Annotated in this window: 51 protein-coding genes (2 of these 51 running past the window's edge); 23 read left to right on the forward strand and 28 right to left on the reverse strand. The window is 68.5% G+C overall.

Translation table 11 applies throughout. The features are described from left to right. Both ACQFZP_RS07425 and ACQFZP_RS07430 read left to right on the forward strand, forming a co-directional pair. Nucleotides 1-7, forward strand: partial view of a glycosyltransferase family 4 protein gene (locus ACQFZP_RS07425; protein ID WP_179557938.1) — the end only. Its footprint begins 1,151 nt before the window's first position; the window shows 7 of its 1,158 coding nt (coding positions 1,152-1,158); the start codon falls outside the window, past its left edge; the stop codon is at nt 5-7. Between the two features lie 163 nt (nt 8-170). Beyond that, the gene (locus ACQFZP_RS07430) at nt 171-1,136 is read left to right on the forward strand and encodes an endonuclease domain-containing protein (RefSeq protein ID WP_211890856.1); all 966 of its coding nucleotides are present in this window, start codon (nt 171-173) and stop codon (nt 1,134-1,136) included. Nucleotides 1,137-1,245: 109 nt separating this feature from the next. Here the strand turns inward: ACQFZP_RS07430 and ACQFZP_RS07435 are convergent, their stop codons facing one another. From ACQFZP_RS07435 to ACQFZP_RS07445, 3 genes are all read right to left on the reverse strand, one after another. After that, on the reverse strand, nt 1,246-2,631 hold the full coding sequence (locus ACQFZP_RS07435; protein ID WP_211890857.1) for an LCP family protein: 1,386 nt from the start codon (nt 2,629-2,631) through the stop codon (nt 1,246-1,248). Nucleotides 2,632-2,689: 58 nt separating this feature from the next. Further along, complete coding sequence (gene purE, locus ACQFZP_RS07440; RefSeq protein ID WP_211890860.1) at nt 2,690-3,232, reverse strand: 5-(carboxyamino)imidazole ribonucleotide mutase; 543 nt, start codon at nt 3,230-3,232, stop codon at nt 2,690-2,692. Nucleotides 3,233-3,317: 85 nt separating this feature from the next. Continuing rightward, a complete protein-coding gene (locus ACQFZP_RS07445; protein ID WP_283245162.1) occupies nt 3,318-4,520 on the reverse strand; it encodes a 5-(carboxyamino)imidazole ribonucleotide synthase in 1,203 nt (400 codons plus the stop codon). A 163-nt stretch (nt 4,521-4,683) separates the two neighbouring features. Between ACQFZP_RS07445 and ACQFZP_RS07450 the strand changes: the two genes are divergently transcribed. Then, nucleotides 4,684-5,313, forward strand: a complete 630-nt coding sequence (locus ACQFZP_RS07450) for a GtrA family protein (protein WP_211890863.1) — start codon at nt 4,684-4,686, stop codon at nt 5,311-5,313. A gap of 35 nt (nt 5,314-5,348) precedes the next feature. On the opposite strand, the gene ACQFZP_RS07455 is transcribed toward ACQFZP_RS07450, so the two are convergent. The 3 genes from ACQFZP_RS07455 to ACQFZP_RS07465 are packed head-to-tail and all read right to left on the reverse strand — an operon-like array spanning nt 5,349 to nt 7,380. Next, nucleotides 5,349-6,068 carry a PH domain-containing protein gene (locus ACQFZP_RS07455; RefSeq protein ID WP_211890864.1) on the reverse strand — a complete coding sequence of 240 codons (720 nt, stop codon included), beginning with the start codon at nt 6,066-6,068 and terminating at the stop codon, nt 5,349-5,351. Next, nucleotides 6,068-6,940, reverse strand: a complete 873-nt coding sequence (locus ACQFZP_RS07460; RefSeq protein ID WP_211890866.1) for a biotin--[acetyl-CoA-carboxylase] ligase — start codon at nt 6,938-6,940, stop codon at nt 6,068-6,070. The genes ACQFZP_RS07455 and ACQFZP_RS07460 overlap by 1 nt, the downstream gene beginning before the upstream one ends. Next, the gene (locus ACQFZP_RS07465) at nt 6,937-7,380 is read right to left on the reverse strand and encodes a hypothetical protein (RefSeq protein ID WP_211890867.1); all 444 of its coding nucleotides are present in this window, start codon (nt 7,378-7,380) and stop codon (nt 6,937-6,939) included. Before ACQFZP_RS07465 ends, ACQFZP_RS07460 begins: the two co-directional genes overlap by 4 nt. Nucleotides 7,381-7,490: 110 nt before the next feature. Between ACQFZP_RS07465 and ACQFZP_RS07470 the strand changes: the two genes are divergently transcribed. From ACQFZP_RS07470 to ACQFZP_RS07485, 4 genes are read left to right on the forward strand one after another with little or no spacing between them, the layout of a single operon-like run. Further along, nucleotides 7,491-9,104, forward strand: coding sequence for an acyl-CoA carboxylase subunit beta (locus ACQFZP_RS07470; protein WP_104252231.1), 1,614 nt, complete (start codon nt 7,491-7,493; stop codon nt 9,102-9,104). Continuing rightward, nucleotides 9,101-9,346, forward strand: a complete 246-nt coding sequence (locus ACQFZP_RS07475; protein ID WP_307852785.1) for an acyl-CoA carboxylase subunit epsilon — start codon at nt 9,101-9,103, stop codon at nt 9,344-9,346. The genes ACQFZP_RS07470 and ACQFZP_RS07475 overlap by 4 nt, the downstream gene beginning before the upstream one ends. A 10-nt stretch (nt 9,347-9,356) precedes the next feature. Continuing rightward, nucleotides 9,357-10,103, forward strand: coding sequence for a hypothetical protein (locus ACQFZP_RS07480; protein WP_211890869.1), 747 nt, complete (start codon nt 9,357-9,359; stop codon nt 10,101-10,103). Between the two features lie 56 nt (nt 10,104-10,159). Further along, nucleotides 10,160-10,693 carry a septum formation family protein gene (locus tag ACQFZP_RS07485; RefSeq protein WP_104312820.1) on the forward strand — a complete coding sequence of 178 codons (534 nt, stop codon included), beginning with the start codon at nt 10,160-10,162 and terminating at the stop codon, nt 10,691-10,693. A 102-nt stretch (nt 10,694-10,795) separates the two neighbouring features. Here ACQFZP_RS07485 and ACQFZP_RS07490 read toward each other — a convergent pair whose 3' ends face one another. Together ACQFZP_RS07490 and ACQFZP_RS07495 are read right to left on the reverse strand one after the other, a co-directional pair. Continuing rightward, entirely contained in the window at nt 10,796-12,073 is a 1,278-nt protein-coding gene (locus tag ACQFZP_RS07490; protein WP_211890871.1) for a class I SAM-dependent RNA methyltransferase, read from the reverse strand. Between the two features lie 47 nt (nt 12,074-12,120). Continuing rightward, nucleotides 12,121-12,777, reverse strand: a complete 657-nt coding sequence (locus ACQFZP_RS07495) for a putative glycolipid-binding domain-containing protein (RefSeq protein ID WP_211890873.1) — start codon at nt 12,775-12,777, stop codon at nt 12,121-12,123. Between the two features lie 202 nt (nt 12,778-12,979). Between ACQFZP_RS07495 and ACQFZP_RS07500 the strand changes: the two genes are divergently transcribed. Together ACQFZP_RS07500 and ACQFZP_RS07505 are read left to right on the forward strand one after the other, a co-directional pair. After that, nucleotides 12,980-13,630 carry a Maf family protein gene (locus ACQFZP_RS07500; protein WP_211890875.1) on the forward strand — a complete coding sequence of 217 codons (651 nt, stop codon included), beginning with the start codon at nt 12,980-12,982 and terminating at the stop codon, nt 13,628-13,630. Nucleotides 13,631-13,795: 165 nt separating this feature from the next. Beyond that, on the forward strand, nt 13,796-15,856 hold the full coding sequence (locus ACQFZP_RS07505; RefSeq protein WP_211890877.1) for a glucose PTS transporter subunit IIA: 2,061 nt from the start codon (nt 13,796-13,798) through the stop codon (nt 15,854-15,856). A gap of 36 nt (nt 15,857-15,892) precedes the next feature. Here the strand turns inward: ACQFZP_RS07505 and ACQFZP_RS07510 are convergent, their stop codons facing one another. Beyond that, nucleotides 15,893-16,891: a glycosyltransferase family protein gene (locus ACQFZP_RS07510; RefSeq protein WP_211890880.1), complete on the reverse strand. Its 999-nt coding sequence runs from the start codon at nt 16,889-16,891 to the stop codon at nt 15,893-15,895. A 42-nt stretch (nt 16,892-16,933) separates the two neighbouring features. Then, nucleotides 16,934-17,494 (reverse strand): hypothetical protein, encoded by a 561-nt coding sequence (locus tag ACQFZP_RS07515; RefSeq protein WP_179557916.1) that lies wholly within the window; start codon nt 17,492-17,494, stop codon nt 16,934-16,936. Between the two features lie 108 nt (nt 17,495-17,602). Between ACQFZP_RS07515 and ACQFZP_RS07520 the strand changes: the two genes are divergently transcribed. Continuing rightward, nucleotides 17,603-18,091: a MarR family winged helix-turn-helix transcriptional regulator gene (locus ACQFZP_RS07520; protein WP_211890882.1), complete on the forward strand. Its 489-nt coding sequence runs from the start codon at nt 17,603-17,605 to the stop codon at nt 18,089-18,091. 6 nt (nt 18,092-18,097) lie between these two features. On the opposite strand, the gene ACQFZP_RS07525 is transcribed toward ACQFZP_RS07520, so the two are convergent. Further along, complete coding sequence (locus ACQFZP_RS07525) at nt 18,098-18,652, reverse strand: TetR/AcrR family transcriptional regulator (protein WP_211890884.1); 555 nt, start codon at nt 18,650-18,652, stop codon at nt 18,098-18,100. A 116-nt stretch (nt 18,653-18,768) separates the two neighbouring features. On the opposite strand from ACQFZP_RS07525, the gene ACQFZP_RS07530 reads away from it, so the two are divergent. Next, complete coding sequence (locus tag ACQFZP_RS07530) at nt 18,769-19,830, forward strand: SDR family NAD(P)-dependent oxidoreductase (protein ID WP_211890886.1); 1,062 nt, start codon at nt 18,769-18,771, stop codon at nt 19,828-19,830. A 276-nt stretch (nt 19,831-20,106) separates the two neighbouring features. On the opposite strand, the gene ACQFZP_RS07535 is transcribed toward ACQFZP_RS07530, so the two are convergent. Further along, nucleotides 20,107-22,179 carry an ABC transporter ATP-binding protein gene (locus tag ACQFZP_RS07535; RefSeq protein WP_211890888.1) on the reverse strand — a complete coding sequence of 691 codons (2,073 nt, stop codon included), beginning with the start codon at nt 22,177-22,179 and terminating at the stop codon, nt 20,107-20,109. Beyond that, nucleotides 22,176-23,909 carry an ABC transporter ATP-binding protein gene (locus tag ACQFZP_RS07540; RefSeq protein WP_104312830.1) on the reverse strand — a complete coding sequence of 578 codons (1,734 nt, stop codon included), beginning with the start codon at nt 23,907-23,909 and terminating at the stop codon, nt 22,176-22,178. Before ACQFZP_RS07540 ends, ACQFZP_RS07535 begins: the two co-directional genes overlap by 4 nt. Nucleotides 23,910-24,272: 363 nt before the next feature. Between ACQFZP_RS07540 and ACQFZP_RS07545 the strand changes: the two genes are divergently transcribed. Together ACQFZP_RS07545 and ACQFZP_RS07550 are read left to right on the forward strand one after the other, a co-directional pair. Continuing rightward, on the forward strand, nt 24,273-26,057 hold the full coding sequence (locus ACQFZP_RS07545) for a biotin carboxylase N-terminal domain-containing protein (protein ID WP_211890890.1): 1,785 nt from the start codon (nt 24,273-24,275) through the stop codon (nt 26,055-26,057). Between the two features lie 129 nt (nt 26,058-26,186). Continuing rightward, a complete protein-coding gene (locus ACQFZP_RS07550) occupies nt 26,187-26,951 on the forward strand; it encodes a sulfite exporter TauE/SafE family protein (protein ID WP_179557998.1) in 765 nt (254 codons plus the stop codon). Nucleotides 26,952-27,009: 58 nt separating this feature from the next. Here the strand turns inward: ACQFZP_RS07550 and ACQFZP_RS07555 are convergent, their stop codons facing one another. Both ACQFZP_RS07555 and ACQFZP_RS07560 read right to left on the reverse strand, forming a co-directional pair. Further along, on the reverse strand, nt 27,010-27,558 hold the full coding sequence (locus ACQFZP_RS07555) for a YceI family protein (protein WP_211890891.1): 549 nt from the start codon (nt 27,556-27,558) through the stop codon (nt 27,010-27,012). 178 nt (nt 27,559-27,736) lie between these two features. Further along, nucleotides 27,737-29,185, reverse strand: coding sequence for an NAD(P)H-quinone dehydrogenase (locus tag ACQFZP_RS07560; RefSeq protein ID WP_104252218.1), 1,449 nt, complete (start codon nt 29,183-29,185; stop codon nt 27,737-27,739). Between the two features lie 128 nt (nt 29,186-29,313). On the opposite strand from ACQFZP_RS07560, the gene ACQFZP_RS07565 reads away from it, so the two are divergent. Continuing rightward, entirely contained in the window at nt 29,314-30,144 is an 831-nt protein-coding gene (locus ACQFZP_RS07565) for a purine-nucleoside phosphorylase (protein ID WP_104313025.1), read from the forward strand. After that, a complete protein-coding gene (locus ACQFZP_RS07570; RefSeq protein WP_211890893.1) occupies nt 30,144-31,865 on the forward strand; it encodes a phospho-sugar mutase in 1,722 nt (573 codons plus the stop codon). The genes ACQFZP_RS07565 and ACQFZP_RS07570 overlap by 1 nt, the downstream gene beginning before the upstream one ends. Nucleotides 31,866-32,470: 605 nt before the next feature. Here ACQFZP_RS07570 and ACQFZP_RS07575 read toward each other — a convergent pair. From ACQFZP_RS07575 to ACQFZP_RS07630, 12 genes are all read right to left on the reverse strand, one after another. Continuing rightward, nucleotides 32,471-33,055, reverse strand: a complete 585-nt coding sequence (locus ACQFZP_RS07575) for a methylated-DNA--[protein]-cysteine S-methyltransferase (protein ID WP_211890894.1) — start codon at nt 33,053-33,055, stop codon at nt 32,471-32,473. After that, complete coding sequence (locus ACQFZP_RS07580; RefSeq protein ID WP_211890895.1) at nt 33,052-34,758, reverse strand: DNA-3-methyladenine glycosylase 2 family protein; 1,707 nt, start codon at nt 34,756-34,758, stop codon at nt 33,052-33,054. The genes ACQFZP_RS07575 and ACQFZP_RS07580 overlap by 4 nt, the downstream gene beginning before the upstream one ends. 131 nt (nt 34,759-34,889) lie before the next feature. Continuing rightward, complete coding sequence (locus ACQFZP_RS07585) at nt 34,890-35,375, reverse strand: PTS sugar transporter subunit IIA (protein ID WP_104312836.1); 486 nt, start codon at nt 35,373-35,375, stop codon at nt 34,890-34,892. Beyond that, nucleotides 35,372-36,514, reverse strand: coding sequence for an adenosine deaminase (locus tag ACQFZP_RS07590; RefSeq protein WP_307852786.1), 1,143 nt, complete (start codon nt 36,512-36,514; stop codon nt 35,372-35,374). The genes ACQFZP_RS07585 and ACQFZP_RS07590 overlap by 4 nt, the downstream gene beginning before the upstream one ends. Before the next feature lie 138 nt (nt 36,515-36,652). Continuing rightward, complete coding sequence (locus tag ACQFZP_RS07595; RefSeq protein ID WP_104312837.1) at nt 36,653-37,975, reverse strand: thymidine phosphorylase; 1,323 nt, start codon at nt 37,973-37,975, stop codon at nt 36,653-36,655. Continuing rightward, nucleotides 37,972-38,391 (reverse strand): cytidine deaminase, encoded by a 420-nt coding sequence (locus ACQFZP_RS07600; RefSeq protein WP_211890896.1) that lies wholly within the window; start codon nt 38,389-38,391, stop codon nt 37,972-37,974. The genes ACQFZP_RS07595 and ACQFZP_RS07600 overlap by 4 nt, the downstream gene beginning before the upstream one ends. An 8-nt stretch (nt 38,392-38,399) precedes the next feature. Beyond that, the gene (locus tag ACQFZP_RS07605; protein ID WP_104312839.1) at nt 38,400-39,710 is read right to left on the reverse strand and encodes an ABC transporter permease; all 1,311 of its coding nucleotides are present in this window, start codon (nt 39,708-39,710) and stop codon (nt 38,400-38,402) included. Then, nucleotides 39,707-41,032, reverse strand: a complete 1,326-nt coding sequence (locus tag ACQFZP_RS07610) for an ABC transporter permease (protein WP_211890897.1) — start codon at nt 41,030-41,032, stop codon at nt 39,707-39,709. Before ACQFZP_RS07610 ends, ACQFZP_RS07605 begins: the two co-directional genes overlap by 4 nt. Beyond that, the gene (locus ACQFZP_RS07615) at nt 41,029-42,528 is read right to left on the reverse strand and encodes an ABC transporter ATP-binding protein (protein WP_104252208.1); all 1,500 of its coding nucleotides are present in this window, start codon (nt 42,526-42,528) and stop codon (nt 41,029-41,031) included. The genes ACQFZP_RS07610 and ACQFZP_RS07615 overlap by 4 nt, the downstream gene beginning before the upstream one ends. A 185-nt stretch (nt 42,529-42,713) precedes the next feature. Then, nucleotides 42,714-43,799 carry a BMP family lipoprotein gene (locus ACQFZP_RS07620; RefSeq protein ID WP_104312841.1) on the reverse strand — a complete coding sequence of 362 codons (1,086 nt, stop codon included), beginning with the start codon at nt 43,797-43,799 and terminating at the stop codon, nt 42,714-42,716. 238 nt (nt 43,800-44,037) lie between these two features. Then, nucleotides 44,038-45,123 (reverse strand): BMP family lipoprotein, encoded by a 1,086-nt coding sequence (locus tag ACQFZP_RS07625; protein WP_211890899.1) that lies wholly within the window; start codon nt 45,121-45,123, stop codon nt 44,038-44,040. A gap of 91 nt (nt 45,124-45,214) precedes the next feature. After that, nucleotides 45,215-46,327: a mannose-1-phosphate guanylyltransferase gene (locus ACQFZP_RS07630; protein ID WP_104313027.1), complete on the reverse strand. Its 1,113-nt coding sequence runs from the start codon at nt 46,325-46,327 to the stop codon at nt 45,215-45,217. Between the two features lie 124 nt (nt 46,328-46,451). Between ACQFZP_RS07630 and ACQFZP_RS07635 the strand changes: the two genes are divergently transcribed. From ACQFZP_RS07635 to ACQFZP_RS07670, 8 genes are all read left to right on the forward strand, one after another. Beyond that, nucleotides 46,452-47,597, forward strand: coding sequence for a glycosyltransferase family 4 protein (locus ACQFZP_RS07635; protein WP_211890901.1), 1,146 nt, complete (start codon nt 46,452-46,454; stop codon nt 47,595-47,597). A gap of 291 nt (nt 47,598-47,888) precedes the next feature. Then, complete coding sequence (gene sdhC / locus ACQFZP_RS07640; RefSeq protein WP_104252310.1) at nt 47,889-48,221, forward strand: succinate dehydrogenase, cytochrome b556 subunit; 333 nt, start codon at nt 47,889-47,891, stop codon at nt 48,219-48,221. A 12-nt stretch (nt 48,222-48,233) separates the two neighbouring features. Next, nucleotides 48,234-48,677, forward strand: a complete 444-nt coding sequence (gene sdhD, locus ACQFZP_RS07645; protein WP_179557903.1) for a succinate dehydrogenase, hydrophobic membrane anchor protein — start codon at nt 48,234-48,236, stop codon at nt 48,675-48,677. A gap of 55 nt (nt 48,678-48,732) precedes the next feature. Further along, complete coding sequence (gene sdhA, locus ACQFZP_RS07650) at nt 48,733-50,535, forward strand: succinate dehydrogenase flavoprotein subunit (RefSeq protein ID WP_104252203.1); 1,803 nt, start codon at nt 48,733-48,735, stop codon at nt 50,533-50,535. A gap of 15 nt (nt 50,536-50,550) precedes the next feature. Further along, nucleotides 50,551-51,312 (forward strand): succinate dehydrogenase iron-sulfur subunit, encoded by a 762-nt coding sequence (locus ACQFZP_RS07655; protein WP_104243064.1) that lies wholly within the window; start codon nt 50,551-50,553, stop codon nt 51,310-51,312. A gap of 140 nt (nt 51,313-51,452) precedes the next feature. Continuing rightward, entirely contained in the window at nt 51,453-52,520 is a 1,068-nt protein-coding gene (locus tag ACQFZP_RS07660; RefSeq protein WP_104312844.1) for a YihY/virulence factor BrkB family protein, read from the forward strand. A gap of 134 nt (nt 52,521-52,654) precedes the next feature. Further along, the gene (locus tag ACQFZP_RS07665; protein WP_211890903.1) at nt 52,655-54,193 is read left to right on the forward strand and encodes a class I adenylate-forming enzyme family protein; all 1,539 of its coding nucleotides are present in this window, start codon (nt 52,655-52,657) and stop codon (nt 54,191-54,193) included. Then, entirely contained in the window at nt 54,174-55,433 is a 1,260-nt protein-coding gene (locus tag ACQFZP_RS07670) for a beta-ketoacyl-[acyl-carrier-protein] synthase family protein (RefSeq protein WP_307852787.1), read from the forward strand. The genes ACQFZP_RS07665 and ACQFZP_RS07670 overlap by 20 nt, the downstream gene beginning before the upstream one ends. 252 nt (nt 55,434-55,685) lie before the next feature. On the opposite strand, the gene ACQFZP_RS07675 is transcribed toward ACQFZP_RS07670, so the two are convergent. Beyond that, nucleotides 55,686-56,262 carry the 3' portion of a MetQ/NlpA family ABC transporter substrate-binding protein gene (locus ACQFZP_RS07675; RefSeq protein ID WP_211890905.1) on the reverse strand. The gene runs 239 nt beyond the window's last position, so only the last 577 of its 816 coding nucleotides appear in the window; the start codon falls outside the window, past its right edge; its stop codon occupies nt 55,686-55,688.

Here is a 56,262-nt window from a genome sequence, read left to right on the forward strand (position 1 = left end):
CCTGTAGCCGCGTCTCGGGCTGGGAACCTCACTTCGTGGCGGGAAAGTTCCCCCAACGAAGTGAGATTGCCATCCCGAACCCGGTGACGGGATGTGGAATCCGCGGCTGAGGTCGATTCGCGCTGTGGATAACTTCGCCCTGATGGGCGAGCGCTCCCTACCCTGTCCGCATGACGACAGAAGCACCGCTCCCGCCCTCCCGTCCGGGCTCCGCCTTCACCACGGGTGAAGGGCTCCGTGCCGGCCTGAGTGCACGTGAAGTCTTCGGATCGAGCTACGCGCGCCCGTACCATGGCATCCGCACCAATGAAGAACCGGTCACCCCCGAAGAGATGGCGACGGCCTATCTCCCGCGGATGCGCGACTGGCAGGCCTTCGGGGACACGACCGCTGCGATCTTCTGGGGGCTGCCGGTGCCGAACCGCCTCCTCACGAGCATGACGGTGCACATCGTGGTGCCAACCGGGAGGAATGCTCCGAAGGGGAACAGACTCGCAGCCCGGCGCATCTCTCCGGACAAGTGGGAGCGCGTCGAGCACCGGGGCACGCCACTGGCAAGTCCGGCGCTGACTTGGGCGCTTCTCGCGCGCATCCTTTCGATACGGGAACTCGTCACCGTCGGGGACGCTCTTGTCTCCACATCGCGAAACTACCGTTCGCTCCGCCGACCGGACGACCCGAGCATTCCCGACAACGAATACGCGAGCGTCCCTCCCCTCGCCACACTCGAACAGCTCAGCGAGATGAGCAGTGGCTGGGGGCGAACCATCGGTGCGTCCCGAATCCGCCTGTCTCTGCCGCTGATCCGCGAGGGTGTCGAGTCACCGAGAGAGACAGCGACGCGCCTAGCGCTCCTCGCCGCGGGATTCCCCGAGCCGACGGTCGCTCACGAGGTCTTCCTGGCAGGCCGATTCCTGGGTCGGGTCGACCTCGCCTACCCGGAGCTCAGGATCGCCATCGAGTACGACGGCAAGCACCATTGGACCGAGGAACAGGCGCTCAAGGACATCGCACGAATCAACCGAATCCAGCAGGCTGGTTGGCTCGTGATCCGAGTGACCCGAAAACAGCTCGCGAACCCCGCCGAGTTTTTTGCGCAGGTCCGCGCGGCGTTGAAGCGCGCCCAGGCGAGATAGCCCCGACTCGGGATGGAGAAATCACCTCGTGCTGGGGAACTTTCCGCAAAGAAGCGAGTTTCCCATCCCGAAGCCGAGCGGAGGCGCGGCGCGACGGCGCTGGCGCGCGCTACTCGGCGGGCGCGGTCTCCTCGGGGGCCGGCGCCTCTGGCGGGTCGGAGGCGATCGCGTCCTGCACGGCGACGTGGATGGCGGGGATGTCGGGGTTGCCCTGGTCGAAGTTCGGCGGCACGATGTCGAGGCGAACGCTGTTGCCGCTGCGGGACTTCAGGAGGAGGTCGCCGACGTAGCCGATCATGCCCTCGGGGATGTCGGTCTGCACCACCTTCTCGAGCGCATCCGTGACCGGGCCGATCTTGCCGAGCAGGTTGCTGGGGGTCATGGTCGCCACCATCGCCTCCTGCAGCTGTCGCTGGCGTTCCATGCGTGCGAAGTCGGTGGTCTCGTAGCGGGAGCGGGCGTACCAGAGTGCGGTCGAGCCGTCCATGTGCTGCTGTCCCACCTCGATGAACTCCGTCGCGGGCGCCCATCCGGGCGAGCCGTCGTCGTTGATGCCGATGCCGACGCGTTCGGTGACGTTGATGTCGACGCCGCCGAGGGCGTCGATGAGCTCGGTGAAGCCCGCCATGTCGACGAGCACGTAGTACTGGATGCTCAGCCCGGTGATGCCCTCGACGGCGTCGCGCATCGCCTCGATGCCGGGCTCGGAGCCCTTCTCGCCGGCGTCGGCGTAGCTGCCGTTCTCGGAGATCGTGGCCTCGGTGTAGACGGAGTTGAGGTAGCAGACGTCGACGGCGCAGCCCTCGTAGAGGTTCGGGTAGAGGTCCTGCATCGGCCCCTCGGAGAACGGGAAGCTCTCCATCGCTCGCGGCAGTCCGATGGTCGTGAGCTTGCCGGTGAACGCGTTGAAGCTCATCACGCTGATGGAGTCGGGGCGGAGCCCTTCGCGGTCGTCGCCGCGGTCACCACCGAGCATCATGATGTTGAGCTGACCGTCTGCTGGCAGCTGGATGCCGTTGGAAGCGCCGCCGAAGAGCCCCTCGATGGCGGACCTGCCCTGGTTGGCGACCTGCGAGGTCACCGCAGCGAAGACGAGCGGCACCGTGACGAGCACGACGCCGACGATGGCGATGAGGGGGCGCGCGACCTGTTCGAGCTTGATGATGCGCACGAGCCGCAGCGCGTCCAGCCCGCTCACCACCCACATGGCGATGTAGAAGAGCAGCACGAGGTGCGCGACCGTGATGCCGAGTGTTGTCGAGAAGACGAAGAGCAGGGGCCCGCGGAGCACGAAGGCGAGGATGACGACCACGAGGATCGCGGCGATGCCGCCGAGCCAGATGGACAGCATGAAGCGCCCGAACTTGCGGTTCCCGGCGAGCACCTGCGCGGTTCCCGGCAGGAAGAAGTTCGCGACGAGCAGCCACCAGGCGCGCCTGGTCATGAGCTGCGGCGAGCTGGCGTCCGGGTACCGGAGCGGGAGGGTGAGTGTCATGGGGTCCTGCGGTCGAGGAGCATGGATGCGGCGACGGGTCTGGCCGGCGACGGCTTGGCTAGAGCGACTGCTTGAGGGCGTCGTTCTTGGCTTCGACGGCGTCGCGCAGTCCGTCACTGTAGTCGGCGAGTCTGGCCGCGAGCGCTTGATCGCCTGTGGCGAGGATGCGTGCGGCGAGGATTCCCGCGTTCTTGGCTCCGCCGATGGAGACCGTCGCGACGGGGATGCCGGCGGGCATCTGCACGATCGAGAGCAGCGAGTCCATGCCGTCGAGGTACTTGAGCGGCACGGGGACGCCGACGACGGGCAGCGTTGTGAGGGAGGCGACCATGCCGGGGAGGTGCGCTGCGCCGCCGGCTCCGGCGATGATGACGCGGATGCCTCGGTCGCGCGCTTCGCGGCTGTAGCTGACGAGCTTCTCCGGGGTGCGGTGCGCGGAGACCACTTCGACCTCGGCGGGGACGCCGAATTCGGCAAGCACGTCGCGGGCCTCGTGCATGACGCGCCAGTCGCTGTCGCTGCCCATGATGATGCCGACGAGGGGCGCCTGCTGCGAGGCTTCGTCGGTGGGCGCGGTTGATGCGGTGGGGTTCTCGCTCATGCGTGCAAGCGTAGACGCGGGTTCGCCGGGCGCCGCTGAGGCGTGCCGGTGGGGCCTTTCCTCCGGGCGCGCCAGGTCACACGCGTCAGATGGTGCTGTCGTCGTCGAAGGCGGCCGCCGCTGCGCGAGCACGGTAGGCGACGTCGTCGAGTTCCTGACCGGCGACGGTCACATGTCCGACTTTCCGCCCGGGACGCGCGGACTTGCCGTAGCTGTGGATCTTCGCGTCGGGATGCGCGTGCATGGCCCGCTCGTAGCGGTCGCCGTAGCTGCCTTCTTGCGGGCCGCCGAGCACGTTGACCATGACGGCGTGCGGCGCCGTCATGCCGGTGTCGCCGAGCGGGAGGTCGAGGACTGCGCGGAGGTGCTGTTCGAACTGGCTCGTCGTGGATCCGTCGATCGTCCAGTGGCCTGAGTTGTGGGGGCGCATGGCGAGCTCGTTGACGAGGATGCGCTGGTCGGTGGTTTCGAAGAGCTCGACCGCGAGCACTCCGGTGACGTCGAGGCCGAGGGCGACGGACTGGGCGATGGTCGCGGCGACGTAGCCGAGGCGGTCGTCTGCTCCTTCTGCGCCGGGCGCGGGGGCGAGGACTTCCGCGCACACGCCGTTTCGCTGCACGGTCTCGACGATGGGCCAGAGTGCGATCTCGCCGGAGGGACGGCGGGCGACGAGCTGCGCGAGCTCACGCCGGAAGTCGACTCGCTCTTCGACGAGGAGCGGCTCGCCTGCTTCGAACCAGTCGGCGCCTTCCGCGCCGGACTGCACGATGCGCACGCCCTTGCCGTCGTACCCGCCGCGTGGGGTCTTGAGGACTGCGACGCCGCCGTTGGCATCGATGAAGGTCTGCAGTTCGGCTTCGTCCTGCACTTCGGCCCACTCGGGGATGGGGATGCCGAGTTCCGCGAGCCGTCGGCGCATGAGCAGCTTGTCCTGCGCGTACTGGAGGGCGTGGGGTCCCGGCCGCACGGCGACACCGGCGTCGACCAGCCCGCGGAGGACGTCCTGCGGGACGTGCTCGTGGTCGAAGGTGACCACATCCACGCCTCGGGCGAACGCGAGCACCTCTTCGAGCACGTGCATGTCACCGACCTCGGTGACCGCCCGATCTGCGCTCTCACCGCGGCTGGCGGCGAAGACCCGCAGGTCGATATCCAGCTCGATAGCGGGCGGGAGCATCATTCGCGCGAGCTGCCCTGCTCCGATGACGCCGACGACCTGACCCATGGTTCGCTCCGTTCGAGAGTGTGCCGGCAGTCTGCTGCCGTGGAGGAGTCTGTGCGCCCGCATCGAATTCGACGTGAGGGGACTTCTCCCCGCCTTCGGTGCTGTGGCAATCTCGTGCCTGTGCTCTGACGTGTCTATACTCCGACGAGGGTCACAACTCCCCGACAGTTTATCCTGCTTGCGGCGGCATCATCCCCGCAAGTGCCCCACGATGGAGGTCGAGCGCTTGACCAATCGCTCCCACAAGCACGCAGAGCCGCATCACTCTGAGCCTGAGGATTTCGTCGGCTTCGTCGCTGCTGAGACGGCGGAGTTCGATCTTCCCGCCCAGCGCACCTCGAGGTCGCTCTGGGGCCGCGTCGCCAACGTGTTCCGACGCATTGCCGCGTCCAAGGGCATGATGGCGCAGCTCATCAACTTCGGTCTGGTCGGCGGGGTCGGCTTCATCGTCGACACGGGCCTCTTCAACGTCCTCATGCTGACCGTGCTCAATCCGAGTGAGGTCGCGCACGGTGCGCTCTGGGCGAAGGTCATCTCGACGTGCGCCGCGATCGTGACGAACTGGATCGGCAACCGCATCTGGACGTTCCGCCAGCACAAGCGCCAGGACAATTTCCGCGAGGCGATCGAGTTCTTCGGCGTCAGCCTCGTGGGGCTCGGCATCGGTCTGCTGCCGATCTGGTTCACGAACGCCGTGCTCGACAACCACTCGCTGGTGGCGTACAACATCGCGAACCTCGTGGGCATCGGCCTGGGTGCGATCTTCCGCTTCATCCTCTACCGCTTCTGGGTGTTCTCCCCGAAGCGCGTCGCCGAGATGCAGGAGAAGAACGACTCGGACGTCGCGACCAGCTGACGCCGGCCCGCGCCCCGCGCCCGACCTCTTCGGCCCTACGGCCCGCTGAGTTCCCGGATGCACGCGGCGACCGAGTTCGCGCTCGGGACGTCGACGAGTCGCAGCCGCTGCCCTGACACCGAGGTGATGACGATCGTTCCCGAGCGGAACATCGCCTGCCACAGGTTGCGCCGGACGGTGACGTCGACGATCGCGTTCATGGGGATCTCGCGGTTCTCGCTCGTCAGCGTGCCGTGGGAGAGCACGACCCGGTGCGTGGTGATCCGGTTCCGCGCCTGGAGCCACATGACGATGGGCACGATCCCGAGCAGGACGATCGCGGCGAGCGAGACGAGCAGCCAGGCGTGGCGGGCCCCGATGGTGGCCTCCTGCAGGGCACCCAGGTTGTAGCCGGCGGCGCCGAAGCCGGCGATGAGGATCAGCGAGGGCAGCAGGAGGCGGCGCCCGTGTCTGCGGACTCGCATGACCGTCCGCTCGGGCAGGCGCATCCCGAGCGGCTCGTAGTGCCGCTGCGGGCCGCTGTCCGGGTGTGCGGCGTATCCGCCGTACTGCTGGTTGCCGTGCTGCTGGCTGGGGTCGCCGTGCTGCGGGTACTGCGTGTACGCGTGGGGAGCCGCCGGCTGGGCGTACTGGTTCGGGTACTGCGCGGGCGCGGGCTGCGCCGGGTACTGCTGGTAGCCCGGCTGCGCGCTGGCGGGGGCACCGAAGATCTGGTCCCAGGACTGCTCGCTCGGGTGCGGTGGGCGGCCGCGCATCAGGCCCCGTTCTCGGGGCGCACCCGTTCGACGTCGCCCGCAGCGACGGCTCTCGTCTCACCGTTGTCACCGCGGATCACGAGGTGCCCGTCTGGTGTGAGCTCGGTGGCGAACCCGTGCAGCACCTCGCCCGAGGGGAGGGTTGCGGCGACTCGCGCCCGGAGGGTGGAGCAGACGTCGCTCAGCTCGCCGTGCGCGCCGCTCGCGACGGCGTCTCCCTGTGCCGCGCGAAGCGCGTCGAGGCGCGCGACGAACTCGGCGAGGTAGGCGGGAAGCAGTTCCGCCGGATGCGCGGAGAGCATGCCGCTGAGGGCGAGCGAGGTCGCGTGCGGGGTGGGGAGCTCGTCGGACTGCAGCGTGATGTTGACGCCGGTGCCGACGACGCAGGAGAGCTCGCCGTCACGAGTGCCGAGGACTCGGCCGAGAATGCCAGCGACCTTGTTGCCGTCGATCTGCACGTCGTTCGGCCATTTGATCTCGACGCGGGCCGCCTGCTCGTCGGGGCGGAAGCCCGGTGCGGGCGGTGAGAGCTCGAGGATCGCGCTGCGGAGGGCGAGGCCCGCGATGAGTGGCAGCCAGCCCAGGATGCGGGGAGCGGTCTCGTCGTCGGTGAGGCGCACGAGCGTCGATGCGGCGAGGCACTTGCCTCGGGGGGACACCCATTCGCGCCCGTGGCGTCCGACGCCAGCGGTCTGCGCGTAGGTGACCAGCGTGCTGAGGGCCGGGTTCTGGCTGGCCTCTCCTCCGGTGCGCTCCCAGATGTCGGCGAGCACGTCGTTGGTCGAGGTCGCCTCCGGCACGGAGATGAGGCGGAGCTCGGTGCCGGCCGCGCGCCCCCCGAGGAGGAGCTGGGTGATGGCGGGGGCGTTCACTGGGCGCCCGCGATCGCCGAGCCGATGAAGGAGAGGTAGACGAACGTCATCACGACGGAGGCGAGGACGGCGACGAACAGCGTGACGAGCGCGGTGATGGCGAGCGCCTTCGAGCGTCGCTTCTGCCAGAGGGCGACGATCGAGAGGACGAACGCGACCGCCGCGATGGAGAGCGCGAGCGCGATGTTGAGCACGGGAACGGGGATGAACGCGAGGACCAGCGACAGGACGGCGACGCCGAGCGCCCACATCCCCCAGATGCTGCGGCGCGACTCGGGAACATCGGCCGGCCGGTCTCCGCGCGCGTTCGCGTCGTACGGGGTGACGGGGGCGCTCGGCGGCAGCATGCACTGCTGCGCCTGCGCATCCGGTGCGAGCGGTACTACCTCGGCGCCCGGTCGAGGCGCGGCCTCGTTCGGTGCACCAGTGCCCTGAGTCATGCCGTCAACCTCTCAAATGTCGTGCGTCGCGCGTGTCTCGTGCACGCCGCCGGGCACTCAGGCTAACCCGTACGGGCGCATGTGAGCCGTTGCCCGGTAAAGTAGCGCGGGTGAACTCCGCACCACTTGACTCCGCAGCGTCCGGCCCGACTCCCACGAGCACGGCCGACAAGATCGCCGACCTCAGGGCCCGCCACGCGGAAGCGGTGACGCAGGCGGAGGAGGTCTCCGCGTCGAAGCAGCACGCGAAGGGCAAGAAGACCGCCCGCGAGCGCATCCTCGAGCTCCTCGACCCGGGTTCGTTCGTCGAGCTGGACGAGTACGTTCGGCACCGGACGACGGCGTTCGGCATGGATGCGCGCCGCCCGTACGGCGACGCGGTCATCACCGGCACCGGCACGATCCACGGTCGCGGAGTCGCGGTGTACTCGCAGGACTTCACGACGTTCGGCGGCTCGCTCGGCGAGGTCGCCGGCGAGAAGATCATCAAGATCATGGACCACGCCATGAAGGTGGGGGTGCCGATCATCGGCATGCTCGACTCGGGCGGGGCGCGCATCCAGGAAGGCGTCGTCGCGCTCGGCAAGTACGGCGAGATCTTCCGCCGGAACACGCAGGCCTCCGGCGTCATCCCGCAGATCTCCATCGTCATGGGTCCCGCTGCGGGTGGGGCCGTGTACTCCCCCGCGCTCACGGACTTCGTCATCATGGTCGACAAGACGAGCCACATGTTCGTGACGGGGCCCGACGTCATCAAGACGGTGACGGGCGAGGAGGTCGGCTTCGAGGAGCTGGGCGGCGCGCTCGCGCACAACCGCACCTCGGGCGTCTCCCACTACCTGGCAGCGGACGAGGACGACGCGCTCGACTACGCGCGCCAGCTCCTCTCGTTCCTCCCTGACAACAACCAGGCGGAGCTGCCGAGCTACGACATCGAGACGGAGCTCGAGGTCACAGACCTCGACAAGAAGCTCAACACCGTCATCCCCGACTCCCCGAACCAGCCGTACGACGTGAAGCAGGTCATCGAGCTCATCGTCGACGACGGCGACTTCCTCGAGGTGCAGCCGCTGTTCGCGCCGAACATCATCATCGGGTTCGCGCGCGTCGACGGCACCTCTGTCGGCATCGTCGCGAACCAGCCGAACGCCATGGCGGGCACCCTCAACATCGAGGCCGGCGAGAAGGCCTCCAGGTTCGTCCGCTTCTGCGACGCGTTCTCCATCCCGATCCTCACGCTCGTGGACGTGCCCGGCTACCTGCCAGGCACCGACCAGGAGTGGTCGGGCGTCATCCGCCGCGGCGCGAAGCTGCTCTACGCGTATGCGGAGGCGACTGTGCCGCTCGTCACCGTCATCCTGCGCAAGGCCTACGGCGGCGCGTACATCGTCATGGGGTCGAAGCAGCTCGGCGCCGACCTGAACTTCGCGTGGCCGACGGCCGAGATCGCCGTCATGGGTGGACAGGGGGCCGTGAACATCCTCTACCGCGGCGAGATCAAGCGCGCCGAGGAGGCCGGGGAGGACGTGGCCGCCGTGCGCACGCGCCTCGCGAACGAGTACACGTACAACGTGGCGTCTCCCTTCCTCGCCGCGGAGCGCGGTGAGCTCGACTCGGTCATCGAACCCGCGTCGACCCGCGTCATCGTCGCGAAGGCGTTGCGCACGCTGCGCACGAAGCGCGCTTCGCTGCCACCCAAGAAGCACGGGAACATCCCGCTGTGAGCCAGGAGCAGATTCCCTCGCACGTCGGCCTCGAGCACATCGTGCGCACGGTCAGCGGCAATCCGAGCGAGGACGAGCTCGCCGCGGCGACGCTTGTGCTCGCGTCGATGATCGAGTCCGCGCAGGACGTCGACCGACCGCGTGACATCGTCAGGCGGCGCACGACGTGGGAGCTCTCCCAGCGCGGGATGCGGGGCGGCGGCTCCGCGAGCGACCCGTTCGGCGGCTCCTACCGGAGCTGATCCCACCCGCATGCGAACCGAGCGATCGTCTGGCGGGTTCCTGTTCGCCGTCGTCGCCTTGCTTGCCGTGGTGCTGGTGTTCGCGACTCCTGCCGGTGTGCCCTCGGACGACGAGGGTGGCGCGAGTGCGGCAGAGCAGTGGAGCGCTGAGGGCGTCCGCGAGTGGTTCGAGGTCAACGTCTTCGGCACGCAGTCCCGCTTCGAACCGGTCGTCGTCGCGCCGGAGGATGCGCAGAGCTCCTCGCTGAGCTACCCGCCGCTCGTCACGGCCCCGCTCGGTCCGTGGCCGGAGGGGGACGCAGGCATCGACGCGTTCATTGCGGCATCCGGTGTTCCTGCGACCTGGGCTGCGGATGGCCAGACGGCCTGCCCTGAGGGCGCGCAGGCCTGCACGAAGCAGTCCTGGTGCGAGGGCAACGGCTGCCCGGTCGAGCCTCCGACGGCCAGCATCCATCTGCGTGCGGATGATGCGACGCTGTTCCCGACGATCACGGAGGTGGGCGCGTCGGTCCTGATCCATGAGCTGGGCCACGCGCAGCAGGCGTACGTCTTCCCGAACCCGGACGAGATGATCCGCGTGCTGGAAGAGGAAGGATATGGGCAGTTCTCCGGCTGGGACGGCAGCACCGTCCCCGCGGTCGAGGGGCACGCCGAGTGCTACACGCAGGCGCTCATCGCGAGCTCAGCGTATTTCGCGGACTGCCCGGTCGATCGGAAGGAGCGCGCCGTTGCGCTGCTTCTCGAGAAGCGGTCCTGAAGCGCCCATTTTGTCGCTACAGTGAGCGAAAACCACCGAGCCTCCAGGGGGAGAACATGGCGAAGAGCACCGTCACATCAGCACTCGCGATCGGAGCACTCGCGCTCCTCGGGTTCGGCCTCACCGGCTGCTCAGCGGCGCAGGAGATCGCGGACTCGGTCGAGAGCGAGGTCTCCGGTGGTGAGAGCGAGGTCCGCGACGACGAGACGCAGGAGGTCACCGAGTCGGGTGACCTCGACGTCTTCAAGCTCGCGATGGGCGACTGCTTCAACGACGCCGGCAGCACCATGGTCAGCGAGATCCCTGTCGTGCCGTGCTCGGAGCCGCACGACTTCGAGGTGTACTTCGAGGTCGAGATGCCCGCGGGCGAGTACCCGGGAGACGAAGCCATCAGCGCGCAGGCGGAAGCCGACTGCACGGCGCAGTTCGCGACCTTCGTGGGGCTTCCCTACGAGGAGAGCGCGCTGAACTTCAGCTACCTCACTCCCACCCAGCAGAGCTGGGATGACGCCGATGACCGCCTCATCCAGTGCATCGTCACCGACGAGGCCGCGCAGACGACGGGCAGCCTCGCCGGCGCAGCTCGCTAGGACGCTCTGGTCTCGTCGTTCGACGGAGACCGTGCGACGAACGCCGGGCGCCTCGCGGATGCGAGTGCCCGGCGTTCTTCGCGTGCGGCGACGTCGTTCGGGTCAGGCTCGCGCGAAGCGCGCGATCGTCTCGAAGTGGTGGGTGTTCGGGAAGAGGTCGTAGGCGCGCATCCACTCGAGCGCGTAGCCGTGCGCGAGCAGGAGGCCCGTGTCGCGTGCGAGGGCGACTGGATCGCAGGCGACGTAGATGAGCTGGGCTGGCGCGAAGCCGGCGATGCGGTCGACGACGTCTTTGCCTGCACCCGAGCGGGGGGGGTCGAGGATGACCGTGCCGCGGCTGATGCCTTCCCGGTCGAGGTGCGTGGCGTCACGTTCGAGGTGCACGAGGTACTGGTCGACGCGTGCGGTCACGGCGCTCGCGCCGCGCCATTCGGCGAGGTTCGCCGCGGCGTGGCGGGTGGCCGCTGCGTTCGACTCAACGGTCTCGATGAACGCGCCTGGCCCGGCTTCCTGCGCGAAGGCCGCGGCGAGGAGGCCGACGCCGCCGTAGAGGTCGAGGTTCACGGCCTCGGCGTCGACGAGTGCCGGGTCGAGCGCGTCGGCGACGGCGTTGGAGAGGGTCTCGGCGGCGAGTCGGTGCACCTGCCAGAACCCGTCTTCGTCGACCCGGTACTCGCGCCCGTTGACGACCTCGGTGACGACGCCCGGCTTGCGCCCGTGGGCGCCGTCGAGGATGGTCCGCATGCGCGTGTCGAGCTCAGCCGGCGCGACGAGTTCGATGCGCCCGGTTCCAGCGAGGCGCTCGCCGAGGGGAGCCAGCTCCTCGATGTCGCCGTGAGCGAGCGGCAGCGTCTCGGTCTCGATGACGCGGTGCGAACGCGCGGCGTATGGGCCGACGCGGCCGTCCTTGTCGACGTGCAGGGTCACGCGGGTGCGCCACCGGGTGCCACCGTTCTCGTCGTCGCCGAGCAGCGGTTCGACGACGCCCTGCCATTCGTGGCCGGCGAAGCGCGCCATGGATTCGCTGAGCACCTGCGCTTTGAGCTCCCGCTGCCGGGCGAGGCGGATGTGTCCGAGCTCGGCACCGCCAGCCCGGTCCTCCGGAGCTCGCTCGATACTCGCTTCCTGCCAGACGTGCGCCTGGCGGTCGGCGGACTCGCGCAGCACGTCGGTGGCGACGGCCCGAGCGAACGACTTCCGCACCTCGGTGATTCGCGCCAGCACTCGCTCCCCTGGCACGGCGTCGGCGACGAACACGACGCGGCCCTCGTGGCGAGCCACGAAGATGCCACCGTGCGCGATGTCGCCGACTTCGAGTTCGACCTCGTCGCCTGGGGTGATCTCCGCCGAAAGGTGCTGGGTCGTGCCGTCCTGGGTCATGCGCTCGAGCCTAGCCGGGTGCGTGCATCCCGCCCTCCGCGTGAGGGTCAGAGGCGGGCGAAGAGACCGGGGTAGGTGAGGACGAAGCCCTGCTCGTCGGTCGTGATCTCACGCTCGAAGGAGCCATCGACTGCTTGGAAGAGGTAGCGGGTGCGACTGAGGCGGCGGTACCGCTGGCGGTCGAGGAAGACGGCGAACGTCTCTGTGTCGATGTAGGCGACCTCGATCTCGCGCTGCTCACCGACCTCGAGGCCGAGCCTGCGCATCGGAAGCGTGTTGGTGAGCGGCGTCGCACGGATGTCCACATCCAGTGCCCCGCTCAACTCCGGGGCTGGACGATCGCCGACGCGCCAGTCGCCGCGGCCATTGGACGTGATGGTGAGGCTCTCCCCTGAGCGGGGACGGCGGAGGGAGACGAGCCTGGTGCGCAGCACGGGGTCCGTCTCGAGCAGGTATTCGAGCTCCGGATCCTGCGCCGGGACGGGTGCGCCGACGACGGGCGCTGAGATTCGGGAGTTCGCAGTGAGGGCTCCGACGGCGTTCTCGACGACGCTCGCCGACTCGACATGGCCGGTCGCCTCGGCCACCCAGGCGAGCGTGGCGGGGGCAGACACGGCCTCGACGCCTGGCGCATCCCACACCACCGATGAGCGGGAGAACCTGGTCTGCCTCGGCGCACGATACCGCGATTCGAGACGGGTCACCCGACGCCCCTCCCCTTGGAATCTGGGCGCTGGGCCGAACTGCGGAGCCTGATGAGCATGCGAGAGATCGTATGCAAGCGGCCTTGGCGCACTCTGGCAGGAGCTGGCGCGTTGGCTGACCGCGCCCTGACCGGCATCCCAGGGAGCTGCCTCGCGTGCCCTCCAACGCCGCGTCCTCCCACAGCCCCGGTACCCTCGCCTCATGCGCTTGTACCTCGCCTCGACGTCGCCCGCCCGTCTCATGCTGCTCCGCCAGGCGGGCATCGAGCCAGTCGTCATCCCGTCGAGTGTGGACGAGGACGCCGTGATCGAGGCCCGCCTCGCTGAGGGTCCTCTCGAGCCGAGCGACTACGTGCAGCTGCTCGCCCGAGCCAAGGCGCTCGCGGTCGCGGATGCGCCAGACCCGTCGACGGGAGCACCGCTCGACGGGCTGGTGCTCGGCGGCGACTCGATGTTCGAGATCGGTGGCCGGATGCTCGGCAAGCCCTACGAGCCGCAGGTGGCCCGCGAGCGCTGGCTCGCGCAGCGTGGCCAGACGGGCACGCTGTGGTCAGGGCACTGGCTCGTCGACCGCCGTGGTGGCTCGAGCGCTTCCGGGGACGGGGTCGGGAGCACCGCGAGCGCGAGCGTGACGTTCGCTGGCGACCTCGACGACGCCGAGATCGACGCCTACGTCGCCTCGGGCGAGCCGTTGCACGTGGCCGGCGCCTTCACGATCGACTCGCTCGGGGCGCCGTTCATCGACCGCATCGAGGGCGATCCGTCCACGGTTGTCGGGCTCTCGCTGCCCGCGCTCCGACGGCTCGTGCGCGGGTTCGGCGTCGAGTGGCCGGAGCTCTGGAACCGGGCCTGACCCTCCGCGACCCACGGGCTCGCGGCATCCCCCGAACAAGCGATCTCGCGTATTCGGACACAAAATGAGCACAGACGCTCCTCGCGTCTAGCGAATGTCGGAGGCCGGGCGTAACGTCGCGGTCGAGTCGTCAACGGTGACGCCTCACAGGGGAGGGGTCCTGCCATGTCCGCACACTCATCAGGAGCTTCTGGGCCAGCCCAGGAGATCGTCGACCAGCTCGGTGGGGCCGGGAACATCGACAATCTCACGCACTGCGCCACCCGGCTGCGATTCCAGCTTCGCGACGCATCCGGCATCGACCAGGCGGCCGTCGAAGCCATCCCCGGCGTCATGGGAGTCGTACCCCAGTCGGGTGACCGCTACCAGGTTGTCATCGGTGGCGGCGTGCAGAACGTCTACAACGACATCCAGGCGCTTCCCTCCATGTCGGGAGGCGGGGCGCCCGCTGATCCGGAGGACGCGGCGTCCATCAAGGCGGCCGCGAGGGCGAAGGGGCCTCGCGGCAAGTTCGCCTGGCTCGACAGTGTCTTCGAGTTCCTGTCCGACTCGTTCCGGCCCATCCTCGGGGCGCTGCTCGGCGCATCCCTGTTCATCACGTTCATGGCGCTCATGAGCACCCTCGGCGTCATCCCCAACTGGGCCGACCCGCGCACCGACCTGCCACCGTCGTGGCGCTTCCTGAACCTGTGCTGGCAGGCGGTGTTCGTCTTCCTCCCCCTCTACATCGCCTACAACGCGTCGAAGCGAGTCGGGGCCGACCCGTGGATCGGCTTCGCCATCATGGGCGTCGTCATGCTGCCCGGCTTCACAGGACTCAGCGACGGCATCGACCCGATCGAGGTCTTCGGCTCCGAGGTGTCGGTCGTGCCGATCTTCGGACTGCCGCTGACCGTCTTCGACTACAGCTCGCAGGTGTTCCCGCCGCTGCTCATGGCCGCGCTGCTCGGGCCCCTGTACAAGGGCTTGAAGAAGCTCATCCCCGAAGACCTCCACCTCATCTTCGTGCCGTTCCTGAGCATGCTGATCATGATCCCGCTCACTGCATTCCTGATCGGGCCCATCGGCGTCTACACGGGTGCCGGCCTCGCGAACCTGCTGCGGGCGATCAACGACTTCTCGCCGCTCATCTTCGCCATCGTCATCCCGCTCGCCTACCCGTTCATGGTGCCGCTCGGCCTGCACTGGCCCATCAACGCGATCATGCTCCTCAACATCCAGACACTCGGCTACGACTACATCCAAGGCCCGATGGGTGCTTGGAACTTCGCCTGCTTCGGCGCCACCGCGGGTGTGCTGTACCTGTCGATCCGCGAGAAGGATGCGCAGATGCGGCAGACCTCCACGGGCGCCCTCGCAGCTGGCCTCCTCGGCGGCATCTCGGAGCCGTCGCTGTACGGCATCCATCTGCGGTTCAAGCGCATCTACGGGCGGATGCTCGTCGGCTGCCTCGTGGGCGGCGTCATCATCGGCATCGGCGGCGGCGTCAAGACGAGCGCCTTCGTCTTCACCTCGCTCCTCACGATCCCGGCCTTCGACAACATCCCGCTGTACGCCACCGCGGTCGGCGCGGCGTTCTTCGTGGCGATGTTCCTGGTCATCTTCTCCGGGTACCGCAGCCCCGAGCAGCAGGCGGCCTTCGAGGCGGCCCGCGTGCCTGTGGCCGATCTCGAGACCGCGAAGAAGGGCGAGAGCACGGACGATGTCATCGCGGCGGCCGGCGCCCGCGAGGCAGAGACGCAGCCGCACACCGTCGAAGTCCTCTCCCCGCTCGACGGCGAGATCGTGGCGCTCGCCGAGGTCCCGGACGCCGTCTTCAGCCAGGGCATCATGGGCCCCGGCGCCGCCATCAAGCCGCGCGGGAACGTCGTCTACGCGCCCGGAACCGGAACGGTCGCCGTCGCGCAGGCAACCGGGCACGCGTTCGGCCTGCAGCTCGACAACGGGCTGGAGGTGCTCATCCACGTCGGCATCGACACGGTCGAACTCGACGGGAAGGGGTTCGACGTCAAGGTCAAGGCTGGTGACACGGTGACGCCGGAAACCGTGCTCGTCGAGTTCGACCGCGACGTCGTGGAGGCAGCCGGCTTCTCACTCATCACGCCGGTCATCGTGCTGAACGCGGCCGCGTTCGCGTCGGTCGAGGCGGTCGGCCTCGGGGACGGGAAGGTCGGCACCCCGATCCTCGAGGCGGTGACGAAGGTGACCGCCTCCAGCGACGTGTAGCTGGCGCCGCTCGTCTCGACCAGGGGACGGCGCGCGTCAGCCCCGCGCGGCGCGGATCTCCCTCGCTGAGACGAGCAGCGTCAGGGCGCGTGCGTCGAACGAGTGGAACTCGGCGACCTTGCGCGCAGTCGCCAGTCGCTCCTCCGGAGTCGGCCATCCGGCCGCCCCTTCCGCGAGAAGACCACGCAGCTCATCGACGGAGGAGTAGGTGCGCACGGAGCCACCGAACTCGACGGGGAACCCACCGGTGATCTGGTCGGAGACTACGGCGGCACCGGCGGCGACGGCGTCGAACAGTCGGTTGGAGACGAAACCGTGCTGCGCCATGTCGTCCCAGTGGTCGTTGAGCACGATGCGTGCACCCCGGTAGGCGCCGGGAGCGGCGGCGTTGTCGAGGTACTCGGACGTGATGTGGCGTGCGTCGATGAACTGGTCCCAGAGGTCGCCGTACACCTCGAGGTCGGCGCCAGCGGCGATGGAGTCGCGCACGATGGGCCGGAAGACGTTGCGCGAGCGCCCGACGAACAGCACTCCGGACTCGAGGTCGTCCGGCTGAGGCTCAGGCGTGAACCGGTCGGCGTTCGTGGCCTGCAGCAAGGGGCGGATCTCGCGGTCCGGGCGCGACATGACGGCAGCCCATGGCACGCTCGCGGCGAGACGCAGGTCGAAGGGCAGGTCGAGCTCTTCCTCGCTCACCCAATCCGGGTGGCTGATGATCCAGAGGATGTTGACGGCTCCGTCGACGAGCTCGGGGCGGTGGAACCCACGCAGGTGCACGGCAACATCATCCTGCACGCTCGAGTCGGGCCGGTTGCGCGTCTCCCAGCGGTCGACGTACACGGTCTGCCCGAGGCGGCGCAGGGCGGCCGCGAGGTCGTCCGCGTAGAACACGTCCCCCCAGACGTCACCCTCAGGGGAATCTGGAGCCGGCACCTTGATGGCCCACGTCAGCGAGGGCTCGTCCGCGGGCGCTCCGACGACACGCTTGGCGCGGGACAGCAGGGTTCGAAGGAGGTTCTCGGCTCGGGGGGACACCGGGTCAGCTTAACCGTCAGACGGCGTCGACCCCATCTCGGGTCATCGCGGCGCGACGACGGCTGCGCCTCGGATGAGTTCCTCCAGGGTGCGGACGCAGACAGCCGGAACCGGGAGTCCCGACTGTTCAGCGGCGACGCGGATGCGCTCCTCGATGTCAGCGTTCTCGGCGAGGTGGTCGGCGGCGACTGACTCGGCCGCGGCCTCGCGGACGAGGATGAGCTGCGCGTCGGCCGGCCAGCGGTGCGCTCGTTCGGCGACGCGCGCTGCGCCGTGGGAGCCAGCCCCCTGGAGCTTGCCGAGGAGACGCTCCGCGACCTGCTCGGCGGTCCCCTCGCCGAGCTCACCGAGCAGCACGCCGAAGTGCGTGACCTCGCCGAGGTTCAACTCGATGCTCTCGCGCAGCTCCGCGAGCGCCTGGGGGGTTGTCGCGGTGAGTTCGACGGGCATGATCGCGTCGGCATAGTCGTCGACGAGCAGCGCGAATGGCGCGACGTCGCGCCCCACGATGGCAACGGTGCTGCCGCCGCGCAGGAGGGCGTCGGCGAGGCGCCGGTCGGCCCCGTTCTCGCCGCCGGCAATGCACCAGGTCTCGTTGGTCATGATCGACTCCGTTCTCCGCGGCGCGCTCGCTCGGGCGCCTGCACCCCGAACTATACTTAGGTGCATCCTCACTATTAGAGTGAAGCTTGGCAATCTCAGGAGGTTCCCATGCAAGCAGACGCTTCACGCGACGAGCTGCTCACACAGCTGAACGACGTCCGTACCGAACTCACCCGCGGGCTTTCCGCCAGACACATGGCCCCATTCCTCGAGCTCGACATCACCGCACAGCAGCTGAAGACCGTCTTCCTCGTCACGACCGGCACCGTCACGACGATCTCGCAGGCCGCCGAGCACCTCGGGGTCGCCGTCCCCACCGCCTCCGCGAGCATCGACAAGCTCGTCGAGCTCGGCCTCCTGACCCGCACCGAAGGCAAGCCCGACCGGCGCATCCGACACCTCACCCCCACTCGCAAGGCCATTCGGCTGCACGAGCGCTTCCTCGGACTCCGGACCGACACCGACGAGTTCGCCGCTCACTTGAGCGACGAGGAGCTGCGGGGCCTCGTGCTCGGATTCGAGGGCATCCGCCGCGTGCTCCGCCAGCTGTCAGACGGAGCAGACGCGACGGACGGCGCCGGCGCGGTCGACGCCTGACCTCACTCAGGGCGCGAGCGACCGCCAGAACAGCTCGAGGGATCGGCGAGCCAGAGCCTCACGCTCCCCGCGCGGCGTGCGAGGCAGCACCCCGGCGAGCATCGAGAGCAGCAGGAGCACGTCCTCCGCGCTGATGTCGCTCCCGACCCGGCCGGCCGAGCGCTCCCGCGGGAGGGCGATGTCGAGCACCGCGAGCATGCGGTCGCGCACCGTCGAGCCGTGCGCGTCGCCGGCGTCCGTCAGGGTGAGCTGGATGAGCCCGACCGATACGAGCATCTGCTGGACGATGAGGTCGAGGAGGTCCGCGAGGCCAGCGCTCGGCGACTGCATGAGCTCCTCCAGCTCGACGATGGCGTCGCCGAACACCGCGAGCGCCAGTGCGCCCCGCGTGGGGAAGTGCCGGTAGAGGCTGCCCTGGCCGACGCCGGCCAGCCTGGCGACGGCGCTGAGCGGCGCATCCACTCCCCCCTCGGCGAAGACGACTCGCGCGGCCTCAATGAGGGCGCGGCGGTTCTCGGGCCCCGCGCTTGGTCCTCGATTGGCTTTCACTGGAGTCGACATCGGGCTAGCATAATCCGGACAGTGTTGTCCGGTTCGTTCGAGCCGGCGCTGTCACCGCCTGACTCGAGGCTCCGGCGAGCGGCGAGCGGCGGACCGAGCAGAAAGCTGGCACCCAGATGACCTCGAGCGCGAACCCCCTGACCGCCGCCAACACCATCGGCGAATGGCTCACCGATCCGACCGGCGGCGTGGTGATCCGCGAGATCCTCGCTCAGGGCGGGCAGGATGCCTCCTCCCTCGCGCCCGTCGCGGGCGTGCCCCTCTCGCAGCTCGTCGAGCTCAGCCAGGGCAAGTTCCCGCAGGAGATGGTGGATGCGATGATCGCGCGCGTCAACAGCGGCGAGGTCACCCCCGCCTCCCCCGGCGACTTCGGCCCGGTCGCCGACCTCGACGCGCCGCGCGCGCCCCGCGCCGCCGCCTGGGTCGAGGCGGTGACCGGCGGACGATTCGCCGACAAGACCATCATCGTCACGGGCGCAGGGTCCGGCATCGGCAAGGCCACCGCGTCGCGCATCGCCCGCGAAGGCGGGAGGGTCATCGCCGTCGACGTCTCCGCCGAACGCCTCGCCACCCTCGTCACCGAGCACGAGGGCGCCGACATCGTCACGCTCACGGCCGACATCACCGACGACGCGGGCGTCGCCCAGATCGTCGAGGCCGCCGGTGCGCAGGTTGACGGCCTCGCGAACATCGCCGGCATCATGGACAACATGACGCCCGTCGGCGAGGTCAGCGACGAGATCTGGAACCGCGTCTTCGCCGTGAACGTGACCGGCACGATGAAGCTCATGCGCGCCGTGATCCCGGCGATGCTCGCCGTCGGCAAGGGCGCGATCGTCAACGTGGCCTCCGAGGCCGCCCTCCGCGGGTCGGCTGCTGGCGCCGCCTACACGGCGTCGAAGCACGCCGTGGCCGGCCTCACCAAGTCGAGCGCCTTCATGTACGGCCCGAGCGGACTCCGCATCAACGCCGTCGCACCCGGCGGGGTCGCCACCAACATCGAAGCGCGCTTCGACTCCGAGCTCGGCGCGAAGCGCGTGCAGCAGGGCATGGCGATCATGCCGACGCCGACGACGGGAACCGCCCTCGCCGCATCCATCACCTTCCTGCTGAGCGACGACGGCGTCAACGTGAACGGCGTCATCCTCCCCTCGGACGGCGGCTGGTCGGCCGCGTAGGCCCGCCGCAGGGAGTGCCCGCCGCACGCACGGTGGGCACTCCCCCGCACGTAGGCTTCCCCCATGAGCAAACCCGTCACGCGCACGCGCAAGTTCTTCTGGATCGGCCTCGTCGTGATCGCGCTGGTCTTCATCGGCTCCGGCGTCTACGAGATGCTCGTCTAGCCGCATCCGTCGCCCCGACACCCCTGAACGCAGTTTCGGGATGGGTTTCGCACTTCGAGATGGGAAAGAACCCATCCGGAAGCGCGGAACCCATCCCGAAACGGTGGTGGACTACGAGGTGAGCGTGCGCTCCTCCACGTCCAGGTCGCTGACGGCCTGCTCGAACTGCGAGTTGTAGAGCCTCGCGTACGCGCCGCCCTGCTTCACGAGGTCGTCGTGCGTCCCCTGCTCGACGATGGAGCCGTGCTCCATGACGAGGATCAGGTCGGCGTCGCGGATCGTGGAGAGACGGTGCGCGATGACGAAGCTCGTGCGCCCCTGGCGGAGTGCCGCCATCGCCTGCTGCAGGAGCAGCTCCGTGCGGGTGTCAACCGAGCTCGTCGCCTCATCGAGGATGAGGACCTGCGGGTCGGAGACGAACGCGCGCGCGATGGTGATGAGCTGGCGCTCCCCCGCGGAGACGTTGGACGCGTCCTCGTCGAGCACGGTGTCGTACCCCTCCGGGAGGGAATGCACGAAGCGGTCGACGTAGCAGGCGGTCGCAGCCGCGAGCACTTCCTCGTCGGTCGCGTCCTGGCGCCCGTAGCGGATGTTCTCACGGATCGACCCGGCGAACAGCCACGGGTCCTGCAGCACCATGCCGGTGCGGCTGCGGACGTCATCTCGCCGCAGCTCGGCGATGTCCTGCCCATCCAGCAGGATGCGCCCGCCGTCGAGTTCGTAGAACCGCATGATGAGGTTCACGAGCGTCGACTTGCCAGCACCCGTCGGCCCGACGATCGCGACCGTCTGGCCAGGCTCGACCGAGAAGTTGAGGTTCTCGATGAGCTTCTGCTCGGGGGTGTACGAGAAGGTGACGTCGTCGAAGACGATCTCCCCCGCGCCGTTCGCCGGCTTGGGAGCATCCTTCGAGTCGGGCTCCTGCTCGTCCTCGTCGAGGAGCTCGAACACGCGCTCGGCCGAGGCCGTGCCCGACTGCAGCACGGCGGCCATGCCGCCGAGCTCCGCGAGGGGCTGCGTGAACTGCTGCGAGTACTGGATGAACGCCTGCACGTCGCCGAGGCGGAGGTTGCCGCCCGCGACCATGAGGCCACCGAGCACCGCGATGCCCACGTAGGACAGGTTGCCGATGAACATCATCGCCGGCATCATCACGCCCGCCCAGAACTGCGCCTTGAAGGCCGCCTGGAAGAGCTGCTCGTTGTCGACCTGGAACTGCTCACGCGCATCCTGCTCACGTCCGAAGACGCGGACGAGTGCGTGACCCGAGAAGGACTCCTCGACGCGGGCGTTGAGGCGCCCCGTCTTCTTCCACTGCTCGGCGAAGTTCCTCTGCGACTTCGGCCCGATGACACCGAAGATGACCCCCATGAGGGGCAGCGTGACGAGCGCGACGAGCGCGAGCTGCCAGGAGATGGAGAACATCATGACGAGCACGCCGACCACGGTGAGCACGCTCGTGACGACCTGCGACAGCGACTGCTGCATGGTCTGGGTGATGTTGTCGATGTCGTTCGTGACGCGGCTCAGCAGCTCGCCGCGCTGCACGCGGTCGAAGTAGCTGAGCGGCAGCGCGTTGATCTTGCGCTCGACGTCCTCGCGCAGCTTGTACATCGCCTTCATCATGATGATGTTGATGACGTAGCCCTGCAGCCACATGAGCAGCGCCGAGAAGACGTACAGCGCGAGCACGGAGAGCAGCACCATGCCGAGTCGCTCGAAGTTCACACCCTCGCCCGGGGTGATGTCCATGGCCGCGACCATGTCGGCGAACTGCGTCTGGCCGGAGTCGCGGAGCCCCGCGACGACCTGCTCCTTGGAGGCTCCCGAAGGCAGCTGGCTGGAGACGACGCCCTCGAAGATGAGGTTCGTCGCCTCACCCAGCACGCGCGGGGCGATGACCGAGAGCACGACGCCGACCGCGCCGAGGAACGACACGATGATGAGTGCCGCGCGGTAGGGGCGGAGCCTGCCGAGCAGCCTGCCGAAGCTCTGCCCGAAGTTCTTCGCCTTGCCGGGAGCCACGCTGTCCCAGTCGCCGGACGACTGACGAGCCTGTTCGGCGAGCTCGAGTTCGAGCTGCTCCTCCTCCGTCAGGACCTTCTCGACGACCTCCTTGGCCTTGCGACCGCGGCCGCGCGATGCCTTCGCATCCTGCTTCTGGTTCTCTGCGTCACGGCTCATGACTGTGCCTCCACTGCAAGCTGGGAATCCACGATCTCCTTGTACGTCGTGCAGCTCTCGAGCAGCTCGTCGTGTGTTCCGAGACCGACCATGTGACCGTCGTCGAGGACCACGATGCGGTCGGCGTCGACGATGGTCGAGATGCGCTGGGCGACCACGATCTTGGTGACGCCCGGCAGCTGCTCCCAGAGGGCGCGGCGCAGCCTGGCATCGGTCGTGAGGTCGAGCGCCGAGAAGGAGTCATCGAAGACGAACACCTGCGGCTCGTGCACGATCGCGCGAGCGATGGCGAGTCGCTGGCGCTGCCCGCCAGAGACGTTCGTGCCGCCCTGGGCGATGCGCGACTCGAGCTGCTTGTCCTTCTCCTGGACGAACGCCGTGGCCTGCGCGATCTCGAGCGCCTTCCAGAGGTCGTCGTCCGTCGCGGCCTCGCGGCCGTACCGGAGGTTGGAGGCGATCGTGCCGGTGAAGAGGAACGGGCGCTGCGGGACCAGGCCGATGCCGTCCCACAGGAGCTCCGCATCCGCCTGGCGCACGTCGACCCCGTTGACCTTGACGGTGCCACCCGTCGCATCGAACAGGCGCGGGATGAGCGACACGAGCGTCGTCTTGCCCGCACCCGTCGATCCGACGACGGCGACCGTCTCTCCGGGGGCGGCGCGGAACGAGATGCCGGTGAGGACAGGCTCGTCGGCGCCCGGGTACGTGAACTCGACGTCGTCGAACTCGATGACGCCGGGCTCCGGGAAGTCGGTCACCGGGTGCGCCGGCATGATGAGCGTCGACTCGGTGGCGAGCACCTCGGAGATGCGGTCGGCGCTCACCGCGGCGCGCGGGATCATGATCGTCATGAAGCTGGCCATGAGCACGCCCATGAGGATCTGCATGACGTAGGCCATGAACGCGAACAGCGTGCCGATCTCGACCGTGCCCTGGTCGACCTGGATGCCGCCGAACCAGATGACGCCGACCACGGTGATGTTCAGGACGAGCATGGCGAGCGGGAAGAGCGTGACGAAGAGGTCGCCGACGCGCTTGCCGAGCAGGAAGAGGTCGTTGTTCGCGACCTCGAAGCGCTTCTCCTCGATGGGCTCGCGCACGAACGCGCGCACGACGCGCACGCCGGTGAGCTGCTCGCGCAGGATGCGGTTGATGTTGTCGAGCTTCACCTGGAACTGGCGGAACAGCGGCACCATGCGGCTGATGATGATGCCGACCAGCAGGAGCAGCACGGGTGCCGCGACGCCGATGATCCAGGACAGGCCCACGTCCTGCTGCAGGGCCATGATGATGCCGCCGATCGCGAGCATCGGGGCTGAGACCAGCATGGTGGAGCCCATCATGGCGAGCATCTGCACCTGCTGCACGTCGTTCGTGTTGCGCGTGATGAGCGAGCCCGCGCCGAAGCGCGAGACCTCGCGCTCGGAGAAGCTGCTGACCCGGGCGAAGACGTCGGCGCGGATGTCGCGGCCGAGGGCCATGGCGGCGCGGGCGGCGAAGACCGTCGCGATGATCGAGCAGGTGATCTGGCCGAGCGAGATGGCGAGCATGACGGCGCCGGTCGACCAGATGTAGTCGGTGTCGGCGTTGGCAACGCCCTTGTCGATGATGTCGGCGTTGAGTCGCGGCAGGTACAGCGACGCGAGCGCTTGAAGGAACTGGAAGACCAGCACACCCGCGAGGAGCGGCCAGTACTTCCGTAGATAACGGGCGAGGAGCTTACCGAGCATCGATTCTCCGGAACGACGAGGCCTCTTCGACGGCGCATCCACTAACGTGGTGGATGCGCGTCACCGAAGACGCGGAGTGGACGGCAATGTGGGCGGGCCCGGAGCGGACCTGGCACGAATGACCATTGCTGGCTAGGTGCCTGGCTGGGCAAAAAACCGCAGCCCTGTAGCTAAGCACGAGGTGACATCACCTGCAATCGGCTTCCCACCCCATGGGAATGTGTTGCGACGCCAATGTCGCCCAACTGACAGCACCTCGGCGTGGTGAGAACCTCCAACCGCGCGCATCTGACAACCTTCTCCGGATAAGTTTGTCGAATCGAGCCAAATCCGGCCGCCCCGACCTCAATAGGCTTAGGAACCATGTCGCGAATCTCGAAGCTCCTCATCGCCAACCGTGGCGAAATCGCCGTACGCATCGCACGAGCTGCTCGAGACGCGGGTATCGCCTCCGTCGCCGTGTACGCAGACCAGGACCGCGACGCACCGCACGTTCGCCTCGCCGACGAGGCCTACGCGCTGCGCGGCGCGACCAGCGCCGAGACGTACCTCGTGATCGACAAGCTCCTCTCCATCGCGCGCCGCTCCGGTGCTGACGCCGTGCACCCCGGCTACGGCTTCCTGGCCGAGAACGCCGACTTCGCTCGCGCCGTCATCGGCCAGGGCCTCACCTGGATCGGCCCCTCCCCGGAGGCCATCGAGGCGCTCGGCGACAAGGTCACCGCCCGCCACGTCGCCGAGAAGGTCGGCGCACCGCTCGCCCCAGGGACGCTCAACCCCGTCGAGGGTCCGGACGAGGTGCTCGCCTTCATCGACACGCACGGTCTGCCCGTCGCCATCAAGGCCGCGTTCGGCGGCGGCGGACGCGGACTCAAGGTCGCCCGTGAGCGCGAGGAGGTCGCCGAGCTCTTCGAATCGGCCACCCGCGAGGCCATCACGGCCTTCGGCCGCGGCGAGTGCTTCGTCGAGAAGTACCTCGACAAGCCGCGCCACGTCGAGACGCAGTGCCTCGCCGACGCCTACGGCAACGTGGTCGTCGTCTCGACCCGTGACTGCTCGCTGCAGCGCCGCCACCAGAAGCTCGTCGAAGAGGCCCCCGCACCCTTCATCACGGCCGAGCAGGAAGCTGAGATGCGTCGCGCCTCGAAAGCCATCCTCAAGGAGGTCGGTTACGTCGGCGCGGGCACCTGCGAGTTCCTCCTCGCCGCCGACGGCACCGTCGCGTTCCTCGAGGTCAACACGCGCCTCCAGGTCGAGCACCCCGTCTCCGAAGAGGTCACGGGCATCGACCTCGTGCGCGAGCAGTTCCGCATCGCGCAGGGCGAGGCCCTCGGCTACGACGACCCCCAGGTGAGCGGCCACTCCTTCGAGTTCCGCATCAACGGCGAGGACCCGGGCCGCGGCTTCTTCCCCGCTCCCGGAACCATCACGACCTTCCGTGTGCCTGGCGGCCCCGGCGTTCGCGTGGACTCGGGTGTCCGCGAGGGCGACATCGTCTCCGGCGCCTTCGACTCGCTGCTCGCGAAGCTCATCGTCACGGGCGCCACCCGCGAGGAAGCGCTCGAGCGCTCACGCCGCGCTCTCGAGGACTTCGAGCTCAACGGCATGCCGACGGTGCTCCCGTTCCACCGCTCCGTGGTGCGCGACCCCGCGTTCACGGCCGAGAACGGCGAGTTCGGCGTGTACACGAGCTGGATCGAGACCGAGTACAACAACACCCTCGAGCCGTGGGGCGGCGAGGCCGGTGACGTCAACGAGCCCATCGCTCGGCGCAACGTCGTCGTCGAGGTCAACGACAAGCGCCTCGAGGTGTCCCTCCCCGAGCGCCTGCTTGCCGTGACGGGTGCCGGCCACGGCGGCGCAGGCCGCACCATGGCGGGCCACGCGCCGAAGCGTCGCACGCACACCAACGTCGAGACGCATTCGAGCGGAGACATCACCGCCCCCATGCAGGCGACGATCGTGAAGTTCGCCGTGGCAGAGGGCCAGAAGGTCGTCAAGGGCGACCTGCTGGTCGTGCTCGAGGCCATGAAGATGGAACAGCCCATCCAGGCTCCGCGCGACGGCGTCGTCGCGGCCATCACCGGCACGGCGGGTGAGACCGTCTCGAGCGGCACGAAGCTGCTCGAGCTCGCCGACGCCGAGTAGCCTCGACAGGTGCCCGACGCCTTCCTGCTGACCCCCGCTCTGCTCTCGCCTCCGCTCGACGCCACGCTCGCCGCGTCCGACCCGAGCTGGCTCGAGTCGTTCACGGGGCTCGAGGGGTTCAACGGGTGGCTGCTGGCGCTCGTCATCGCCGGCGGCTTCGCAGCCGGCTGGGTGGATGCGGTGGTCGGGGGCGGCGGGCTCATCCAGCTCACGATGCTCCTCACGCTGCCCGGCGTCACGCCCGTGCAGGCGCTCGCGACGAACAAGCTCGGTAGCATCGCCGGCACCACGACCAGCTCCATCACCTACTTCCGGCGCGTGAAGCCCGACCTCCGCACGGCTCTGCCCATGGCGGCGATCGCGCTCTTCGGCGCGTACGGCGGCGCGATCCTCGCGTCCAGCATCCCGGCCGCCGCGTTCAAGCCGATCATCGCCGTCGCGATCCTCGGCATCGGCATCTTCACGGCCTTCAAGCCGAGCGTCGGGCAGCTCGACAAGCTCAAGTACGAGGGCCGCAAGCACCACGTCGTCGCGGGCCTCATCGGCTTCGCGATCGGCGTCTACGACGGCGTGCTCGGGCCGGGCACCGGCTCGTTCCTCGTCATCGCCCTCGTGTCGCTGCTCGGCTACTCGTTCCTGCAGGCCAGCGCGAAGGCGAAGATCGTGAACCTCGGCACCAACCTCGGCGCGCTGCTCTTCTTCGCACCACAGGGATACGTGCTGTGGGGCCTCGGCGCCATCCTGGCAGTCTCGAACGTCGCCGGCGGCTACATCGGCGCGCGCACCGCCATCCGCGGCGGCAGCAAGCTCATCCGCTGGGTCTTCCTCATCGTCGTGAGCGTGCTCTTCATCAAGCTCGCCATCGACATCTGGAACGAGTACTTCGGCGGCTGAGCGCACCGCGATCCGCAGAGGGGGATGCTGCGGATCGTCGGCCTCCGTGCGGGCCCGACTACTCGGTCTTGATGACCGATATCTCGAACTCCAACGTGATGCGCTCCGACACCAGCACCCCGCCGGAGTCCAGCGGCATGTTCCATTCGAGTCCGAAGTCGCGCCGCCGCAATCGGCGGCTCCCCTCGAAGCCCGCTCGGAGCACGCCGAACGCATCCGTCTCGACCCCGACCAACGAGATCGGCACCATGACCTCCTGGGTGACGTCGCGGATCGTGAGATCTCCGGTCACGGCGTACGAGCCCTCGTCGATCTCCTCGACCTTCCTGCTGACGAACGTGATGTCCGGCCAGCGATCCACGTCGAAGAAGTCCGCGCTGCGCAGATGCTCGTCACGCTTCGCGTTCCGGGTGTCGACGCTCGACGCTCTCACCGTCAGCGTGGCCTCGGACCTCGAAGGGTCGTCGACGTCGACCAGAAGCTCGCCCTCGACGTCATTGAACGCCCCTCGCACCGTCGTGATCATGGCGTGACGCGCCGAGAACCCGATACGGGTGTGCTCCGGGTCGAACGCCCATACTCCATTCACTTGCTCGACATCGATCATCGCTCCCCAATCGTGGATTTCCCCAGCCACGCACCCGCCAGAAGCAGGAAGACGCGGAACCACGCACAACGCGCAACCAATCGGCACGATACCTGCGCTTGACGGGACTCCCCGCCAAAACGCTGGCGGCGGGCGAAAAGGAGAATGCGGATTAGCAGCGAGCGCCCGCAGAGGCCGCCTAGCTCTTCGTCTGCTCCGAGTAGGGCACGTGCATGGCGTGCGCCGCATCCGAGATGCTGCTCGCGAGCGACGGGTAGACGGCCCACGCGCGCGCAACCTGGTCGACCGTGAGGCGCTGCTCGATCGCGATCGACAATGGCAGCACGAGCTCTGAGGCGCGCGGCGCGACGATGACGCCGCCGATGACCGTGCCGAGATCGTTGCCCGCGATGAGCTTCACGAAGCCGTCGCGGACACCCTGCATCTTGGCACGCGGGTTCTCGCTCAGCGGCAGCTTGTAGACGCGCCCCTCCCGGGTGCCGTCCTCGATCGAGCGCTGCTGCCAGCCGACGGTCGCGATCTCCGGGTACGTGAAGATGTTCGACGCCACGTTGCGGAGGTTGATGGGACGCACCTCGTCACCGAGCGCGTGGAAGACCGCCGTGCGCCCCTGCGTGGACGCGACGGACGCGAGCGGGAAGAACTCCGTGCAGTCGCCCGCCGCGTAGATGTTCGGCACAGAGGTGCGGGCGACGCGGTTGACGCGGATGTGGCCGGAGGGCGTGACCTCGACGCCGGCGCCTTCCAGGCCGATGCCCGAAGTGTTCGGGATGGAGCCGACCGCGATGAGGCAGTGCGAGCCGCGCACCTCTCGCCCGTCGTCGAGCGTCGCCACGACCTCGTCGCCGTCGCGGACGACGGTCGCCGCGCGGGACTTGGACAGAACCGTCATGCCGCCCCGCTTGAAGACGTCCTCGATCACGTCAGCCGCATCCGCGTCCTCGTTGGGAAGCACGCGGTCGCGGCTCGAGACGAGCGTGACCTTCGCGCCCAACGCCGAGTAGGCAGAGGCGAACTCGGCCCCCGTGACGCCGGATCCGACGACGATGAGATGGCTCGGCATCTCCTTGAGGTTGTACAGCTGAGTCCAGGTGAGGATGCGCTCGCCGTCCGGCTTGCACGAGTCGAGGGTGCGCGGGCGAGCACCCACCGAGATGACGGCAGAGTCGAACTCGATGCGATCGAAGTCCTGCCCACCGGAGCCCGTGCCCACCGTGACCGCCGAGTTGCCGTCGAGCTTGCCCTCGCCCTGGATGACGTTGACGCCCGCCGCCTCGAGGGTGCGCTGCATGTCATCCGACTGGTTCTGAGCGAGACGCAGCAGACGCTTGTTGAGCTTCGAGAGGTTCACCGCCACCTCCGGCTTCAGCGGCTTGCCGCTGTCACCCTTCGCGAAGAACTGCACGCCCAGCTCGCCGGACTCGCGGATCGCCGTCGCAGCCTCCGCACTCGCGATGAGGGTCTTCGACGGAACGACGTCGGTGAGGACTGCGGAGCCGCCGACGCCGACGCGCTCGACGAGAGTGACTTCCGCGCCGAGGCGGGCGGCCGACAATGCGGCTTCGTACCCGCCTGGCCCCCCGCCGACGACGACGATGCGATGCTTGCGATCAAAAGGCGTGGCCATGAGCCCATTCTGCTCCTCCCGCATGAACCCGCCAAACCGGGCCGGTATCCGAGCCGTTTCCGGGCACGCGCGGAGTTCATCAGCCCTTGCTCCCCGTTCGCCGCGCCACGGTCGCTACGCTGGTGAGCATGTCTACGCACGAAGCAGCCTCGATCGACGACCCAGCCACCTCACCCTTCGAGTTCGCGCAGGCAGCTGCCGCGGTCATCGCCGAGAAGACGGGTGTCGAACGCCACGACATCGCGCTCACGCTCGGCAGCGGATGGGGCCAGACCGCCGACCTGCTCGGTGAGACGATCGCGACCATCCCGGCCGACGAGGTGCCCGGGTTCGCGAAGTCCGACATCCCCGGTCACTCCGGGACCCTCCGCTCCATCCGCCTCGCGAATGGCAAGCACGCGCTGGTCATCGCCGCGCGCACCCACTACTACGAAGGCAAGGGAGTGCGCCGGGTCGTGCACTCCGTGCGGACCGCCGCCGCCACCGGCGCCTCCGTCATGATCCTCACGAACGGCGCAGGCGGGGTGCGGCCCGAGTGGGGCCCCGGCACGCCGGTGCTGATCTCGGACCACATCAACCTCACGGCCGACTCCCCCCTCGAGGGCGCGACCTTCATCGACCTCACCGACCTGTACTCCGCACGCCTCCGCGAGCTGGCGCTCACGGTGCGCGAACTCGATGAGGGCGTCTACGTGCAGTTCCGCGGCCCGCACTACGAGACACCCGCCGAAGTGAAGATGGCGCGCACGATCGGCGGCGACATCGTCGGCATGTCGACCGCGCTCGAGGCGATCGCCGCACGCGAGGCGGGTATGGAGGTCCTCGGCATGTCGCTCATCACGAACCCCGCCGCCGGCGTCTCGCCGAACCCACTCAGCCACACCGAGGTGCTCGAGGCGGGCAAGGCGGCAGAAGCCGACCTCGCCGAGCTGCTGTCGCAGATCGTGGTGAAGCTCTGATGAGCGGCCTCGCACGCCAACTCCAGGTCGCCCTGCGACACAACGCGATCGCGTGGCGCGACCAGGACCCCGACGAGGTCACGCGCGCCGAGCTGCAGCAGCTGCTCGACGCCGCAGGCGACGTCTCGCCCGAGCTCACCGCCATCGAAGACACCGACACGAGCGAGCGCGCGATCGCCTGGCGCGACCTGCACGACCGGTTCTCGGCACGTCTGGCCTTCGGGACCGCAGGTCTCCGCGGCAGGCTCGGAGCCGGACCCAACCGCATGAACCGGGTGCTCGTCGCCCAGGCCGCGCGTGGCTTCGCCGACTTCCTGCTCGCGCGCGAGGAGTCGCCATCCATCGTGATCGGCTACGACGCCCGCAACAACTCGAAGCGGTTCGCCGAGGACACCGCCGAGATCATGCAGGCCGCAGGCGTGGCCGCGACGATCCTGCCGAGGCAGCTGCCGACGCCCGTGCTGGCCTTCGCGGTCCGCCGACTCGCCGCATCCGCTGGCGTCATGGTCACCGCCTCGCACAACCCGAAGTGGGACAACGGCTACAAGGTCTACCTCGGCGGCGCCGATGACGGTTCGCAGATCGTCGCACCCGTCGACGCCCAGATCGCCGCGGCCATCGGCGCCGTCGCGGCCGGCACAACCGTGCCCGAGATCCCGCGCTCGACCGACTACGCCACGGCAGACGAGTCCATCGTCAGCGAGTACGTGTCGGCGACCGCTGCGCTGCTGCGCGGAACACCGAGCGATGTCCGCTTCGTCTACACGCCCCTGCACGGCGTCGGATGGGAGACCTTCCGCGCCGTCATCGCCGAGCTCGGCATCGCCGAACCGGTGGTCGTCGCGCAGCAGGTCGAGCCGGACGGAGCCTTCCCAACCCTCGACTTCCCGAATCCCGAAGAGCCCGGCGCCCTCGACCTCGCCTACGAGACGGCGGATGCGGCCGGCATCGACCTCGTCATCGCCCACGACCCCGACGCCGACCGTCTTGCGGTCGCAGTGAAGGACGCAGCCGGGTGGCGCCGATTCGGCGGCAACGACATCGGCAAGATCCTCGGCTGGCGCGCCGCCGAGCAGGCGAAGGCGGACGGGGTGCACGGCACGCTCGCGACCTCCGTCGTCTCCGCCCCGGCGCTCGGGCGCATCGCGCACGAGTACGGGCTCGACTACGCCGAGACCCCCACCGGGTTCAAGTGGATCTCGCGCGCCCCGAACATCCTCTACGGGTACGAGGAGGCCCTCGGCTACCTCGTCAACCCCGAGACCGTGCATGACAAGGACGGCATCTCGGCGTCCGTCGCGATCCTCGAGCTCATCATCGGCCTGCAGGCCGAGGGACGCTCGCTCATCGATCACGACGACGCGTTCGCCGAGCGGTTCGGCACGTTCGTGTCGACACAGGTGTCGGTGCGCTTCGACGACATCACCGAGATCCCACGCGTCATGGCCGTGCTGCGCAGCCACACCCCGAGCGAGGTCAGCGGTGTCGAGGTGGTCGAGACCGGCGACCTGTCCGGCGACGAGGTGCCCATCGACCTGCTCCGCTACCAGCTCGCCGACGGCACCCGCGTCATGGTGCGCCCGTCGGGCACCGAACCCAAGATCAAGGTCTACGTCGACGCTTCGAGCGAGGAAGGCTCGCCCGCGGAACGAGCGGCCGACGCCGAATCGAAGGCAGCTCGCGCCGGCGAAGCCCTGCGAATCACCCTCACCACCGCGTAGACACCGCAGCGCACGTATCGGGAGCCCCTCGGGTTGGAGATCCTTCCATCCCGAGGGGCTCCCGTCGTTCTTGCGCCGCTGTGCCTCGCCCTCGAACCTTCCGGCCGTATCCCGCGCCTCGCATCCACTTCGGGATGGGAACCTCGCACTCTTGCGGGAAACTTCCCACAACGAAGCGAGGTTCCCATCCCGAAACCGCGGGCGTGGCCCGACGCGAGCTTCCCGACCCGAGGCGACCTTCCCGGCCCGGCGCTACCTGCCCGCCCGACAGCATCGTTTCGGGATGGGTTCCACGCTTCGAGATGGGTTGCAACCCATCCGCGTGCGCGAAACCCATCCCGAATACGCACCGAGCAGAGTGCGGTCACGCACATCCACGCTCGCAGCACCAACCCCAGACTTCGGGATGGGAACCTCGCAGTCTTGCGGGAAACTTCCCGCAACGAAGCGACTTTGCCATCCCGAAACTCCGGGCGAGGCCCGAGTCGACCTTCCTGGCCCGATAGCATCGTTTCGGGATGGGTTTGACGCGCGCAGATGGGTTGCAACCCATCCGCGTGCGCGAAAGCCATCCCGAGTCCGGAGAGGCGAACGGATGCGGCGTGTCAGGAGGCGTGGGCGAGTTCGCGCTGCAGCAGCGAGCGCTTCACGTCGACACCCCATGCGAAGCCGCCGAGGGTGCCGTCTGAGCGCAGGACACGGTGGCACGGCACGAACAGCGCCGGCGCGTTGCTGGCGCAGATGCTCGCTGCCGCCCGCACGGCCGTCGGACGACCGAGGGCTGTCGCGAACTCCGTGTAGGTGAGCGGATGCCCGGCCACGATGTCCCGCAGGCCGCGCCAGCCCTGCATCCGGAACTCCGCGCCGAACTGGGCGACGGGAACGTCATCGATGGCGTCGAGCTGCCCCTCGTAGTACGCCCGGACGGCGTCGGATGCGGCACTGCATCCGCGGGTGAGGACCGTCGGCCTGGCCTTCGGCGTGATGCGGGCCACGACGAGCTGTTCGTCGTCGCTCCACCCGGACGAGAGGACCGCGCCGTCGCTCTCGCGGGTGATGATCGTGAATGGGCCGTCCGGCGTGCCGAACGTCTCGATGACGGCCTGCTGCTCAGCATTGGATGCCGGCGCGACGTCGCTGGCGTGTGTGCGGCCTGCCGCCGTCGCTTGTGGGTTCTCCTGTGTGCTCATGCTGGTTGCTCCGTGCTGTGAGGTTGAGGTGCGGTCTGGGGTGCGGCGGCGGAAGCCGCGGGCAGTTGCTCGGCGGTCTCAGTCCTGTTGGTCTTCTTGGCGACGGCCCGCGCTCTGGGCGGTGCCGCTCCCCAGAGGTGGAGCGAGAGGTAGCTGCGCCACGGCCTGAACTGCTCTGCTATCGAGGTGAGGTCTTTCGGTTCCGATGGGAGGCCGAGGGCTCTTGCTCCGCTGCGCAGGGCGACGTCACCGGTGAGCAGCACGTCAGGGTTTCCGAGCACGCGCATGCTCACGTATCCGGCGGTCCAGTCGCCGATGCCTCGAAACGCGGTCAGCGCGGAGTGCTGTTCTGCGACGTCGTCGCCGTGCGAGAGACGTAGCTGTCCGCCGGCGATCGCCTCGGCGACGTTTGTGATCGTCGCTGAGCGCGCGCGGGGGCCGGCGAACGACTCCTCACCGAGCTCCGCGATGGCGGATGCGCTCGGGAAGAGCCGAGTCACGCGGCGACCCGGGACCTGCCCGGTCGCGGCGGCGGCGGTAGCGCTACCCGCCGCGTCCATCTCGTCCGGTCGGCGATCGTCGCCATCCGGCACCAGCGCCGCGCCCGCTCGCGCCGTCAGGCGGCTGAGCGCTGTGCGGGCCGCGGAGACGGTGATCTGCTGTCCGATGATCGCGCGGAACAGCATCTCGTCGGGGTCCACCGCTCCGGGAAGGCGCCTGCCGGGGCGCAGGCGCACGCGCTCCGCGATGCCGGGATGCACGGAGAGGGCCGCGTCGATCGCGGCCGGGTCGGCGTCCAGGTCGAAGAGACGGCGCACGCGGGTGACAAGCGTCTGCAGGTCGCTGAGGTCGGTCAGCTGAGCCCGGAGGCGGAGCGACGAGGGCTGCGAGCCCCCCGCATCCACGCTGAACCATGCTGGTCCGCCTGGCAGCAGGAGACTGCGCTCGTAGCTGTGCCCCGTCGCGATCTCCACGCCGTCGATGGCGCGCTCCCCCAGCCAGGTGAAGACACCGGCGGCGTCGTACGGTTCGCGGTAGGCGAGCGCAAGGGTCAGCGGGACCCCACCGGCACCGAGAGCCGGGCCGCCCTCCTCGACACGGCCGCTGCCTGCTCGCATCCTCGCTGATCGGCCCCGTGAGGCGTCCCGCACCTGCGTGGGCGTCAGCTGGAAGACCTCCTGCACGGTCTCGTTGAACTGCCGGACGCTCGCGAACCCGGCCGCGAAGGCCACGTCGGCGAGGGGGAGGTCGGTGGCGCCGAGCAGGGTCGCCGCGGTCCTCGCCCGCTGTGCGCGGGCGAGGGACAAGGGCCCCGCGCCGAGCTCGGCTGCGAGCACACGACCCAGGTGGCGAGCGGAGTAGCCGAGCCGCGCAGCCAGGCCGGGGACGCCCTCCCGCTCGACGACGCCGTCGGCGATGAGGCGCATCGCGCGAGCTGCGACATCGCCACGCAGGTTCCAGGCGGGGTCGCCGGGAGCCGCATCCGGCAGGCAGCGCTTGCACGCCCGGTAGCCGGCCTCGTGTGCCGCGGCGCTGGTCGCGTAGAACGTGACGTTCTCCCGGTGCGGCGTGCGCGCGGGGCAGCTCGGTCGGCAGTAGATGCCGGTCGAGCCGACGGCCGTGATGAACTGGCCGTCGAAGCGGCGGTCCTTGGCGAGGATCGCTCGGTACCGGTCGTCTCCGGTCAGGTTGGTGCTTGCCATGCGATGAGTCTGGCAGGTTCAGACCGCGTCCACTCGCGGGAATCGGACACGACGGTGGGCGATCGGTGGCGACCGGGCACGGTCCACGTCGGGGACCTCGCAGCGGACGGCGGGCGCCCGCAGCGCAGGTGTCAGGCGATGGCGAGCCCGGCAGCCACGAGGCGCGGCTTGAGCAGCTCGACAAGCGACTCGGGCGACGCGGCGGCGACGAGCTCGCCGAGGACGACCTCGTTGTCGAAGACCTTCGCGAGCGCGGCGATGAGCTGCAGGTGCTCGGATGCGCTCGTCGCGGTCATGCCGACGACGACCCTCACCGGGTCGTAGCGCGCATGTCCGAAGCCGACGCCTTCTGGGTAGGTGATGACGGCGAGACCGTTCTGGATGGTCTCCTCGCCGGGTCGCGCGTGCACGAGCGCGACCCCTGGGCCGACGACGACGTACGGACCGAAGCGCTCGATGACACGCACCATGTTGCTCGTGTACCCGCGCTTCGCGAATCCACGCTCGGCCAGCAGCTCGCCCATCTGGCCGACGGCCTGGCGCCAGTCGAGGGCGTGTGCTGCGAGCCGCACACTGGTGGGGTCGAACTGCAGCTCAGGCGTCTCCTGCGCGCTCATGCTCCTGCCTCGTCGAACCCTTCGCTCACGATCTCCGCCAGCTCTTCGCGGTCTTCGATCGGCAAGAAGGCGCCTTCTGCGGCGTTCAGCTGGAAGGTCTCCAGATCTGCCAGGTCGTAGTCGAAGGTGTCCGCGAGCAGCGTCAGCTCTCGAGAGATGCTCGTCGCGCTCATGAGGCGGTTGTCGGTGTTGACGGTCACCGTGAACCCGAGCTGGTAGAGCAGGTCGAATGGGTGGTCTTCGATGCTCTCACCCCACGCGGCGATGGCACCGGTCTGCAGGTTCGAGGATGGGCTGAGCTCGAGGGGGATGCGGCGGTCGCGCACCCACTGCGCGAGTCGCCCGAGCGACACGTACGTGCCGTCCTCGTCTTCGCCTTCGAGGTCGATGTCTTCCGCGATGCGCACACCGTGGCCGAGACGCAGGGCGTGCGCGTCGAAGATGGCGCTCTCGATGGAGTCGAGTCCGGCGGCCTCGCCGGCGTGCACCGTCGCGGGGAAGCGCTCCGACATGAGGTAGTCGAAGGCCTCCTGCAGGTTCGTGGGCGGGAAGCCGTCTTCAGGGCCGGCGATGTCGAAGCCGACGACACCCTGTTCGCGGTGGCGGACGGCGAGCTTTGCGATCTCGAGGCCGTTGCCCGCGTGGCGCATCGCGCTGACCAGCTGGCCGATGCGGATGCGCTTGCCGTGCGAGCGCACGTCGTCGATGCCCTCGTTGATGCCTGCCTGCACCGCGTTGACCGCGTCGTCCAAGCTCAGGCCGCGCTTGAGATGCTGTTCGGGAGCCCAGCGGACTTCGCCGTAGACGACGCCGTCGGCGCCGAGGTCGTTGACGAAGTCTCGGGCGACGCGGCGAAGGCCGTGCGCGGTCTGCATGACGGCCGTGGTCACGTCGAAGGTCTTCAGGTACTCGACGAGCGAGCCGGAGTCGGACTGGTCGGCGAACCAGTTCGAGAGCTCCGGTGCGTTCGTTGCGGGGAGTTCGAGGCCGATCTCGTCGGCCAGCTCGATGATCGTCTGAGCACGCAGGCCGCCGTCGAGGTGGTCATGCAGCGACACCTTGGGCAGCGTACGGATGTTGGTGCCGTCTCGCAGCGTGAAATCGCCCTCGTCGTATGGCGCGGAGCTCTGCACAGACACGGTGTTCCCCTTCGAATGTGGCCGCGATCCAGAAAATGCGGCCGTCCAGAGCCATGATTCTATCTGGCGGAGGCAACCGGCGCGCGACCTGGCGTGGCGGTGTGGAGAAGGTTTCCCTTCTCCACACCGCGAGCCCGACTACTCCGCGCCGACGCGGCCAGCGATGAGCGGACCGCCGGTGAGGATCTCCGAGCCGGCGTCGCCGATCTCGTACGCCCCCTCGAGCGCCTCGAGGGCACGCGGGAAGCGGGCGGCATCCTCGGCCGAGAGCGTGAAGAGCACGTCCCCCTTCTTCACGGCATCGCCCGGCTTCGCGGCGAGGTCGATGCCTGCCGAGTGGATGACCGGGTCCTGCTTGCGCGCGCGTCCGGCTCCCAGGCGCCAGGCCGCGATGCCGAACGGCAGCGCTTCCTGGCGGACGAGCACACCGTCGCGGTCGGCGCGGACGTCGTGCGTCTCGCGCGCGACGGGCAGCGCCCCATCCGGGTCGCCGTCCTGCGCCGAGACCCACCGGCGCCACACATCCATCGCCGCGCCGTTCTTCAGCGCACCTTCGACGTCGGCGTCCGGCTGCCCCGCGAGGCGGAGCATCTCGCGAGCCAGCTCGACCGTGAGCTCGACGACGTCGGCGGGGCCGCCGCCGGCGAGCACCTCGACCGATTCGCGCACCTCGTTGGCGTTGCCGATCGCGAGCCCGAGCGGGACGTTCATGTTCGTGAGCAGCGCCGAGGTGCGCACACCGGCATCCTCGCCGAGCGCGACCATCGTCTCGGCGAGCGCACGCGAACGCTCGATGTCGCCCATGAAGGAGCCGGAGCCGAACTTCACGTCGAGCACCAGCGAATCGGTGCCCTCGGCGATCTTCTTCGACATGATGCTCGAGGCGATGAGCGGGATGCACTCGACGGTTCCCGTGATGTCGCGGAGCGCGTAGAGCTTCTTGTCGGCTGGAGCCAGGCCTGCACCGGCTGCGCAGATGACGCCGCCGATCTCCTGCAGGAGGGTGAACATCTCCTCGTTGGAGAGCTCGGCACGCCAGCCGGGGATGGCCTCGAGCTTGTCGAGGGTGCCACCCGTGTGGCCGAGTCCGCGGCCCGAGAGCTGCGGCACGGCGACGCCGAAGGAGGCGACGAGCGGCATGAGCGGGAGCGTGATCTTGTCGCCGACACCCCCCGTGGAGTGCTTGTCGACCGTGACCTTGCCGAGCCCGTCGAAGTTCATCCGCTCACCCGACGCGATCATGGCGAGCGTCATGTCGCGGATCTCGGTGCGCTCCATGCCGTTGAGGAAGATGGCCATCGCCATCGCCGCCATCTGCTCGTCACCCACGTAGCCGTTGGCGTAGCGCGAGATGAGCCAGTCGATCTCGGGCGTCGACAGCAGACGACCGTCGCGCTTCGCCTTGATGAGGTCGACGGCGTCGAACGCCTCGACTGCGGACTGGGCGGGGGTGGAGCTCATTTGATCCCTTCGAGATCTCTGGGGCCGAACGCGTCCGGCAGTACCTGGTCGATGGTGCGGATGCCCGAGACGGTGTCGAGGAGCATCCCCGGTGCCGAGAACTCGTACAGCAGCTGGCGGCAGCGGCCGCACGGCATGATGACGTCGCCGTCGCCGTTGCAGCATGTGAAGGCGACGAGCTTGCCGCCGCCGCTCGCCTGGAGTGCCGAGACGAGTCCGCACTCAGCGCAGAGGCCGACCCCGTAGCTCGCGTTCTCGACGTTGCAGCCGACGACGATGCGACCGTCGTCGACGAGCGCGGCCGCGCCGACGGAGTAGTTCGAGTAGGGCGCGTACGCCTTCGTCATGATGTCGCGCGCAGCCTCGCGGAGGGTCGCCCATTCGGGCTCGAGCGCTTCGGTTCCTGTTGCCGTCATGGCTGCACCTATGCCTTCACGTAGGGTTTGCCCGCCGCGGCGGGGCCTCGGGACTGGCCGACGAAACCGGCCACGGCGAGGATCGTCACGATGTACGGGATCATCGCCATGAACTCGGGCGGGATGTTCGCCCCGACCTGGCTCACGAGGGTCTTGAGGTTCGAGGCGAAGCCGAACAGCAGCGCGGCGAGGGTCGCGTAGACCGGGTGCCAGCGGCCGAAGATGAGGGCGGCGAGGGCGATGTAGCCCTGGCCACTCGTCATCTCCTGGCTGAACGAGCCGACGCTGCCGAGCGTGAAGAAGCTGCCGCCCGCGCCGGCGATGGCGCCGGAGAGCAGGACGTTCCAGAAACGCGTCTTGTTGACCTTGATGCCAACCGTGTCGGCCGCCTTCGGGTGCTCGCCGACGGCGCGGAGACGCAGTCCCCAGCGGGTCTTGAAGAGCGCGAAGGTGAGGACGGGCACCGTGATGAACATCAGGTACACGATGAACGTGTTGTCGAACAGCAGCGGCCCGATCACGGGGATGTCGCTCAGCAGCGGGATCGCGAAGCGCGGGTACTTCTCGTTCTGCGCGATGGTGTTGAGGAACCCGCTGTCGCGCGTCATGACGCCCGAGTAGAGGAAGTTCGTCAGTCCGATCACGAGCATGTTGATGACGACACCGACGACGACCTGCTCGACCAGGTAGCGGATCGAGAAGACGGCGAGGATGAGCGAGACGAGCATGCCGGCGAGGATCGCGCCGAGGAGGCCGAGGAACGGGTTGCCCGTCATCGAGCCGATCAGCGCTGAGGTGAAGGCGCCGGCGAGGAGCTGGCCTTCGATGGCGATGTTCACGACGCCGACGCGCTCGGAGACGAGGCCGGCCATCGAGCCGAAGATGAGCGGGGTCGAGATCGCGAGCGTTCCCGTGAGCAGCCAGGTGAGCGGCACGTTGGCGTTCGCGCCGATGAAGACGATGAGCGCCCACACCCAGAGGATGCCGAAGACGACCATGACCCACATGGGCAGCTTCGCCCCTGCGGCCGTGCGGAGGAAGGCGACGACGGTGATGCCGGCGAGGATCACGCCGATCACGAGGTTCGTGACCATGGTCGGGAGGACCAGCGGGTCGAACTTGATGGGCACGCCGTCCGAGTTCAGGTCGATCGTGCTCGAGGCACCGGCAGGTGCGAGAAGCCCGAAGACCACGAGCACGAGTGCACTGAAGAAGGCGTACGCGATGGGGGCCTTCCAGCTGCGCGTCGTGCGGACCTCAGCCTTGGTGCTCGCGCCCACCGGGATCTGCTCCTCGGTGCTCGGCGTCACTGCGGTCATGCGTTCACCTCGTTCTTCGTGCCGTTGCTGCCCTTGCCTGTGCCGTCCTTCGTGCTCGACGGCCCGTCATCCTTCCCTTCCCTCGACGCGCGGATGCGGTCGAGCAGGCGGATGCCGGAGGGCTTCGGCAGGCGGAAGATCGCACGGATGAGCGGAGGTGCCGCGATGAAGAGCACGATGAGGCCCTGGATGACGGCGACGATGTCGATCGGGATGCCCTCGACGACCTGCATCGGGAAGGAGCCGGCCTTGAGCGCGCCGAAGAGGAGACCGGCGAGGATGATGCCGACGGGGTGGCCCGCACCGAGGAGCGCGACCGTGATGGCATCGAAGCCGATGCCCGCGTGGACGCCGGGGTCGTAGCCGGCGGTGGCGCGGCCGAGCACCTGCGTGGCGCCCGCGAGGCCGATGAACGCACCGGCGATGGCCATCGTGAGGAACGTGATGAAGGCGACGTTGATGCCTGCAGTGCGAGCGGCGCTCGGGTTGAGGCCGACGGCCCGCACCTTGAAGCCGATCGTCGTGCGCTCCATGATCCACCAGTAGACGAAGGCGGCGATGATCGCGAGGATGAAGCCCCAGTCGGCGGCGCCCACGAGGTCGGGCAGCTGCGCCGACTCGACGATGGGCTTGGCCTTCGCGTTTCCGCCGGCGCCTTCCGCCTGGAAGACGGGGGTCTTGAGCAGGTATGTGAGGCCCCAGAACGCGATCCAGTTGAGCATGATCGTGACGATCACCTCGTGCGCTCCGGTCTGCGCCTTCAGCCAGCCGGCGATGCCGGCCCAGATCGAGCCGCCGACGATGCCGGCGAACGCTGCGACGAGCACGTGCACGACGAAGGGAAGCTGCAGGCTCGCGCCCACGAAGCCGGTGAAGAGCGCGGCGATGAGGATCTGGCCCTGACCACCGATGTTGAACAGGCCAGCGCGGAACGCGAACGCGACCCCGAGGCCGGCCGTGATGAGCGGCGTCGCCCACATGAGCGTGTTCGTCAGCGGAACGAATCCGTTGCGGGGCGAGTAGACCGCACCTTCCCACAGCGCGCGGAACGCACCGCCGATGACACCGCCCGCGGCGGTGAAGAGGTCCATCGGCCGGGAGAAGAAGTACCCGGTCGTCTCGAGCACGTCGTCGCTCGTGAAGACGACGAGGAGCGAGCCGATGAGCAGCGCGAGGACGATCGCGAGGATGGAGCGCAGCGGCCCACCCCCGAGGATGTCGCGCCAGAGGCCGTGCCACGGCGACTGCTCGCTCGCGGTGACCGGCACCTGCGTGCCGGGTGGTGGCGGCGTCTCGGCCGTCACGTTCTGGAGCTGGCTCATACTTCGACCCCCGCCATCATCTGGCCGAGCACGTCGCGAGACGTCTCCGGTCCAACGATTCCCATGCTCTTGCCCTGGTACATGACCATGATCCGATCCGCCAATTGCACAACCTCGTCGAGCTCGGTCGACACGATGATGACCGGGATGCCCGAGTCGCGGACGCGCACGATCTGCTCGTGCACGAACTCGATCGATCCGACGTCGAGACCGCGCGTCGGCTGCGAGGCGATGAACATCCGCAGGTCCCGGCCGAGCTCGCGCGCGAGCACGACCTTCTGCTGGTTGCCGCCGGAGAGTCGGCCGACGGCCGTCTCGATGGAGGGCGCCCTGACGTCGAAGTCCTTGACGTTCTTCTCGGCGAAGGCCGTGATCTCCCGCAGGTTCAGCGCGATCCCGTTCGAGAACGGCGCGCGGTCGGCGCGGTCGAGCACGAGGTTCTCGGCGATCGTGAAATCGCCGACGATGCCATCTTCCGTGCGGTCTTCCGGCACGAAGCCGAGCCCGGCATCCAGCGTCTTCTTGACCGTCTGCCCGATGAGCTCGTTGCCGTCGAGGCTGATCGAGCCGAGTGCCTTCTTGTGGAGGCCGAGGATGGCCTCCGTCAGCTCGGTCTGCCCGTTTCCCTGCACGCCGGCGATCACGAGGATCTCGCCCTCGCGGACCTCGAAGCTGAGGTCGTCGACCTGCTTGGCGCCGACCTCGTCGAAGACCGTCAGCTCGGAGACGACGAACGTCGTCTCGCCCAGCTTCGGAGCTTCCTTGTCGACGTCGAGGTCGACGGCGCGGCCGACCATCTTCGCCGCGAGCTCCTCGTTCGACTCGCTCGGGAGTGCCGTGCCGACGACCTTGCCGCGGCGGATGACGGTGATGCGGTCTGCGACCTTGCGGACCTCGCGCAGCTTGTGCGTGATGAAGACGATGGACGTGCCCGCTTTGCGCAGCTGGTCCATGATGACGATCAGCTCGTCGGTCTCCTGGGGTGTGAGCACGGCGGTGGGCTCATCCAGGACGAGGATCTTCGCGTCTCGCGAGAGCGCCTTGATGATCTCGACGCGCTGCTGCGCGCCGACGGGCAGGTGCTCGACCAGCGCATCCGGATCGATGTTGAAGCCGAACTGCGCTGAGAGGTCGCGGACCTTCTGGCGGGCGCTGTCGATGTCGAGGACGCCGGCGCCGTTGGCCGGCTCGTGGCCGAGCATGAGGTTCTCGGCGACCGTGAAGACGGGGATGAGCATGAAGTGCTGGTGGACCATGCCGATGCCGGAGGCCATGGCGTCACCCGGCCCGGAGAAGTGCTGGACGGCGTCGTCCAGCAGGATCTCGCCCTCGTCGGCCTGGTACAGGCCGTAGAGCACGTTCATCAGGGTCGACTTGCCAGCACCGTTCTCGCCGAGGAGCGCATGGATCTCGCCCTCCTCGATGGTGAGGTTGATGTTGTCGTTGGCCGTGAAGGCACCAAATCGCTTGGTGATGCCTCGAAGCTCGAGTTTCATAGCGGTCCACTTCGCTGTGCGGTAGTGCGGGATACGGCCTGGTGGGCCGGTCGTGCTGGAGCCGGGGCGGCGGGTGGCCGCCACCGACTCGGATTGCATGCGTAGGCATGCTACGGGGCCGCCGCGAGTTGCGCGACGGCCCCGCATCCATGTTGTGCCTGGACGTCAATCCAGACGCCGGAGGGTCAGACCTTTGGTGAGGAAGGCGACAGGTCCGGGTACTTGCCGTCGATGACTTCCTGCTTCAGGGCGTCGATCTCGTCGAGCGTGCCTTCGGGCAGCTCAGACTCGAAGGCGCCGAAGCCCGAGAGGCTGACACCCTCGTTCTCGAGGACGCCCGTGTAGGTCGTGCCGCCCTCGAAGGTGCCGTCGACGCTCTGGGAGATGGCGTCGAGAACGGTGACGTCGAGTCCCTTCATGATCGAGACGAGGATGATGTCCGCGTACTGCTCGTCAGCGATGGCGAGGTCGGAGTCGACGCCGAGGATGACAGCGTCCTGGCCGCCTTCGCGGATCGCTTCTGCTGCGCCCTGGTAGAGGGGGCCGCCGACGGGGAGGATGACGTCTGCGCCCTGGCTCAGGAAGCCGGTGGAGATCTCCTTGGCACGGGAGACGTTCGTGAAGTCATCGACGAACGAGCCCTGCTGCGAGTCGACGTCCCAGCCGATGACCTTGACGTCCTTGCCCTTGGCCTCGTTGAAGTGCTTGACGCCGTTGGCGAAGCCGTCCATGAAGATCGTGACGGTCGGGATGGCGGCGCCGCCGTAGGTGGCGACCGTGCCCGTCTTCGAGTACGCAGCTGCTGCGTAGCCCGCGAGGAACGCGGCCTGCGCCGTGTCGTAGTTGAGTTCGAGCACGTTCGGGATGCCGAGGCCTTCGACGTCGACGATCGCGAAGTCGACCTCTGGGTTCGCCTCGGCGGCGGCAGCCGTCGCGTCGGCCAGCTTGAAGCCGACGGGAACGATGATGTTGCAGCCCTGGTCGACCATGGTCGTCAGGTTGGCCGCGTAGTCGTCCGGTGTCGCCGACTCTGCCTCGAGCACGCTGACTCCGAGCTCGGACTCCGCGTTCTCGAGACCGGTGTGTGCGAGCTGGTTGAAGGAGCGGTCGTCGAACCCGCCCTCGTCAGACACCATGCACGCGGTGAAGTCGGATGCACCTTCAGCTGGCGCGTCGCCCGCGTCCGGAGCTGGGGCACAACCGGCGAGCACGAGGGCTGCGACGCCCATGGTGCCAATTGCAGCGAAGCGCTGCTTCGAAGAGATAGCCACTCTCGATCCTCCTGAGTTGGATGTCCGTCGCGCCGCAGAACGCGGATGCCGACGAAGCTGGTGATTGCCCGAGCATAGCCGTAGCCCGGCGTCACAATACGGCCCAGATCGGAATCGAAACCCGACCGTTGCACAGTTACGAGTGTGTTTCTCGGCGCGTCGGGCGCCGATTCTCACGGGGCCGGAATCTTCCGGGCCGATCGGTCGGTGAGGGTGCTCGATCGGGTCGCAGATCCGCTCAGTTGGCGCCCGTCGGCGACGACGGCGACTCGACGACGATCTCGCCGGCCACGATCTTCGCCTTCAGATCCTCGACCTCGGCCTTCAGCTCGGCGGGGATCTTCGAGTCCCAGTCGTGGAAGGAGGAGAGCCCGACTCCGTCGTTCCCGAGCGTGCCGACGTTGTTGCCCGGCTCGAAGGTGCCATCGATGTCTGAGCCGATGACGCCGAGGATGGCCGGCTCCATTCGCTTCTCGACCGTCGTCACGAGCAGGGGGCGGTACTCCTCGCCGAGGAGCTCGTAGCCGTCGGAGTCGACCCAGATGATGCCGACGTCGCCGGCCGCGAGCGCTGCCGCAGCGGCGCCTTCACCGGCCTGGGCTGCGACGGGCATGATGATGTCTGCCCCCTGCGAGATGAGCCCCTGCGCCGTCGTCTGCGCCGCGTTCGTGTTGGTGAAGTCGTCCGTGAACGAGCCCTGCTGCGTCTTGGGATCCCAGCCGACGACACGCACCGACGCGCCCTTGGCGGTGTTGTACTGCTCGACGCCCGCCGCGAAGCCGTCCATGAACACGGTCACGGGTGGCTGGTTGCCGCCGCCGAAGGTGCCGACGACGCCCGTCTGGCTGACGCCAGCCGCGAGGTACCCGGCCAGGAACGCCGCTTGCGCGGTGTCGTGCACGATCGAGGCCACGTTCGGCCCTTCGACGACCTCGTCGACGATCGAGTACGTGATGTCGGGGTTCGCCTCGGCGGACGCCCTGGTCGCGTCGGCGAGCTCCCACCCGACCGTCACGATGTAGTCACAGCCCTCGCCGACCATGGTCTCGAGGTTCGTCTCGTAGTCGGCCTGCGACTGCGAGACGGTCTCGCGCATCTCCACGCCGTACTCGTCCTGCGCCGCCTCGAGCGACTCGAAGACGGCCTGGTTGAAGGAGCGGTCCTGGATGTTGCCGCTGTTCGCGACCATGCACGCGAGGTAGTCGCTGCCAGCGCCCGCCGCATCCGTCGAGCCCGGGGCCTCCGGTGGAGCCTGGCAGGCGGTCAGGGCGAGGGTGGCGACGGCGAGGGCACCGAAGGCGCCTGGGATGCGAGAGCGAGACATGCCGGAAGAGTAGTGGGAGCCGCGCCCAGACCGCTACGCGCGTGCACGGATCGTTGTGACCGTGCACGCGCGCAGAGGAGCGGGAGGCGGACTACAGGACTTCCGGGCGCCTCGACTCCTTGATCTCGGCGACCAGCTGCTTCACCTTCTGCGCGTTGGCCGCGGTCGTGACGAGCAGCGCATCCGGCGTATCGACGACGACGATGTCCTTGATGCCGGCGATGGCGACGACTCGGTCGGTGTGGTTGACGATGAGCCCGGAGCCGTCGACGACGACGACGTTGCTCTCGTCGCCGTGCACCGTCACGCCGTTGCCGTTGGTGCTCTTGCGGAGTCGGCTCACCGCTGCGAAGTCACCCACGTCGTCCCACTGGAAGTAGCCGGGGATGACGGCGAGCTCACCGCGCGCGGCGGCCGGCTCGGCCACCGTGTAGTCGATGGCGATCTTCTCGAGGCCGGGCCAGACGCGCGCCGTGACCTCGGCCTGCTGCTCGGTGCCCCAGGCATCGGCGATCTCGTTGATGCCCGCAGCCAGGACCGGGTTCGACTCGGCGAGCGCCTCCATGAGGCGGTCGACGCGCGCGAAGAACATGCCGGCGTTCCACAGGTACTCGCCAGACGCCAGGTAGCGGCGCGCGGTCGCCTCCTTGGGCTTCTCGACGAACGCGTCGACCTTGCGGGCGCTCGGTGCGGCTGGGATCTTGAGCGGCTTGCCCGCTCGGATGTAGCCGAATGCGGTCGACGGCTCGATGGGCTGGATGCCGATCGTCACGATGACGCCGGCGTCGGCAGCCTCGACGGCCTCGCGCACCGCAGCGGCGAAGCGGTCGGTTGCGCCGATGAGGTGGTCAGCGGCGAAGGAGCCGATGATGGCGTCTGGCACACGGCGCTGCAGGATCGCGGCGGCGAGGCCGATCGCCGCCGTCGATTCCCGCCCCTCGCTCTCGAGCACGATGTTCTCCTCGATGAGCTCGGGAAGCTGCGCGCGCACCTCCTTCGCGTGCGCCTCACCCGTCACGACGAGCAGCCGGTCTTCAGCGCACAGCGGCGCGAGCCGGTCCCAGGTCGCCCTGAGCAGGGTCGAGCCGTTTCCGACGACGTCGTGGAGGAACTTCGGGGCTTCGGCCCGCGAGAGGGGCCAGAGTCGGGAACCGACGCCTCCCGCTGGGATCACGCCATAGAACCGATCGATCGCATCTGCCATGCGCAACACCATAGGGGAACACTGTCTCCTGCTGGTTTCGGCGTGACGAAGCTGTGGATATGTCGTCGGGAACGCGTCGCCAGGAGTTCACCTCGACGCCACGCCGGCCGCCTACGTTCGCATCATGCGCATCGCGGTCGTCACCGAGAGCTTCCTCCCCACTGTCAACGGCGTGACGAACAGCGTGTGCAAGGTGCTCGACCACCTCGCGCTGCGCGGTCATGAGGCGATGGTCATCACCCCGGCCGCCGGCTCGCCCAGCGAGTATCGCGGCTTTCGGGTCGTCGAGGTGCCAGCCCTCGACTACCGTCAGTTCCCGGTCGGCCTCCCCTCCCCAAGGGTGGACCGACTGCTCGCCGAGTTCGCGCCGGACATCGTGCACGCGGCGAGCCCCCTCTTTCTGGGATCGCAGGCGATCGCCGCCGCGAAGCGACGAGGCATCCCGAGCGTCGCCGTCTTCCAGACCGACGTCGCCGGGTACACGAAGCGCAACCGCCTGAGCGCCATGGAGGGCTTCGCCTGGTGGTTCATCCGCTGGCTGCACAACAACGCCGACCTGACGCTCGCGCCGTCGAGCGCGGCGCTCGGTGATCTGCGTCGCGCGAAGATCACCAACGCCACCCGCTGGGGTCGAGGGGTTGATCTCGAGACCTATCACCCGCGGAACAAGCACGAACAGGCCGTCCAGAACAGCCGCCGACGGCTTGGCGCCGAGTCGCGCACGATCATCGGCTACGTCGGCCGACTCGCGCCGGAGAAGCAGGTCGAGCGTCTCGCCTCCCTGCGCGGCCTCGACGGGGTGCAGCTCGTCATCGTGGGCGATGGGCCTTCCGAACCGAGCATCCGCAAGGCGCTCAAGGGCGTGCCCGTGCACTTCGCCGGCAGGCTCGGTGGCCGCGACCTGGCTCTGGCCTACGCCAGCTTCGACGTCTTCGTGCACACGGGAACTGAGGAGACGTTCGGCCAGACCATCCAGGAGGCGCACGCGAGCGGCCTCCCCGTCGTGGCGCCGTACGCCGGTGGGCCGATCGACCTCGTCGAGCACGGCGTCGATGGCTTCCACTTCGATCCGGACCGAGCGGGCGACCTCGACCTCAGGGGCATGCTCGAGCAGCTCGTCGATTCCCCGGGTCTTCGAGCTCGCATGGGCGAGGCGGGCCGGCGGCGCGTGCTCTCCCGTTCGTGGACGAGCGTCTGCGACGAGCTCCTTGCGCACTACGCTTCCGTCATGACGGATGTGCGGCAGCCGAGCGTTCTGCCCCACGTCTGAAGGGCCAGGTCCTGGCCACGCGGCCTCGCAGGAAGGAAGGTATACCTTCCCAGCTGAAAAGCGCGGAAGGCGTAGTCTAGGCGGGTATCAACATGCCCAACGCAGTGTAGTTGGGACCTGCCGCTCATCTTCACCTCCTCGGCGCAAGAGTCCTGAGCGGAGAACGCAACGCGACAGAAGGGCAATCCCGTGTCAGCCGTACAGACACCAGCTCCGGCGGGCTCGACAGCCCCGAAGAAGTCAGCGAAGAAGCCGCATCGCGGCGGCACGCTGTACCGGGGGAACGAGGGCATGTGGTCCTGGGTTCTCCACCGCATCACCGGCGTCTCCATCTTCTTCTTCCTGATCGTGCACGTGCTCGACACGTCGCTCGTGCGCGTCAGCCCTGAGGCTTACAACGCGGCCATCCACACCTACCAGACGCCCATCATGGGCATCGGCGAGGTCGGACTCGTGGCAGCCATCTGCTACCACGCGTTCAACGGCATCCGCATCATCCTCATCGACTTCCTGCCGGGCGGCGCGAAGTACCAGAAGCTCATGTTCTGGATCGTCATCGGCCTCTGCGTCGTCACGATGATCGGCTTCACGCCCCGCCACCTGATCAACGTGTTCAGCCACTAGGAGGGAGCTGCCATGACTATCGAAACCATCGAGTACCCGCGCTCGGCAGCTGCCGCCAAGAACAGCACGAACTGGGAGCGCATCGGATGGGCGTTCATGCGCGTCTCCGGCGTGCTGCTCGTCATCCTGATCTTCGGCCACCTGTTCACGAACCTCATGGTCGGGCAGGGCGTCGCAGCGATCGACTTCGCCTTCGTCGCCGGCAAGATGGCCGACCCGTTCTGGGTCGTCTGGGACACGCTCATGCTCGTCCTCGCGTTCATCCACGGCGCCAACGGCATGCGCACGATCATCAACGACTACGTGTCGAAGGCCAGCACGCGCCGCGCGCTGCAGGTCACGCTGTTCATCGTCACGACGGTGCTCATCGTCCTCGGCCTCCTGGTGATCTACACGTTCGACCCGTGCCCCGCCAACGGCGCCGCCGAGAACCTGCCGAGCTTCTGCCCGGCCTAGCCGCGGCGCTCGGCCACACGACTTCCACCACCTGAGAAAGAAGAGCCACAGACATATGGCAGAGAAGCTCGCTCCGACGCGCACCGTCGACGGCGTCCACTACCACCAGCACGAGATCGTCATCGTCGGCGCCGGTGGTGCAGGGATGCGCGCGGCCATCGAGGCCGCCCAGGGCGCAGACACGGCTGTCGTCACGAAGCTCTACCCGACGCGCTCGCACACCGGTGCGGCCCAGGGCGGCATGGCTGCGGCCCTCGCGAACGTCGAGGACGACAACTGGGAGTGGCACACCTACGACACCGTCAAGGGCGGCGACTACATCGTCGACCAGGACTCTGCCGAGATCCTCGCGAAGGAAGCCATCGAGGCGGTCATCGACCTCGAGAACATGGGCCTCCCCTTCAACCGCACGCCAGAGGGCAAGATCGACCAGCGCCGCTTCGGTGGCCACACGCGCGACCACGGCAAGGCGCCCGTCCGCCGGGCCTGCTACGCGGCCGACCGCACCGGTCACATGATCCTCCAGACGCTGTACCAGAACTGCGTCAAGCACAACGTGAAGTTCTTCAACGAGTTCTACGCGCTCGACATCGTCATGACCGAGGTCGACGGCCAGGAGGTCCCCGCGGCCATCGTCGCGCTCGAGCTCAAGACGGGCGAGCTGCACGTCTTCCAGGGCAAGGCCTTCATCTTCGCGACGGGCGGCTTCGGCAAGGTCTTCAAGACCACGTCCAACGCGCACACGCTCACGGGTGACGGCATGGGCATCGTCTGGCGCCGTGGCCTCCCGCTCGAGGACATGGAGTTCTACCAGTTCCACCCCACCGGTCTCGCTGGCCTCGGCATCCTCCTCACCGAGGGCGCACGCGGCGAGGGCGCGATCCTCCGCAACGCATCCGGTGAGCGCTTCATGGAGCGCTACGCGCCCACCATCAAGGACCTCGCACCCCGCGACATCGTCGCCCGCTCCATGGTGCAGGAAGTCCTCGACGGTCGCGGCGCCGGCCCGCACAAGGACTACGTCTACCTCGACTGCACCCACCTCGGTGCCGAGGTCCTCGAGACGAAGCTCCCCGACATCACCGAGTTCGCTCGCACGTACCTCGGCGTCGACCCCGTCACCGAGCCCGTGCCCGTGTACCCGACCGCGCACTACGCGATGGGCGGCATCCCCACGAACAACGCCGGCGAGGTGCTCTCCGACAACGAGACCGTCATCCCGGGCCTCTACGCGGCCGGCGAGTGCGCCTGCGTCTCGGTGCACGGCTCGAACCGCCTCGGCACCAACTCGCTGCTCGACATCAACGTCTTCGGCAAGCGAAGCGGCCGCAACGCCGTCGAGTACGTCAAGACCGCCGAGTTCGCTCCCCTGCCCGACGACGCCGCCGCGTTCGTGAAGAGCATGGTCGACGACCTCCAGGCATCCACCGGCACCGAGTCGGTCGCCGGCCTGCGTCGCGAGCTGCAGGAGACGATGGACAAGAACGCCCAGGTGTTCCGCACCTCGGAGACGCTGACCGAGGCGACCAAGGTCATCCACTCGCTGCGCGAGCGCTACACGCAGATCGCCGTCTTCGACAAGGGCAAGCGCTACAACACGGAGCTCCTCGAAGGCATCGAGCTCGGCTTCCTGCTCGACCTCGCCGAGGTGCTCGTCTACTGCGCCCTCAACCGCGAGGAAAGCCGTGGCGGCCACATGCGCGACGACTTCCCAAAGCGCGACGACGTCAACTGGATGCACCACACCATGGCGTACCTCACCGGCGACCGGAAGTCCCCCGACCCCGCCGACCACATCCGACTCGACAAGAAGCCCGTGCGCGTAACGCGCTACGAGCCGACCGAGCGCAAGTACTAGGAAGGGCTTCACAGAATGACTGCTGCAACAACTGAAGCACCCGAGGCGCCCATCGAGGCTCCCAAGCCGTTCACGGTGACGCTCAACGTCCGCCGCTACAGCCCCGAGACGGACACCGAGCCGTACTGGGAGGCGTTCGACGTCGAGATGTACCCGACCGACCGCATCCTCGACGCGCTGCACCGCATCAAGTGGGACCAGGACGGCTCGCTCGCGTTCCGTCGCTCCTGCGCGCACGGCATCTGCGGGTCCGATGCCATGCGCATCAACGGCCGCAACCGCCTCGCCTGCAAGACGCTGGTCAAGGACCTCGACATCTCGAAGCCCATCTACGTCGAGGCCATCAAGGGGCTCCCCCTCGAGAAGGACCTCATCGTCGACATGGAGCCGTTCTTCGAGGCGTACCGCGAGGTGCAGCCCTTCCTGAAGGCACAGGCAGAACCCGAGAAGGGCAAGGAGCGCTTCCAGTCGATCGCCGACCGCGAGCGCTTCGACGACACCACCAAGTGCATCCTGTGCGCCGCGTGCACCACGTCGTGCCCCGTGTTCTGGACCGACGGCCAGTACTTCGGCCCCGCCGCGATCGTCAACGCGCACCGCTTCATCTTCGACTCCCGTGACGAGGACGCGAAGGTCCGCCTCGACATCCTCAACGACCGCGAGGGCGTCTGGCGCTGCCGCACGACCTTCAACTGCACCGAGGCCTGCCCCCGCGGCATCCAGGTGACGAAGGCCATCGCCGAGGTCAAGCAGGCCATGCTCAAGGGCCGCGTCTAACCGACGAGCATCCACACGCGAAGAGGGGCAGCCGAATTCGGCTGCCCCTCTTCGCGTGTCGGCCCCTCACGTCGACGTGACTCTCGCTCCCGAGCGCGCGCCCTCCACCCTCGACCCACCGCCCCACCTAGCCTGCTCCTATGACCACACCCGGCTCACCCCACGAGACCAGCGTCGTCAAGGCGCAGACGGCCCCGGATGCGCGGGACCCTCGCAAGCCGGAGGGACTCAAACCGGTTCTCGGCCCAGCCTGGCGGTACATCCTGACGCGCGCCATTCGCGAGTTCCTCCGCGACAAGAGCACGGTGCTCGCCGCCGCGCTCACGTTCTACATGCTGCTGGGGGTCTTCCCCGCGCTGTTGGCGCTCATGTCGGTCATCGGCCTCTTCGGGCTGACGGAGGAGGCGGTGTCGTTCATCGATGAGATGTCGACCTACCTGACCGATCCGACCTTCGCGGAGACGCTGCGGAACACGGTCGAGCAGCTCGGCGAGTCCAGCGGCGCGGGCACTGCGTTCGTGGTCGGTCTGCTCGGTGCCCTCTGGTCGGCGTCCGGGTACGTGAACTGCTTCTCGCACGCCATGAACACGGTCTACGAGATCGACGAGGGTCGCCCGTTCTGGAAGCTCCGCCCGATCATGATGATCTGGACGATCGTCCTCCTCGTGCTCATGCTGCTGATCTTCGGGATCCTGGCGCTGTCCGGCCCCGTAGCCGCGGCGGTCGGCGGCCTCATCGGCCTCGGCGACGCATCGCTCGCGGTCTGGAGCTTCGCCCGCTGGCCCATCGTCCTCGCTGTCGTGATCGTGATGATCGCGGTGCTCTTCTACGGAACGCCCAACGTGAGGCTGCCGAAGTTCAAGTGGATGACGCTCGGCGCGTTCATCGCCCTCTTCGTGACGGTCGTCGCAAGCGGCGGGTTCTTCTTCTACGTCGCGAACTTCAGCAGCTACGAGCGGCTGTACGGCGGCGTCGCCGGAGTCATCATCGCGCTGCTCTGGCTGTGGATCGTCAACCTCGCTCTGCTCTTCGGCGCACAGTGCGACGCTGAGATCGAGCGGGTGCGGGAGCTGCGCGGGGGCATCGAGGCTGAGCAGAGCATCCAGCTGCCGCCGCGCGACACGAAAGCGAGCGCGAAGAGGCTCGAGCAGATCGACAGGGACATCGCGAAGGGTCGCGAGCTGCGAAACGGTGTCGGGCTCGACTGAGCGTCTCCGCGCCGGGATGCCCACCCCGGGGTGACGCGGTGCGCGCGCGGCGGAAGGAACCCGCTGGGAGACGCCCGACACGGCACCCCGCGCACGCCTCAGCCGCACAGAGGTCCGCGACCTAGAATCGTGTGGTGCCCATCACTCGCACGCTCATCGACACCGCCGCCCGCTGGCCTGAGCGCCCCGCGCTTGCCGGCGACGGTGAGCGTCTCAGCTACGGCGAGCTCTCGCGCTCCTGCACCGCGGTGAGGGCGGGTGTCGAGACGCTGCTCGGATCTCCGAATCCGGTCGCGGGAGGCGCATCCGCCGCCGAGACCGCCGGCGTGCCGATCGTCGCGCTCTCCCTGTCGCGCGCCTTCGACGCCGCGCGCCTTCTGACGGGAGTCATCAGCTTCCGCGCCGTCGCCGCCGTGCTCGACCCGCTCTGGCCGCTCGAGCACCGGCTCGAGATCCTGCGCCGCGTCGAACCGGCGCTCGTCATCACCGACGACCCGGAGTTCGCCGAGCAGCTGGACGCCGCAGCCTGGGGTGCGACGGCGACGTCGCTGGCGTCGTTCGACCTGGCCGCCGCAGAAGCGCTCGCCAGACGAGGCGAGGCGGCACCTGGCCCCGAGGTCAGGCCGCGTGACGAGCCCTTCCTGCTGCTCTTCACGTCGGGCACCACCGACCTCCCCAAGGGGTTCCTGCGCACGCGCGGCAGCTGGGACCACAACGTCGGCATCAGCCGACGGTACCTCGGCACCGCCGACGGCCGCTCGACGATCGCGCCCGGCCCACTCTCCTACAGCCTCACGCTGTACGCGCTCGTCGAGGTGCTCGGGACGGGTGGTTCGCTGCACCTGCAGAGCGGGTTCGATGCGCGAGCGGCTTCGCGCACCATCGCGGAGGAGCGCATCGGGCGTTTCGTCGGTGTACCCGCCATGCTGCTCGCCCTCCTCCAAGCAGCACGCCGGAGCGAGCAGTCGCTCGCTTCGCTCGTCGAGGTCATCACGGGCGGAGCCAACCAGCCGGAGCACATCCGCAGCGGCTTCGAGGAGGCCGTCCCGACCGCCCACCTGCGCAGCTACTACGGAGCCTCGGAGATCGGGTTCATCGGGTACAGCGACGAGGGCGACGGCACGAACCTCGCCCCCTTCGCTGGCGTCGAGGTGAGCGTCCGCGATGAAGCCGGGGTCGAGGTGCCGGCTGGCGAGACCGGCACGCTGCACATCCGCGTGGGGTCAGCCGTCGAGCGGTACCTCGCGGCGACAAGCGCAGACCGCATCACGGACGCCGAGGGGTGGGCGAGCGTCAACGACCTCGCGTCGTTCGAGGACGGGCGCATCCAGCTGCTCGGCCGCGCCGGTGACGTGGCAGTCTCCGGCGGGCACAAGGTGTCGCTCCCCCAGGTCGAGCGCGCGCTCGCCTCGCTGCCCGGCTGCGAGCAGTGCTGCGCCGTCGCGCTGCCGGACGACACCCTCGGATCGCTCGTGGCGGTGGTGATCGAGGGTGATCCGGATGCGCTCCCCGCCAAGGCGCAGATGCTCGGCCACCTGAGGGCACGGCTCGCGCCCCAGTTCGTGCCGCACCGCCTGTACCGCGTGCAGCTCCTGCCGCGCACCGCCGGCGGGAAGACCCGCCGCGCGGCGGCTCTCGAGCTCGTCACCTCCGGTGAGGCGGACCGCCTGTGAGGCGCGCGGTCGTCACCGCCGTCGGCGCGGTCACCCCGAACGGGCTCGACGCCGCCAGCACCTGGGCGTCGCTGCTCGCGGGCGCAGCGGCATCCGACGGATCGAGAGCATCGACGTCGCCGACCTCACCGTGCGCGTCGCGGGCGAGGTCCACGGCTTCATCGCAGCCGACCACCTCCCCAAGCGGGACGTCGCCCGCCTCGATCGGCACGCGCACTACGCTGTGGCCGCCGCCGACGAAGCCATGCGCTCGACGGGCATCACGCCAGGCTCGCTGCCGTTCGACTCGACCAGGTTCGCTGTGACCATCGCGACCGGCTCCGGTCCCGTCTCGCTCACTCAGGACGCCGCGCGCATCCTCGACAGCTCCGGGCCTCGCCGCGTGCCACCAGGCGTCGTCGTGTACGGCGGCCCGGATGCAGCCGCCGCCTACCTCAGCGAGCGCTACGGCGCGCGCGGCGCCACCGCCGGGCTCTCCGCGACCTGCGCGAGCGGCACCGTCGCCCTCGGAGAGGCCATGCGCACCATCAGGCACGGGTACGCCGACGCCGTGCTCGTCGTCGCGGCCGACGACTGCCTGAACCGCGTCAATCTCGCTGTCAACGCAACCCTTGGCGCCCTCGCGATCGGGCACGAGGATGCGCCGCACACCGCGAGCCGACCCTTCGACCGCGCGCGCCACGGGTTCGTCATGTCAGCGGGTGCTGCAGCGCTGCTCGTCGAATCGGAGGAGAGCGCGATCGCGCGGGGCGCCGAGATCCTCGGCGAGGTCGCCGGCTACGGTGCCACGTCAGACGCATACCACCCGACGGCGCCCCGCCCGGACGGCAGCGGCGCCCTCGCGGCGATGCGCGCGGCTCTGGACGACGCAAGCCTTGACGCGAGCGGGCTCGACCACGTCAACGCGCACGGAACGAGCACGCCGCTCAACGACGCCATGGAGACGTCCGCGCTGCGCGAGCTCCTCGGCTCACGCCTTGGCGAGGTTCCCGTGACCGCGAACAAGTCCGCCACGGGCCACCTGCTCGGCGCCGCGGGGGCCCTCGAGGCGGTCATCTCGCTGCTCACGATGCGCGACTCCGTGATCCCGCCGACCCTCAACCTCGATGACCCGGAGTTCCCGGACCTGGACGTCGTCGCGCACGAGGCCCGCCCAGCGCGCATCCGCACCGTGCTGTCGAACTCGTTCGGCTTCGGCGGGCACAACGCGTCACTGCTGCTGCGCGAGTTCAGCGCCTGACCACCGCGCCAAGCCCACGGCTCAACTCCCCGCCGACCGCGACGGCCACCCGCACGCCCTCTCGTCCGCCCGCGAATGCTCGCCCGCTCGCCCTCTCGCCCGCTCGCTCTCCCCCCCCCCCGCCCTCGAACGCTGCCAGCCGACTGGCCCGAATGACGCCCCGAGAAGGGCACATCGACTGGCGGTGATCGCCTCAGCGAAGGCCGTCTGGGACATTTGCCTGGCAGCGATCCGCGACGGTGAACCTGCTCATTAGAAGGCCGGCGGCACGTCCAGCGACTCGAGCGTCTCCCGAACCTTGTCGCTCGTGAACGCCTTCTCGAGTGCGGTGATCTCCGGAGTGCCGAGCTTGTCCTCGCGCGTCACGAGCGTCACTGCGAACTGCTCATCCTGCTCGACCGCGAGGCCGTTGTCGACGGGCGTCAGCCCGAGCTGTCGCGCGAACGACGGCAGGTTGAAGACCGCGTCTGCCTCCTCGTAGGCCGTGTTGAGCTGCAGCAGATCGACCTGCGTGATGGCCAGCTCGCGCGGGTTCTCGGTGATGTCCGCCACCTTGGCCGTGAATCGTTCGACCCCCTCATTGAGGGTGATGATGCCGCCATCCGCAAGCAGCTGCAGCGCGCGTCCCGCGTTCGCGCTGTCGTTGGGGATCACGACGCTGCCACCCTGCGGCAGCTCGTCGAGCGAGCCCAACGTCTTGGAGTAGAACGCGACGACCGTCGAGTAGATCGGCGTGACGCCGGCGAGCGACGCGTCGTTCTTGGTGTTGAACTCCTCCATGAACGGCACGAACTGCACAAAGTTCGCGTCGATCTCGCCGTTCTCGACG

It is taken from the genome of Pseudoclavibacter sp. Marseille-Q434 (genome assembly GCF_050315415.1).
Taxonomy (GTDB): domain Bacteria; phylum Actinomycetota; class Actinomycetes; order Actinomycetales; family Microbacteriaceae; genus Pseudoclavibacter.

Excerpts from the sequence above, each read along its gene's own strand:
- ACQFZP_RS07430 (WP_211890856.1), top strand. The coding sequence starts at position 171 with ATGACGACAGAAGCACCGCTCCCGCCCTCCCGTCCGGGCTCCGCCTTC.
- ACQFZP_RS07435 (WP_211890857.1), bottom strand. The coding sequence starts at position 2,631 with ATGACACTCACCCTCCCGCTCCGGTACCCGGACGCCAGCTCGCCGCAG.
- purE (WP_211890860.1), bottom strand. The coding sequence starts at position 3,232 with ATGAGCGAGAACCCCACCGCATCAACCGCGCCCACCGACGAAGCCTCG.
- ACQFZP_RS07445 (WP_283245162.1), bottom strand. The coding sequence starts at position 4,520 with ATGCGGGCGCACAGACTCCTCCACGGCAGCAGACTGCCGGCACACTCT.
- ACQFZP_RS07455 (WP_211890864.1), bottom strand. The coding sequence starts at position 6,068 with ATGCGCGGCCGCCCACCGCACCCGAGCGAGCAGTCCTGGGACCAGATC.
- ACQFZP_RS07465 (WP_211890867.1), bottom strand. The coding sequence starts at position 7,380 with ATGACTCAGGGCACTGGTGCACCGAACGAGGCCGCGCCTCGACCGGGC.
- ACQFZP_RS07480 (WP_211890869.1), top strand. The coding sequence starts at position 9,357 with ATGCGAACCGAGCGATCGTCTGGCGGGTTCCTGTTCGCCGTCGTCGCC.
- ACQFZP_RS07485 (WP_104312820.1), top strand. The coding sequence starts at position 10,160 with ATGGCGAAGAGCACCGTCACATCAGCACTCGCGATCGGAGCACTCGCG.
- ACQFZP_RS07490 (WP_211890871.1), bottom strand. The coding sequence starts at position 12,073 with ATGACCCAGGACGGCACGACCCAGCACCTTTCGGCGGAGATCACCCCA.
- ACQFZP_RS07500 (WP_211890875.1), top strand. The coding sequence starts at position 12,980 with ATGCGCTTGTACCTCGCCTCGACGTCGCCCGCCCGTCTCATGCTGCTC.
- ACQFZP_RS07505 (WP_211890877.1), top strand. The coding sequence starts at position 13,796 with ATGTCCGCACACTCATCAGGAGCTTCTGGGCCAGCCCAGGAGATCGTC.
- ACQFZP_RS07515 (WP_179557916.1), bottom strand. The coding sequence starts at position 17,494 with ATGACCAACGAGACCTGGTGCATTGCCGGCGGCGAGAACGGGGCCGAC.
- ACQFZP_RS07520 (WP_211890882.1), top strand. The coding sequence starts at position 17,603 with ATGCAAGCAGACGCTTCACGCGACGAGCTGCTCACACAGCTGAACGAC.
- ACQFZP_RS07525 (WP_211890884.1), bottom strand. The coding sequence starts at position 18,652 with ATGTCGACTCCAGTGAAAGCCAATCGAGGACCAAGCGCGGGGCCCGAG.
- ACQFZP_RS07530 (WP_211890886.1), top strand. The coding sequence starts at position 18,769 with ATGACCTCGAGCGCGAACCCCCTGACCGCCGCCAACACCATCGGCGAA.
- ACQFZP_RS07535 (WP_211890888.1), bottom strand. The coding sequence starts at position 22,179 with ATGAGCCGTGACGCAGAGAACCAGAAGCAGGATGCGAAGGCATCGCGC.
- ACQFZP_RS07540 (WP_104312830.1), bottom strand. The coding sequence starts at position 23,909 with ATGCTCGGTAAGCTCCTCGCCCGTTATCTACGGAAGTACTGGCCGCTC.
- ACQFZP_RS07545 (WP_211890890.1), top strand. The coding sequence starts at position 24,273 with ATGTCGCGAATCTCGAAGCTCCTCATCGCCAACCGTGGCGAAATCGCC.
- ACQFZP_RS07555 (WP_211890891.1), bottom strand. The coding sequence starts at position 27,558 with ATGATCGATGTCGAGCAAGTGAATGGAGTATGGGCGTTCGACCCGGAG.
- ACQFZP_RS07560 (WP_104252218.1), bottom strand. The coding sequence starts at position 29,185 with ATGGCCACGCCTTTTGATCGCAAGCATCGCATCGTCGTCGTCGGCGGG.
- ACQFZP_RS07565 (WP_104313025.1), top strand. The coding sequence starts at position 29,314 with ATGTCTACGCACGAAGCAGCCTCGATCGACGACCCAGCCACCTCACCC.
- ACQFZP_RS07570 (WP_211890893.1), top strand. The coding sequence starts at position 30,144 with ATGAGCGGCCTCGCACGCCAACTCCAGGTCGCCCTGCGACACAACGCG.
- ACQFZP_RS07575 (WP_211890894.1), bottom strand. The coding sequence starts at position 33,055 with ATGAGCACACAGGAGAACCCACAAGCGACGGCGGCAGGCCGCACACAC.
- ACQFZP_RS07580 (WP_211890895.1), bottom strand. The coding sequence starts at position 34,758 with ATGGCAAGCACCAACCTGACCGGAGACGACCGGTACCGAGCGATCCTC.
- ACQFZP_RS07585 (WP_104312836.1), bottom strand. The coding sequence starts at position 35,375 with ATGAGCGCGCAGGAGACGCCTGAGCTGCAGTTCGACCCCACCAGTGTG.
- ACQFZP_RS07595 (WP_104312837.1), bottom strand. The coding sequence starts at position 37,975 with ATGAGCTCCACCCCCGCCCAGTCCGCAGTCGAGGCGTTCGACGCCGTC.
- ACQFZP_RS07600 (WP_211890896.1), bottom strand. The coding sequence starts at position 38,391 with ATGACGGCAACAGGAACCGAAGCGCTCGAGCCCGAATGGGCGACCCTC.
- ACQFZP_RS07605 (WP_104312839.1), bottom strand. The coding sequence starts at position 39,710 with ATGACCGCAGTGACGCCGAGCACCGAGGAGCAGATCCCGGTGGGCGCG.
- ACQFZP_RS07610 (WP_211890897.1), bottom strand. The coding sequence starts at position 41,032 with ATGAGCCAGCTCCAGAACGTGACGGCCGAGACGCCGCCACCACCCGGC.
- ACQFZP_RS07615 (WP_104252208.1), bottom strand. The coding sequence starts at position 42,528 with ATGAAACTCGAGCTTCGAGGCATCACCAAGCGATTTGGTGCCTTCACG.
- ACQFZP_RS07625 (WP_211890899.1), bottom strand. The coding sequence starts at position 45,123 with ATGTCTCGCTCTCGCATCCCAGGCGCCTTCGGTGCCCTCGCCGTCGCC.
- ACQFZP_RS07630 (WP_104313027.1), bottom strand. The coding sequence starts at position 46,327 with ATGGCAGATGCGATCGATCGGTTCTATGGCGTGATCCCAGCGGGAGGC.
- ACQFZP_RS07635 (WP_211890901.1), top strand. The coding sequence starts at position 46,452 with ATGCGCATCGCGGTCGTCACCGAGAGCTTCCTCCCCACTGTCAACGGC.
- sdhC (WP_104252310.1), top strand. The coding sequence starts at position 47,889 with ATGTGGTCCTGGGTTCTCCACCGCATCACCGGCGTCTCCATCTTCTTC.
- sdhD (WP_179557903.1), top strand. The coding sequence starts at position 48,234 with ATGACTATCGAAACCATCGAGTACCCGCGCTCGGCAGCTGCCGCCAAG.
- sdhA (WP_104252203.1), top strand. The coding sequence starts at position 48,733 with ATGGCAGAGAAGCTCGCTCCGACGCGCACCGTCGACGGCGTCCACTAC.
- ACQFZP_RS07655 (WP_104243064.1), top strand. The coding sequence starts at position 50,551 with ATGACTGCTGCAACAACTGAAGCACCCGAGGCGCCCATCGAGGCTCCC.
- ACQFZP_RS07660 (WP_104312844.1), top strand. The coding sequence starts at position 51,453 with ATGACCACACCCGGCTCACCCCACGAGACCAGCGTCGTCAAGGCGCAG.